We start from the raw sequence: 56793 nt of genomic DNA on the forward strand, positions 1-56793 counted from the left end.
GGCGACTTCGATCAGGCCGTTCTTGTCCAGGAAGCGCGCGTCGATGCGCTGCGGGGCCTGGGTGGGCGGATTGAGCCGCTCGTCGATGTTGAGCAGCAGAATCTGGCTGAGCTGGGTGACCGCCTTGGCGGCCCAGTAGTAGCGGCGCATCAGCGTCTCGCTGGCGTGCATGGGCAGGCGCGCGCCCTCGGGCGTGTGGGAGCGGTAGCCGAAGGACTCGGCCACGGCAGTCTGCAGGTCGAACACCAGTCGGTCTTCGCGCCGCCCGGCCAGCAGGTGCAGGCGGGCGCGGATGAGAAACAGCAGCGCCTCGTTGCGCCGGATCTGGCGCACCTCGAACGGCGTGGCCAGGCCGCTGGCGGCCAGCTCCTCCCAGCATCGACCCAGGCCGGCAGCGCGTGCCAGCCACAGGATGATGTGCAGGTCGCGCAGGCCCCCGGGCGACTCCTTGCAATTGGGCTCCAGGGCGTAGGGCGTGTTCTCGTGCTTGGTGTGGCGCTGCTGCATCTCCAGCGTCTTGGCGACGAGGAAGGCGCGCGGGTCGATCTGCGCGGCCAGCGCGTGCTCGAAGTGGGCGAACAGCGCGGCATCGCCGCAGATGCGGCGCGCCTCCAGCAGCGAGGTCAGCACCGTGACGTCGCGCGCCGCTTCGTCCAGGCATTCCTGCGGCGTGCGCACGCTCGAGCCTATCTCCAGCCCCGCGTCCCAGCAGTCGCGGATGAAGGCCTCGACCTGCTCGCGCACGGCGCCCGGCGCCTGCGCGCCGGCGGGCAGAAGCACGAGCACGTCGATGTCGGAGTGCGGGAACAACTGCTCGCGCCCGAAGCCGCCCACCGCCGCCAGCGCCAGGCCCTCGGGCAGGCCGGCGCGCTGCCACAGGCGGGTGAGCAGGCCGTCGGCCAGGCGCGCGCACTTGCGCAGCAGCGCGTGGATGCCGCGCGTGGACGAGCCCGGCTGCAGCAGGGTGGCCAGCAGCGCGGCCTGCTGCTGGCGGTAGGCGTCGCGCAGGGCGTGGAGCTCGCTCAGGGGCATGGCGCCATCTGCCTGCCGCGCGGGCTCAGGTGGCCGTGGCCTGCACGAAGGAGGGCAGGGGGGGCGAGCCGCTGGACAGCGTCAATACCTCGTAGCCCGTGGGGGTGACCGCGATGGTGTGCTCCCACTGCGCCGAGAGGCTGCGGTCCTTGGTGACGATGGTCCAGCCGTCGTTGCCGAATTCCTTGATCTCGCGCCGGCCGGCGTTGATCATGGGCTCGATGGTGAACACCATGCCGGGCTTGAGCTCTTCGAGCGTGCCGGGGCGGCCGTAGTGCAGCACCTGGGGCTCCTCGTGGAACACCTTGCCGATGCCGTGGCCGCAGAACTCGCGCACCACCGAGTAGCCGTGCCCTTCGGCGAACTTCTGGATGGCGTGGCCGATGTCGCCCAGGCGTGCGCCGGGCTTGACCTGCAGGATGCCGTGCCACATGGCCTCGAAGGTGACGGCGCACAGGCGTTTGGCGGCGATGGAGCATTCGCCGATCAGGTACATGCGGCTGTTGTCGCCGTACCAGCCGTCCTGCGTGATGACGGTGACGTCCACGTTGACGATGTCGCCTTTCTTGAGCGGCTTGTCGTTCGGGATGCCGTGGCACACCACGTGGTTGACCGAGGTGCACAGCGAGGCCGGGTAGGCCGGGTAGCCCGGCGGCTGGTAGCCGATGGTGGCCGAGCGCGTGCCTTGCCGGGCCATGCACTCGGCGCCCAGGCGGTCGATTTCCAGGGTGGTGATGCCGGGGCGGATGTGCGGTGCAATGTAGTCCAGCACTTCCGAAGCGAGACGGCAGGCCTCGCGCATGCCAGCGATGTCTTCGGCGGACTTGATGGTGATGCTCATGGCGGAATTATCCCATCGGCCCTTTGGGCTTGCAGGGCGCAGGGCTGTGGGCGCGGGCCCGCCCGGTAAAATGGCGGGCTTGCCGGGGCCTTGCCGCCCCGTGCGTCCCTTGCCTCTCCCAGCTTCTCAGGCCGCCACCGTGACCTTGCACAAGATTTCCTTTGCGGGGGGCAATGCCCTCAGCGCCTTCCGTGCCCAGCAACTGCAAAGCGCCCTTGCCACCATCCATCCGCGGATCAGCGGCGTGGCCGCGCGTTTCGTGCACCTCGTGGCGCTGGATGCCGCCCCCACGCCCGCGCAGCACGAGCGCCTGGCAGCCCTGCTGAACTATGGCGACCCCTACCCAGGCCCCGAGGACGGGCTGCTGCTGGTCGTCACGCCGCGCCTGGGCACGGTCTCGCCCTGGGCGTCCAAGGCCACGGACATCGCGCGCAACTGCGGCCTGGACGTGCACCGCGTGGAGCGCATCACCGAATACCGCCTCACGCTCAAGAGCGGCCTGCTCGGCGGCCCGCCGGAGGTCTCGCCCGGGCAGATTGCGCAGATCGCCGCGCTCCTGCACGACCGCATGACCGAATCCGTGATGGCCAGCCGCGCCGAAGCCGAGCAACTGTTCACCGAGCTCGATGCCCAGCCCATGGAGTTCGTCGATGTGCTGCAGGGCGGCCGCGCGGCGCTGGAAGCCGCCAACCGGCAATGGGGCCTGGCGCTGGCCGACGACGAGATCGACTACCTCGTCAACGCCTTCCAGGGCCTGGCGCGCAACCCCACCGACGTGGAGCTGATGATGTTCGCCCAGGCCAACAGCGAGCATTGCCGGCACAAGATCTTCAACGCCCAGTTCACCATCGACGGCGTGCCGCAGGAGAAAAGCCTGTTCGGCATGATCCGCCACACCGAGCAGGTTTCGCCCCAGCACACCATCGTCGCCTACGCCGACAACGCCTCCATCATGGAAGGCAACCAGGTCGAGCGATTTGTGGCAAAAATGGGCTCTAACGCCCATGGAATAAGCGTAAACAGCTATCAAAAAGAGAGCGCAACGCACCATGTGCTGATGAAGGTGGAAACGCACAACCACCCCACGGCCATTTCGCCCTTCCCTGGTGCCTCGACCGGCGCGGGCGGCGAGATCCGCGACGAGGGCGCCACGGGCCGCGGCTCCAAGCCCAAGGCGGGGCTGACGGGCTTTACCGTCTCCAGGCTGTGGGGCGGCCTGAGCGACCAGCCCGGCGGCAAGCCCGAGCACATCGCCAGCCCGCTGCAGATCATGACCGAGGGGCCGCTGGGCGGCGCCGCGTTCAACAACGAATTCGGGCGGCCCAACCTGGCGGGCTACTTCCGCGAGTACGAGCAGGAGGTGGGCGGCGTGCAGCGCGGCTACCACAAGCCCATCATGATCGCGGGCGGTGTGGGCAGCATCGACGCCACGCTCACGCACAAGATCGCATTCCCCGCCGGCACGTTGCTGGTGCAACTGGGCGGCCCGGGCATGCGCATCGGCATGGGCGGCGGCGCCGCCAGTTCCATGGCCACGGGCCAGAACGCGGCCGAGCTCGATTTCGACTCCGTGCAGCGTGGCAACCCCGAGATCGAGCGCCGTGCGCAGGAAGTCATCAACCACTGCTGGGCGCTGGGCGCGGACAACCCCATCCTGGCCATCCACGACGTGGGCGCGGGCGGCCTGTCCAACGCCTTCCCCGAGCTGACGAACGACGCCGGCCGGGGCGCACGCTTTGACCTGCGCGCCGTGCCGCTGGAGGAATCGGGCCTGGCGCCCAAGGAAATCTGGAGCAATGAGAGCCAGGAGCGCTACGTGCTGGCCATCGCGCCCGAGTCGCTGGAGCTGTTCCGCGCCTTTTGCGAGCGCGAGCGCTGCCCCTTTGCCGTGATCGGCACCGCCACCGAAGAGCGCCAACTGGTGCTCGAAGACACCGCCGCCCAGGCCGCCGACCAGAAGCTGCCCGTGGACATGCCCATGGCCGTGCTGCTGGGCAAGCCGCCCAAGATGCACCGCGACGTGCAAACCGTGCAGCGCCCGCTTCAGCCCATCGACCTGACCGGCGTGCCGCTGCAAAAGGCCGTGATCGACGTGCTGAGCTACCCCACGGTGGCGTCCAAGCGCTTCCTCGTCACCATTGGCGACCGCACCGTGGGCGGCCTCACGCACCGCGACCAGATGGTCGGCCCCTGGCAGGTGCCCGTGGCCGACTGCGCCGTCACGCTGGCCGACTACCGGGGCTTTGCCGGCGAGGCCATGGCCATGGGCGAGCGCACGCCGCTGGCCGCCCTCAACGCCCCGGCCTCGGGCCGCATGGCGGTGGCGGAAGCCATCACCAACCTGCTGGCGGCGCCCATAGCGCTGCCGCGCGTGAAGCTGTCGGCCAACTGGATGGCCGCCTGCGGCGAGCCGGGCGAAGACGCCGACCTGTACGCCACCGTCAAGGCCGTGGGCATGGAGCTGTGCCCGCAACTGGGCATCAGCATCCCCGTGGGCAAGGACTCGCTGTCCATGCGCACGCAGTGGAAGGACGGCGACGCGCAGAAGAAGGTGGTCTCGCCCGTGAGCCTGATCGTGAGCAGCTTTGCCACGCTGCAGGACGTGCGCGGCACGCTCACGCCGCAGCTCGACGCCAGCGAGGAAGACACCACGCTGGTGCTCATCGACCTGGGCAAGGGCCAGTGCCGCATGGGCGGCAGCATCCTGGGCCAGGTGCTCGACCAGGCCGGCGACACCGTGCCCGACCTCGACGACGCCCAGGACCTGGTGAATCTGGTGAACGCCGTGAACGCGCTGCGCGCCAAGGGCCAGATCCTCGCCTACCACGACCGCAGCGACGGTGGCCTGCTCGCCACCGTGGCCGAGATGGCCTTTGCCGGCCATGTGGGCGTGGCGCTGAACGTGGACATGCTGGTCACCGAGGGCGACGGCATCAGCGACAGCCGCATGGACGCGGGCGACGCCAAGAACTGGGCCGGCCAGATCAGCGCGCGGCGCGACGAGCTCACGCTCAAGGCGCTGTTCAACGAAGAACTGGGCGTGGTGCTGCAGGTGCGCACGGCCGAGCGCAACGAGGTCATGCAGGTGCTGCGCGCGCATGGCCTCTCCCGCTGGAGCCACTTCGTGGGCAAGACGCGCCCCGTATCCAGCACCATGGACGTGGGCAAGGGCGAGCTGCAGGTCTGGCGCGACGCCAAGGCCATCTTCAGCGCCCCGCTCGAAGACCTGCACCAGGTCTGGGACGCCGTGAGCTGGAAGATCTGCCAGCAGCGCGACAACCCCGCCTGCGCCGACGCCGAGCATGCGGCCGCGGGCCAGGCGGCCGACCCCGGCCTGCATGTGCACCTGACGTTCGATCCGGCGCAGGACGTGGCCGCGCCGTACCTGAACCTCGCGCGCCCCAAGGTCGCAGTGCTGCGCGAGCAGGGCGTGAACTCGCACGTGGAAATGGCCTACGCCTTCACCGAGGCCGGTTTCGAGGCGCACGACGTGCACATGACCGACCTGCAGAGCGGCCGCGCGCGCCTGGAAGACTTCCAGGGCATCGTGGCCTGCGGCGGTTTCAGCTACGGCGACACGCTGGGCGCGGGCATAGGCTGGGCGCGCTCCATCACCTTCAACCCGGTGCTGGCCGCGCAGTTCCAGGGCTTCTTCGCGCGCCCCGACACCTTCGGCCTGGGCGTGTGCAACGGCTGCCAGATGTTCGCCGAGCTGGCCGACATCATCCCCGGCGCGCAGGACTGGCCGCGCTTCACCACCAACCAGAGCGAGCGCTTCGAGGCCCGCCTGTCGCTGGTGGAAGTGCTGGAGTCGCCCAGCCTGTTCTTCGCCGGCATGGCCGGCAGCCGCCTGCCCATCGCCGTGGCGCACGGCGAGGGCTATGCCAACTTCAAGTACCGGGGCAACGCCGACAAGGCCATCGCCGCCATGCGCTTCGTGGACCACACGGGCGCCGCCACCGAGCAGTACCCGTTCAACCCCAATGGCAGCCCTGGCGGCCTGACGGCGGTGACCACGCTGGATGGCCGCTTCACGGCCATGATGCCGCACCCCGAGCGCGTGTTCCGCAACATCCAGATGAGTTGGACGGACGGCGACAAGTCGCAGTTCAGCCCCTGGATGCGCCTGTGGCGCAATGCGCGCAAGTGGGTCGGTTGAACTTTTCTAGGTTTACTCCACTACAAAAACAATAGCTTCCAGCGCTTGATCCACAAGCGTTGGAAGCTATTTTTGTTCATAATCTGCGCTTCCACCGATTTCTGGAGCCCCCATGGCCGGAGCCAGCCTGCTGACGCTGCTTGACGACATCGCCACTATCCTCGACGACGTGGCCGTGATGACCAAGGTCGCCGCCAAGAAGAGCGCCACCGTGGCCGACGATGTGGCGGCCATGACCAAGGTGGCCACGCAGAAGACGGCCGGGGTGCTGGGCGACGACCTGGCGCTCAACGCCCAGCAGGTGGCGGGCGTGCGGGCCGACCGCGAGCTGCCCGTGGTCTGGGCCGTGGCCAAGGGCTCCCTGGTGAACAAGGCCATTCTGGTGCCCGCGGCGTTGGCCATCAGCGCATTCGTGCCGGTGCTCATCACGCCGCTGCTGATGCTGGGCGGCGCCTTCCTGTGCTTTGAGGGCGTGGAAAAGCTGGCGCACAAGTTCCTGCACAGCGAAGCCGAGGACGAGGCCGAGCACGAGAGCCACGCGCAGGCCAATGCCAACCCGGCGGTGGACCTGGCGGCGTTCGAGAAGGACAAGATCCAGGGCGCCGTGCGCACCGACTTCATCCTGTCGGCGGAAATCATCGTCATCGCCCTGGGCACAGTGGCGTCCGCGCCGTTCCTGCAGCAGGTCGCCGTGCTGGTCGGCATCGCCCTCCTCATGACGGTGGGTGTCTATGGCCTGGTGGGCGGCATCGTCAAGCTCGACGACCTGGGCCTGTGGCTCAGCCAGAAGAGCAGCAGCGCCGCGCAGGCCCTGGGCCGGGGGCTGCTGGCAGCGGCGCCGTGGCTCATGAAGTTCCTCTCGGTGGCGGGGACCGCCGCCATGTTCCTCGTGGGCGGCGGCATTCTGGTGCATGGCATCGCGCCGCTGCACCACGCCATCGAAGGCGCGGGCGCTGCCGTGGCGCAGGGCGCGCTGGGCGGCCTGTGGCAGGCGCTGGCCACCAACGGGCTCAACGCTGTGGCCGGCATCGTGGCCGGTGCGCTGGTGCTGGGCGCCGTCACGCTGGTGCAGAAACTGCGCAAGCGCTGAGCAAGCGCCGCGCAGTCTGCCCGCGGGTCAGGGCAGGGCCGGGTAGTCGGTATAGCCGTGGGGGCCGGTGCCGCCGTACACGGGGGCGTCGGCGAAGGGCTCGTTCAGCGGCAGGTTGTCGCGCAAGCGGCGCGGCAGGTCGGGCGTGGTGATCATGGCGCGGCCAAACGACACCATATCGGCGCGGCCGCTGCGCAGGGCCTCGACGGCCATGTCTTTGGTGTAGCCGTTGTTGACCATCCAGACGCCCGAATACAGGCGGTGCAGGGCCTCGTAGTTGAACGGGGCGTTGTCGCGCGGGCCGCCGGTGTGGCCTTCGACCACGTGGATGTACACCGGGTGGAGCTTCTCCAGTTCGCGCACCACATGCTCGAACAGCGGCTGCGGGTTGCTTTCCGAGGAGTCGTTGACGGGCGAGACCGGCGAGAGGCGGATGCCCACGCGGTCGGCGCCGATCTCCTGCGTCACGGCGGCCATCACTTCGAGCAGGAAGCGCGCGCGGTTCTCGATGCTGCCGCCGTACTGGTCGGTGCGGTGGTTGGAGCCGTCGCGCAGGAAGGCGTCGATCAGGTAGCCGTGGGCGCCGTGGATTTCCACGCCGTCAAAACCGGCCTCAATGGCGTTGGCGGCAGCGGTACGGAAGTCGTTCACCACGCCCGCGATCTCGGCGGTTTCCAGCGCGCGCGGCACAGCGCAGTTCACATAGCCTTGGCCCACGATGTAGGTCTTGGCCTTGGCGGCGATGGCCGAGGGTGCGACCGGAGCCTGCTGGTCCGGCTGGAAGGCGTTGTGCGACATGCGGCCCGTGTGCCAGAGCTGCAGGAAGATCTTGCCGCCCTGGGCGTGTACGGCCTCGGTCACCTTCTTCCAGGCGGCAATCTGCTCGGGCGTGTAGATGCCGGGGGTGTGGGTGTAGCCCTGGGCCGTGGCCGAGATCTGCGTGGCCTCGGCAATGATCAGGCCCACGCTGGCACGCTGGCGGTAGTACTCGACCACCATGTCGGTGGGCTCCAGCGCGTCGTTGGCGCGGCTCCTGGTGAGCGGGGCCATGGCCATGCGGTTGGCAACGTGGATGCGTCCCAGCTTGAGGGGCTGGAACAGGGCGTCGGTGGCGAAGGTTTCTGCGGGGATACCCATGGGGGCTTACTCCTTGGTGGTGGCGGGAATGCCCGCCGCGGGCGCGGCGGGCTGGAACAGGTGGTCGAGGACCAGGGACATGCTGTCGCGCAGCGGTGCCGTGGATTTTTCGAGCTTCATGCGCAGCAGGGCGCCTTCCCAGGTGTCCCAGGCGAGGGCCGAGAGCATGGGGGCGGGCAGGTCGGCGCGGACCTCGCCCGCGGCCTGGGCACGTTCGATCATGCTGGCCAGGCGCTCGCGCCAGGCCAGTTGCGCCTGCCGCAGGCCCTGGCGGCAGGCGTCGCTGGCCAGGGCCATCTCGGCGGCAAAGTTGCCCACCAGGCAGCCGGCCTGCAGCTCCTTGCGCTCGTGGTAGGCCATCATTTCGGCGAACACGTAGCGGATGGCGGCCATGGGCTGCGCGGGCGCGGCGGCCATCATGGCCTCCCAGGAGCGCTGCAGGTGCTCGGCGTACTGCTCGATGATGGCCACGGCAAACACTTCCTTGCTCTCGAAGTGGTTGTAGAACGAACCCTTGGGCACGCCCGCATGGTCGGTGATGGCCTGGATGCCGGTGGCGTTGTAGCCCTGGCGCGAGAACAGGTCGCGGCCGGCCTGGGTGAGGCGCTGGGGGATGTCGGTCTTGTCTGCGGTGCGGGCCACGAAGAGATAATATGACCAGTCGTCTTAATATTCAAGGGCGCGAAACGAAGCGGCTGTAACCGAGATGACAGGCAGGCCGGGAAAGCACCCGGCCTGCCGGGCGCGCGGCTGCCAAATCCCCTAAAGAAAATGTGGTTGATATGAATCAACCACGAAGGCTAGGGTTAATACCAATGATTGATGCAGGGCAAGAAAGACCACAGTCAAAGTAGGCCTAATGGCTCTACGGGGGGCGTCCCCGTGAAACCTGATTGAAACCACCATGAAAAAGAACCTGCTGGCTGTGGCCGTTCTCTGTGCTCTGACTTCTGGTGCTGCGCTGGCGCAGCAGTCCGAAGGCCCCTGGATGGTGCGTGCCCGCGCCGTGCACCTGGACAGCGCCAACAAGGACAGCACTCCCCTGGGTCTGTCGATCAACAACAAGACCATCCCCGAAGTGGATGTGTCGTACTTCTTCACGCCCAACGTGGCGGCCGAGCTCATCCTCACCGTGCCGCAAAAGCAGCGACTGAGTGCGGGCGGCGCGGACATCGGCTCGTTCAAGCACCTGCCGCCCACGCTGCTGCTGCAGTACCACTTCAACGCGGCCGGCATCAAGCCCTATGTGGGCGCCGGCCTGAACTACACGCGCTTTTCCAGCGTGAAGGCGCCCCCGGGCGTGGACATCGAGCGCAACAGCTTCGGCGCGGCGCTGCAGGTGGGTGTGGACATTCCGCTGCAGAAGAACCTGTACCTGAACTTCGACGTCAAGAAGGTCTTCATCAAGACCGACGTGAGCGCCGGCGGCGTCACGCTGGGCACGTTCAAGGCCGACCCGGTGCTCGTGGGCGTGGGCCTGGGCTGGCGCTTCTGAGCGCGCGCTGCGGTCTGCAGCGTGCCCCATCTCTCCAAGGTAATTGATGGCCGGCGCCGTGTGCGCCGGTCTTTTTTTGTGGTGCGCGGTCCGCGCTCAGTGCACCACGGTCAGGGTGAACGGCCACACATAGGCCTGCAAGGTCACGTACAGGCCCACCAGGCAGGCCAGGGCGATGGAGTGGAAGAACACGTAGCGCAGGATGTCGCCCTCGTGGTCGAACCAGCGCGTGGCGGTCGAGGCGACGACGATGGACTGCGCGTCGATCATCTTGCCCATCACGCCGCCCGAGCTGTTGGCTGCGCCCATGAGGTTGGGCGAGAGGTGCAGTTGCTCGGCCGCCACCTTCTGCATGCCACCGAAGAGCACGTTCGACGCCGTGTCCGAACCCGTGAGCGCCACGCCCAGCCAGCCCATCAGCGTGCCGAAGAAGGGGTAGAGCACGCCCGTGTTGGCGAACGCCAGGCCCAGCGTGGTGTCGGTGCCCGAGTAGCGCGTGAGCGTGCCCAGCGCCAGCATCAGCACGATGGTGAGCAGCGAGTACTTCACCAGCCACAGCGTCTTGAAGAAGGTGCGCACGATGGCCACCGGCTTGTACTTCATGACCAGCGCGCTCACGATGGCCGACAGCAGAATGCCCGTGCCGGTGGCCGACAGCAGGTTGAGCGTATAGACCGCGCCCTCCTTGGTGGGCTTGGCCACCACGGGCGGCACCTTCTCGATCAGGTTGTGCAGGCCCTCGATGGGGAAGGCGGGCGCGAAGAGGCCGTTGAGCCAGGTCTTGACCGAAGGCAGGCCCCAGAGGAACACGAACACCGAGAGGATGAGCCAGGGCGTCCAGGCCGCCACCAGCGCCTGCGTGCTGTGGCGTTTGACGGGCTGGGGCGGCTTGGCCTCGGCGGCGCTGGGGTCGTGGCCGCGCAGCGAGGGCGAGGTCCACACCGTCTTGGGCTTCCATACGCGCAGGAAGGCGACCAGGCAGACCATGGAGACGATGGCGGCGATGATGTCCACCAGCTCCGGCCCGATGTAGTTGGACACCAGGAACTGCGGAATGGCGAAGGACACCCCCGTCACCAGGATGGCGGGCCAGATCTCCCACATGCCCTTGCGCCCGGCAAAGGCCCAGATCAGCCAGAACGGCACCATCAGCGAGAAGAACGGCAACTGGCGGCCTATCATGGCCGTGACTTCCATGAGGTCATAGCCGTGCACCTTGGCCAGCGTGATCACCGGCGTGCCCAGGGCGCCAAAGGCCACGGGCGCCGTGTTGGCGATCAGCGAGAGGCCCGAGGCCGCCAGCGGCGAAAAGCCCAGGCCGATGAGGATGGCCGCCGTCACCGCCACGGGTGTGCCAAAGCCCGCTGCGCCCTCGAAAAAGGCGCCGAAGCAGAAGGCGATGAGCAGCAACTGGATGCGTCGGTCTTCGGTGATGCCCGAGAGCGAGTCCTGCAGCACGGCGAAGCTCCCGTTCTGCTCGGTGAGCTGGTGCAGGAAGATGATGTTGAGCACGATCCAGCCGATGGGCAGCAGCCCCGTGAAGCCCCCCAGCATGGCCGCGCGCCCGGCCATGCCCACCGGCATGCCGTAGACGAAGACGGCCACGAGCAGGGCCGCCGCCAGGCCCATGCCCGCTGCAATATGCGCCTTGATGTGGAAAAAGCCCAGTGCCGCGAGCATGACCACCACGGGCACGGCCGCCAGCAGGGTGGACAGGAACATGCTGCCGAGCGGGTCGTAGATTTGCTGCCAGGTCATCGAATGTCTCCAAAGTCTTGTAGTGGGGTGCGCCGCAGGCCATGCCACTGCTGCGTGCATGCGCCAAGGCACCTGCTGCACTGTAAAAAAACAGCGGCCATCGTGGTGTGAAATGCCTTGCGCCGATGCGTGAACGTTTTTCACGCATGCACAAAATGCATGAATGTCTGGCTATCCCCGGCGGTGCGCCAGAAGGTGCGGGTGCCCGGCAAGGCCTGCCCGGGCCGCAGGGGCATCAGGCCAGAACGATGCGGTTGCGGCCTTCGGTCTTGGCGCGGTAGAGGGCCTCGTCGGCGCGCCGCAGCAGCGTCTCGGGGCTGTCGTTGCTGCCCGGCAACAGGCTGGCGACGCCTATGCTCACGGTGACCTCGCCCAGGGGCGATTCAGGGTGCGTGATGCCCAGAGCATGCAGTTCCGACTGGATTTTGTGGCCGATTTCCACCACGCCGGCCCCATCGGTTCCGGGCGCGAGGAAGGCGAACTCCTCCCCGCCGTAGCGGGCCACCAGGTCGGTCGTGCGGTGCACGCTGCGCGCCAGGATGCGGGCAATGCCGCGCAGGCATTCGTCCCCCGCCAGGTGGCCCAGGCGATCGTTGAAGGGCTTGAACCAGTCCACGTCGAGCAGGGCCAGCGTCAGCGGCTGGCCCGAGCGGCGCGCACGTTGCCACTCGCTTAGCAGCACCTCGTCGAGGTGGCGGCGGTTGGCGATGCCGGTCAGGCCATCGGTCATGCTCAGGGCAGCGAGCTGGCGGTTGGCCACCTGCAGGGCGATGGTGCGTTCCTGCACGCGCTGTTCCAGTTGCTGCTCGGACTGGCGCAGGCTTTCGATGAGCTCGTTCTGCGTGGCGAGCAGCTTCTTCTGCATGGCCGAGCGCTCGCGCCGCATCTGGTTGAAGCGATCGGCCAGGGCAAAGGCCAGCAGCACCATCTCCAGGGCCGATCCGACCTGCATGGCATTGGCCGTCAGCCCATTGGTGGGCAGCAGGCCCATGGCACGCGCTGCATTTGTGATGGCGCCCAGCGCGAGCAGCAAAAAGGCCGTCATGAAGAAATAGGCGGCGCGCTGGCGCCGCCACACGCCCTGCAGGCCCACGGCCACGCCCACCACCACGGCGCCCAGGTACAGCACGGCGGCGGTCTGGATGAAGGTCTGGCCGGTGAACAGGAACACCAGCGGGCTGGCCACGAAAAACACCACCAGAGCGCCCAGCGCGCGGTCCCAGCGCGCCAGGGTGTGTGCGGTGTCGAGCATGTGGCGCATGAACTGCAGCCCGGCGGCGATGGCCAGCGAGTAGCCGAAGGTGGACGCCAGATCCGACGCCAGGGGCGCATCCAGGCGCAAGAATTCCTTCACCAGGCCGTTCTGCGCCGCCACCGCAAAAGCGGTGGCAAAAGCAAAGCACACGTAGAAGAGGTAGATGCGATCGCGCATCCAGGTGAAGATCAGCAGGTTGAACAGCACCATGGCCGTCGCCATGCCCAGGTACCAGGCCTGCACGATGTAGTCGCTGCGTTCGTGGGTATGGAAGGCGCCGGGCTCCCACAGGTGCAGGGGCACGATGAAGGCCGTGAGGGACTGCACGCGCAGGTAGTACGTGCGCTCGGAGTGCGCCTGCAACTGCAGCGGGAAAACGAAATAGCGGTGCGCGTAGGGGCGCGAGGCAAAGGGCGTGGCACCGCCGGTGGCCACGCTGTGCACGCTGCCGTCCGCATCCACGGTGTACAGCGCGACGTGCGAGAGGCGCGCATAGGCCACCTCCAGCAGGCGGTCTATGGGCGCATCGCCCGGGTTGGCCAGGGTGAGGCGAAACCACCAGGCCGAGGGCGTGATGCCGAAATTGAAACCATCGCTGCCCGCCAGGCCGGCGGAAAAGCGTGCGGCCTGGGCGGGCTCGCGTACCTCAGCGAGCGTGAGCTGCCCGCCCCGGTCTTCCAGCGCCTCGACCCAGGGTGCCAGCACCAGGGGCGCCTGGGATGCCACCGTGCGGGCATCCACGGGCGCTGCGCGCGCGGGCAGCGCGCAGGCCAGGGCCAGGAGCCAGGCCAGCCAGCACCACAGCGCTGGCAGGGAGGACGGCCGCTGATGCATGCGTGAACCCGCGGGGCAGGGAGGTGGCGCGGCTCAGACCTTTTCCAGCGCCTGGGCCAGGTCGGCCTGCAGGTCCTTCAGGTGCTCGATGCCCACCGACAGGCGCACCATGTTCTCGCTCACGCCGGCCTTGGCGAGTTCCTCGGGGTTGAGCTGGCGGTGCGTGGTCGAGGCCGGGTGCGTGGCCAGGGACTTGGCGTCGCCGATGTTGACCAGGCGCGTGAACAGTTGTAGCGCGTCCAGGAAGCGGGCGCCGGCGGCACGCGGGTCGGCGTCGCTGCTCTTGAGGCCGAAGCTCAGGATGCCCGAAGCGCGGCCGCCCAGCAGGCGCTGCGCCACGGCGTGGTCGGGGTGGTCGCTCAAGCCGGCGTAGCGCACCCATTCCACCTTGGGGTGGGTTTGCAGGAACCGGGCCAGCGCCAGCGAGTTGTCGCAGATGCGGTCCATGCGCAGCGGCAGGGTCTCTATGCCCTGCAGCGTGAGCCAGGCGTTGAAGGGCGAGAGCGCCGCGCCCATGTTGCGCAGCGGCACCACGCGCGCGCGGGCGATGTAGGCGGCCGGGCCCAGGGCCTCGGTGTAGACCACGCCGTGGTAGCTCACGTCGGGTTCGTTCAGGCGCTTGAAGCGCTCCTTGTGCTGGGCCCAGGGGAACTTGCCGCTGTCCACGATGATGCCGCCGATGCTGTTGCCGTGGCCGTTCATGTACTTGGTGAGCGCGTGCACCACGATGTCGGCGCCGTGCTCGATGGGGCGGCACAGGTAGGGGCTGGGCACGGTGTTGTCCACGATCAGCGGCACGCCGTGGTCGTGCGCCACCTGGGCCAGCGCGGCGATGTCGGTCACGTTGCCCAGCGGGTTGCCGATGGATTCGCAGAACACGGCCTTGGTGCGCGCGTCGATCAGCTTGGCGAAGCTGGCCGGGTCGCGCGGGTCGGCAAAGCGCACTTCGATGCCTTGCTGCGGAAAGGTGTGGGCGAACAGGTTGTAGGTACCGCCATACAGGGTGCTGGCCGAGACGATGTTGTCACCGGCCTCGGCGATGGTCTGGATGGCCGCCGTGATGGCCGCCATGCCCGAGGCCACGGCCAGCGCGCCGATGCCGCCTTCCAGCGCCGCGACGCGCTTTTCCAGCACGTCGGTGGTCGGGTTCATGATGCGGGTGTAGATGTTGCCCGGCACCTTCAGGTCGAACAGGTCGGCGCCGTGCTGGGCGCTGTCGAAGGAATAGGCCACCGTCTGGTAGAGCGGCACGGCAACGGCGTGCGTGGTGGGCTCGGGCGTGTAGCCGCCATGGACGGCCAGGGTTTCGAATTGCATGGATGGATGTCCCTCTCTCGATTGGAAGTGCGCCAGGGGTCCGCACCGGTGCGGACCACCGCGCATTGTGCCCGGTGCAGCCCGTTGCGGGTTCTAATCGTTTGTCATGTGTTTATGCGCCAGGCCGCGCGGGCGGTGGTGGCTCGTCCATGGCGGCGGTCGTGGGCAGGCGTTTGCGGCGCCAGGCCTTCTCCAGCTCGACCGCCACGTACACGACCAGCGCGGCGCCCAGGCAGACGGCCAGGTCGGCCAGGCCCAGCGGTTCGGTCTTGAAGATGGGGTTGAGCGCAGGCACGTAGATGGTGGCCATCTGCAGCAGGAAGGTCAGCAGCACGGCGCCCAGCAGCGGCCGGTTGCTGCCCAGGCCCAGGCGCCAGAGCGGTTCGCTCTCGGAGCGGATGGCCATCACATGGGCCATCTGGGCCAGGGTGAGCACGGTGAACACCATGGTTTGCCAGTGCGCGTTGCCGGTGGACAGGGCCCAGGCCTGCACCGCCAGGCACAGCCCGCCGATCAGCAGGCCGATGCCCAGGATGTGCTGCCACATGCCGCCCGCGAACATGCTTTCGGTGGGGGCGCGCGGCTGGCGCCGCATGATGCCGCGCTCGGCCGGTTCGGCCGCCAGCGCCAGGCCGGGCAGGCCGTCGGTGACGAGATTGACCCACAGGATGTGGATGGGCAGCAGCGGAATGGGCAGCAGCAGCAGGGGCGCGAGGAAGATGGTCCAGATCTCGCCCGAGTTGCTGGTCATGGTGTAGCGCACGAACTTGCGGATGTTGTCGTAGATGCGGCGCCCCTCCTTCACCGCCGCGACGATGGTGGCGAAGTTGTCGTCCAGCAGCACCAGGCTGCTGGCCTCGCGCGCCACGTCGGTGCCGCCCCGGCCCATGGCCACGCCGATGTCGGCGCGTTTCAGCGCCGGGGCGTCGTTCACGCCGTCGCCCGTCATGGCCACGAAGTGGCCGCGCGCCTGCAGGGCCTCGACGATGCGGATCTTCTGCGCCGGATCGACGCGCGCGTAGATGCGCACCTGTTCCACCCGCTGCTGCAGCGTGGCCGCGTCGAGCCGGGCGAGGTCGGCGCCGGTGAGCACGGGGGCGTCCGGCGTGTCCACGATGCCCAGGCGGTGCGCGATGGCGCGCGCCGTGGCCGGGTGGTCGCCGGTGATCATCACCGGGGTGATCCCTGCGCTGATGCAGTCGCGCACGGCGGCCTGGGCCTCGGGGCGGGGCGGGTCGATGAGGGCGATCAGGCCCAGCAGTTCGAGTTCGCTCTCCACCGCGTCGAGGGCATTGGTGTCGGGCAGGCGGGCATGGCCGCGCCGCGCCAGGGCCAGCACGCGCAGGCCCTGCGCGGCGAGCTGGCCGGCCTGGGCCAGCAGGGCGGCGTTGTCGAGCGGGGCGCGGCCCTCAGGGGTCCACTGCGCGGTGCAGCGCGGCAGCACCGATTCGGGGGCGCCCTTGGTGTAGGCCACGAAGCCGCCCGCGACGCGGTGAAAGGTGGTCATGCGCTTGCGGTCGGAGTCGAACGGCTGCTCTTGCACGCGCGGGTTCTCGGCGTCGAGCGCCGCCTTGTCCAGGCCGCCGGCGCGGGCCGCCAGCGCCAGGGCGGTTTCGGTGGGGTCGCCCTGCCAGTCGGCGAGGGTGGTGGGGGTGGCGGTTGCCTCCATGTCGTCGCCATCGGCATGGGAGTGGCGCGTGGCGTCGTTGCACAGCGCGGCGGCGCGCAGCGCCTCGCGGTGCACGGCGCCGGGCAAGGCGTCGCCGGGCGTCCAGCGCACGCCGCGCGCCAGCAGCAGCTCGGCGTGCATGCGGTTCTGCGTGAGCGTGCCGGTCTTGTCGGAGCAGATGGTGGTGACCGAGCCCAGCGTTTCCACCGAGGGCAGGCGGCGCACCAGCGCGTTGATGGCCACCATGCGGCGTGCGCCCAGGGCCAGCAGCACCGTGACCACGGCGGGCATGGCCTCGGGGATGGCGGCCACGGCCAGGCTGATGGCGGTCAGCGCCATGAGCAGCGGGCTCTCGCCGCGCAGCACGCCCACCACGAAGACGACGGCGCAGATGCCCAGCACCGCCAGCGCCAGCCGCTTGCCGAAGGCCGCCAGGCGCCGCTGCAGCGGCGTGCTGCGGTCCTCGCCGCCCAGCAGGCGGGCCACCTTGCCCAGTTCGGTGTGCATGCCGATGGCCACCACCAGGCCGCGCGCGCGGCCGTGGGTGGCCGTGGTGCCCTTGAAGGCCATGTTCACGCGGTCGCCCAGGGCGCTGGCGTCCTGCGCGGCCAGGGTGCCGGTCTGCTTGGCCACGGTGACCGATTCGCCCGTGAGCGCCGACTCATCCACCTGGAGCTGGGCGATCTCGATCAGGCGCAGGTCGGCCGGAATCTGGTTGCCGGCCTCCAGCAGCACGATGTCGCCGGGCACCAGCGTGCCGGCGGGCACCACCTGCACCTCGCCGCCGCGCAGCACGGTGGCGTGCGCCGCCGCGAGCTGGCGCAGCGCGGCCAGGGCCTGGTCGGCGCGCCAGGCCTGGGTGAAGCCGATGAGAGCGTTGAGCACCACGATGACGAGGATCACCAGCGTGTCCGTCAGGTCGCCGACCAGGCCGGAGACCACGGCCGCGCCCAGCAGCACCAGCACCATGAAGTCCTTGAACTGTTCGGCCAACAGCGCCAGCGGGCTCCTGCGGGCAGGGTCCTGCAGCTCGTTGGCACCGTGCCGGGCGGCGCGGCGCGTGGCTTCGTCGGCGTGCAGGCCGGTGCCGGGATCGACGCCGTGGGCCTGCGCCAGCTCCTGCGCGTCGCGCAGGTGGGCATCGTGGACGGCGGTGGTCGGAGGTGTTTCGGTCGCCATGCGGAGCAGTCTGCCAACAGTTGTTGCGGAGTGTGACTGCCCCAGTGTACGGCCCGGCGCCATGCCGTCGGGCCAGGATGAAGGTGCTTTTCCGCTATCTATTCAATAGCTGTTCGCGCAATGTGGGCGAGCTTTCGAGGCGTTTTTTGCTTGAAAACGAAAATCAGTGCGCTGCCGGTGGCCGGGCGCGGTAGAAGGTCAGGGGCTGCTCCTGCGCCTGGTTCAGCACCTGGCGCTTGATCTTGCCCACCACGTGCATCTCGCAGGGCTTGCAGTCGAAGCGCAGGGTGAGTTTTTCCTTGCCGTTGATGAGCTGCAGCGGCTCGGCCCGGATCGTGCCCTGCACGCCCGTGACGCCCTTGGCCTGTTTGGGGCACAGGCTCAGGGAGTAGCGCACGCAGTGCTTGGTGATCATGAGGCTGACCTCGCCTTCCTCCTCGTGGCTCTCGTAGGCAGCGGCGATCACCTGCACGCCGTGGCGCGCGTAGAAATCGCGCGCCTTGTGGTTGAACACGTTGGCGAGGTAGGAGAGCGTGTCCTCGGGGTAGGGCACGGGCGGCTCGACGGGCGTGGCGCGCGGCAGGCGCTCGAATCCGGCGGCGCGCGCGGCCTCCAGCGCGGCCAGGGCGTCGCGGCGCAGGGCGTTGAGGCTGGAGGCGGGCACGAACCAGGGCCGCGAGAGTTGCAGCGCGATGTCGTGCACGGCAAAGATGCTGGCGCCAAAGCGCCCGAGCTGCTCGCGCAGGCTGGCCTCTGCCTTGGCGGCATCCTGCGCCGCCTCATGGGGCAGGGCGGCCTGGGCGCTGCCGGTGAAACCGTCCTCGTCGGTCAGCGTGAGGGCAAAGCCGTCCGCCGTCTCGGCGAACTGCGCCCACAGGCCGAGGCGTCGGTCGCTGGACTTCTTCTCCAGCGTGCGCACCCAGTCCATGTCGCGGTTGCGGTTGACCTCGGTGCCCTTGCGCAGGTCCTTGAAGCCCTCCATCGGGTCTTTCGGGAACACGCGCCACTGCCTTCCGCCGCGCGGCGACACGGGTTCGGCGCGGTTGATCTGCAGGCCCACCAGTTCCTTGTGCAGGTCGTAGTAGCACAGGCCGTCGCCGTTGTGCAGCACGGTGGCCGGGTCGCTCACTTCCAGCTCGACGAAGTTGGGCCCGAGCTTGGTCACCCAGCCGATGGCCTGGCCCGGGTTCTTGGGCGTGTCGAAGGCGCCGATGTCCTCCTTGCGGCCGTTGACGAAGTAGTCGGTGAACTCGCGGTTGAAGTTCTGCAGCGGGTCGGGCGTGAAGGTGAACGTGGTGCGGCCGCTCGACGCGCGCGCCAGCGGGTCGCCCGAGGTTTCGCGCTCGTCGAGGATTTCGTCGAGCAGCTTGCGGTAGTGGGCGGTGATGTTCTTCACGTAGCCCATGTCCTTGTAGCGGCCCTCGATCTTGAAGCTGCGCACGCCGGCGTCGATCAGGGCGCGCAGGTTGTCGCTCTGGTTGTTGTCCTTCATCGAGAGCACATGCTTGTCGTGCGCAACGATGCGGCCCTGCGCGTCGGTCACCTGGTAGGGCAGGCGGCAGGCCTGGCTGCAATCGCCCCGGTTGGCGCTGCGGCCGGTCTGGGCATGGCTGATGTAGCACTGGCCGCTGTAGGCCACGCACAGTGCGCCGTGGATGAAAAACTCGATGGCGCAGCGCTGCGGATCGGTCGCGGCGCGCACGGCGGCGATCTGCTGCACGGTGAGTTCGCGCGCCAGCACGATCTGCGACAGGCCGCAGTCCTGCAGGAAGCGCGCCTTCTCGGGCGTGCGGATGTCGGTCTGGGTGCTGGCGTGCAGTTGGATGGGCGGCAGGTCCAGTTCCAGCAGGCCCATGTCCTGGATGATGAGCGCGTCGGCCCCGGCGTTGTACACCTGCCAGGCCATCTGGCGCGCGCCCTCCAGCTCGTCGTCGCGCAGGATGGTGTTGAGCGTGATGAACACCCGGCTGTGGAAGCGGTGGGCGTGGGCGATCAGGCGCTCCAGCGCGCGGACGTCGTTGCCCGCGCCGGCGCGCGCGCCAAAGGCCGGGCCGCCGATGTAGACGGCGTCGGCGCCATGGTTGACGGCCTCGATGCCGATGTCGGCATCGCGCGCGGGGGACAGCAGCTCGATCTGGTGGGGCAGCAGGGACATGGGGCGGGATTATCCCGCGCCCCTGCTGCGCCCGCTGGCGGGCGGCTTTAGCCGAGCGAGGCCATGGCCTCGCCCATGCGGATGGCGCGGCCAGGGGCCCAATCCGCTGCAAAGGCCAGCTCGCCTGGCGGAAGCAGCAGCACCACCGTGGAGCCCAGGAGGAAGCGCCCCATCTCCTCGCCCTGGCGCAGGGTGATGTGCTGCCCCGCATAGTCCCAGTGGCGCAACTGCCCGAGGCGCGGCGGATTCACCACCCCGTGCCACACCGTGGCCATGCTGCCCACAATGGTGGCGCCCACTAGCACCATCACGAACGGACCCTGGTCGCCCTCGAACACGCAGACCACGCGTTCATTGCGCGCGAACAGGCCGGGCACGCCGCGCGCCGTCGTCGGATTCACGGAAAAGAGCGCGCCGGGCACGTACACCATGCGCAGCAGCCGCCCCGCGCAGGGCATGTGGATGCGGTGGTAGTCGCGCGGGCTCAGGTACAGCGTGGCAAAGTGCCCCTGCTGGAAGGCCGCCGCCAGCTGCGCATCGCCGCCCACCAGGGCCGTGGCCGAGTAGTGGTGCCCCTTGGCCTGGAAGATCTGCCCGTTCTCTATGGGCCCGCACTGGCTGACCGCCCCGTCCACGGGGCACACCAGGTCGGCCTGGGCGAGCGGGCGTGCGCCGTCACGCAAAGGGCGGGTGAAGAATTCGTTGAAGCTGGCGTAGCTCGCCGGGTCGGGGTTGGCGGCCTCGGACATGTCCACACCGTAGCGCTGCACGAAGCGGCGGATCAGCGCCGTGGTGAGCGCTCCGGCGCGCGCCGAGGCAATGCGTCCGGCGGCGGCGGTCAGGGCCTGCTTGGGCAGCAGGTATTGCGGCAATACGGCGAGGCGGTCGGACAAGGGCGGACTCGAAAGGAGTAGAGAGCGCGCCATTCTATCGGCGCGTGCAGCGCGCCGGCATCGCAGTACAATAAGCGCGCTCCAACAGCGCGTTGCCTGTTGTTCTGGAGCCGTCTCTCCCGGCATTCGTTCTGAATTGCGCCCCGGGTGCAGCGAACCCCACAGCCCGCAATGCTTCTGCCACCCGGCCTGGCAGGTCCGGCGTGGTTTGCCGTGGGAACCTTACGCAAGACACAGGCGCTGTTGACGGATCGCATCCATATTCAGAGATTGACAACATGGCAAAGGAAGAACTCATTGAAATGCAGGGCAGCGTGACGGAAGTGCTGCCCGACTCGCGCTTTCGCGTGACGCTGGACAACGGTCACCAGCTCATCGCCTACACGGGCGGCAAGATGCGCAAGCACCACATCCGCATCCTGGCGGGCGACAAGGTGTCGCTCGAACTCTCGCCCTACGATCTGACCAAGGGTCGCATCATCTTCCGCCACCTGGCAGGCCGCGGCCCGGGCCCGGGTGGCGCAGGCTCCACGTCCGGCCGCTGATGCCACACGCCAGCCCGGGGCGCAGCGGCAAAATATCCTGCCGCCTGCTCGGGGAGGGTGCGCTGGCCGGGTTAGAATGCCAGCTGTCGGAGCGTAGCGCAGCCTGGTAGCGCATCTGCTTTGGGAGCAGAGGGTCGCGAGTTCGAATCCCGCCGCTCCGACCACCATGAACAAGGCCTGCAGAGATGTCTCTGCAGGCCTTTTGTTTTTTGCCCGGCGCCATTGGCCATGCGGCTTGGCCCGCTGCCCGGACGGTGTTGCAGAATCGGTTCTTCGAGGAGAAGCAATGGTGGAGTGCTGGAAGTGTGTGACGCCGCAGGAGCACGGTCCTGCCATGGACATCTGATGCCCGCTGCACGTCTGGGCGCCGGTGCGCGCGCGGATGGCGTGGATGCCCTGCGCGGGCTGGCCATGGTGTGGATGACGGTGTTCCACTTCTGCTTCGATCTGAGCCATTTCCGCTACTGGCCGCAGGATTTTCTGCACGATCCGTTCTGGACGCTGCAGCGCACGGCCATCGTGAGCCTGTTCCTGCTCTGCGCCGGCCTGGGGCAGGCGCTGGCGCTGGAGCAGGCGCAGGCGCAGGGCTGGCGGCGCTTTGGCCGGCGCTGGCTGCAGATTGCGGCCTGCGCGCTGCTGGTGTCGCTGGGGTCGTGGCTCATGTTCCCGCGCAGCTACATCCATTTCGGGGTGCTGCATGGCATGGCGGTGATGCTGGTGCTGGCGCGGCTTTCGGCACCCTGGGGGCGCTGGCTGTGGCCTGCAGGTGCGGTGGCCCTGGTGCTGCCCGTGCTTGCGCAGTGGGCCTTGGCGGGGCCGCTGGCGGATGCGGCGCCGCTTTTTCAGGGCAAGGCGCTGAACTGGCTGGGACTGGTGGCGCGCAAACCCTACACCGAAGACTACGTGCCCGTGCTGCCCTGGCTGGGCGTGATGTGGTGGGGCCTGGCTGCTGGCCAGTGGCTGCTGCGCCGCCACAGCGCCTGGCTGCAGCGCCCGGTGCCCCGGGCCGCGCGTCCCCTGGCCGTGCTGGGGCGCTGGAGCCTGAGCTACTACATGCTGCACCAGCCGGTGATGATCGGCCTGCTGCTGGCCGTGGGCTGGCTGCTGGGCGCGCACTGACGCCGCAACGAAAAAACGCGGCACAGGCCGCGTTTTTTCGGGGGGCACACGGGGTGCTTACTCGACCTTGGCCTTGGCGCGCAGGTCTTCCTGGAACTTGGCGAGCTTTTGCTGCTGCAGCTGCTGCGACACCTGGGGCTTGACGTCTTCGAGCTTGGGCAACTGGGCTTCGCGCACGTCGTCCAGGCGGATGATGTGCCAGCCGAACTGGCTCTTGACGGGCGCCGAGGTCTTGCCTTTCTCGAGCTTGACCATGGCTTCGGTGAACTCGGGCACGTAGCTGCCAGGAGCTGCCCAGTCCAGGTTGCCGCCCTGGGCGCCCGATCCGGGGTCCTTGGACTTCTTCTTGGCGATGTCCTCGAACTTGCCACCCTTCTTGATCTCGGCGAGGATGGCCTTGGCCTCGTCTTCCTTCTCGACCAGGATGTGGCTGGCCTTGTATTCCTTGCCGCTGTTGGCGGCGACGAACTTGTCGTACTCGGCCTTGATCTCCTCGTCGGAGACGGGGTTCTTCTTCTGTTCGTCGGCGAACAGCTCGCGGATCAGGATGGTCTGGCGGGCCAGTTCCATCTGGGCCTTGTAGTCGGGCGAGGCCTCCAGGCCGCGGCGCTGGGCTTCCTGCAGGAAGATTTCGCGTGCGATGACTTCTTCCTTGATCTGGCCTTCCATTTCGGGCGTGACCTTGCGGCCCGAGCGTTCGACCTGCTGCTTGAGCGTCTCGGCACGCTCCTTGGGAACGGGTTTGCCGTTGACGATGGCGAGGTTCTGGGCGTGCACGGGCAGGGCCATGGCGCCGGTCAAGGCTGCGGCCACGAGGCCGGACAGGAGCTGTTTTTTCATTCGGTATCCGTGGACAAGAAAGAGGGGGTCAGAGAATCTCAATGGCAATGGCGTGCGCACCACGGTCAATGAAATCTTGCAGCGCATCATACACAAGCCGATGCTGGCGCACGCGCGGCAAACCGGTAAACAAAGGTGACGCGATGCGCACGCGGAAATGCGTGCCAAAACCCGTTCCATTGGCGCCGGGATGGCCTTCGTGCTGCCAGCTTTCGTCGAGTACCTGCACGGCAGACGGTTGGAGCTTTTCCTGCAGTGCGCGTTCCATGGCGGGGGCGGTGACGGCGGGGTCGGTCATGCCAGGGGGTCCTTTGCGTTGTCGGGGGTGTCCTTGATGTAGCGGCTCAGGTACAAGGCCTGGGCCACGACGAAGACCAGCATCAGCCCCAGGCCGCCGAACAGCTTGAAGTTGACCCAGGTATCGGTGTCGAACTCATAGGCCACCCAGAGGTTGAGCGCGCCCATGATGGAGAAGAACACGATCCAGCTCCAGTTCATGGCGCGCCAGGCGGGCTCGGGCAGCTCCATCTGGCCGCCCATGAGGCGCTGGATCAGGTTCTTGCGGAACACGAGCTGGCCCACGAGCAGGGCGCCGCCCATCAGCCAGTAGAGCACGGTGGGTTTCCATTTGATGAAGGCCTCGCTGTGCGCCAGCAGCGTGGCGCCGCCGAAGACCACGATCACCCCGAGGCTGAGCCACTGCATGGGTTCGATGCGGCCATGGTGCATGCGCAGCCAGACCATCTGCACCACCGTGGCGGCGATGGCCACGCCCGTGGCCACGTAAATGCCCCAGAACTTGAAGGCGATGAAGAACAGCAGGATGGGGAAGAAGTCGATCAGCAGTTTCATGGGGTTTCCGGGGTGAAGTCCAGTGCAGCGGAGTTCATGCAGTAGCGCAGGCCCGTGGGGGCCGGGCCGTCGGGGAAGACATGCCCCAGGTGCGCGCCGCATTGTGCACATACGGTCTCGGTGCGCAGCATGCCATGGCTGCGGTCGGTGCGTTCGGCGATGGCGCCGGGCACGGCCTGCGAGAAGCTGGGCCAGCCGCAGCCGGCATCGAACTTGGTGGCGGAGTCGAACAGCTTGCTGCCGCAGCAGATGCAGTGGTAGCTGCCGTGGGCCCAATGGGCCTCGTAGCGGCCGGTGAAGGGACGCTCGGTGGCGGCGCGGCGCGTGACCTCGAAGGCGCCGGGCTCGGCGTTCTTGCTGCGCAGAAGGGCTTGCCACTCGGCGTCGGATGCGGGAATGCCAGGGGTCATGATGAGCAACTGATGGACAGGTGGGCCGCCCAGTCGGGCGGAAAACCGGTGCGCGCCTCGTGGCCGGGGTGGTCCTCGCAGGGGCGCTGCAACAGGTGTTGGAGCGTGTGCAGTTCGGAAAAATCCCCTTGCTGCGCAGCGCGAATGGCCTGTTCCGCCAGGTGGTTGCGCAGCACGATGGCGGGGTTGTTCTTGAGCATCAAATCGGCATCTGGCGCCCTGCCAGAAAGCGCGGCGTGCTCCTCGAAAGATAGCAGCCAGCGGTCCAGGCGTGCGCGGTCGGCGAACAGGTCGCGCACGGGCTCGAAGTCTGCGTCCGCGACGGCGAGCGACAGGCGGCGCCAGAAGATGGGGTAGTCCACGGCCTGGTCGGCCAGCAGGTGCAGGATGCCGTCGATCACCGCGCTGTCGCCCGCGTGCGCGGCGCCCAGGCCCAGCTTGGCGCGCATGCGCTGCATGAAGTGCTGCGGGTACAGCGTGCGGTAGGACTCCAGCGCACCCATGGCGATGGCCGGGTCGCCGATCAGCGGCTGCAGGGCCTGGCCCAGGCGGTACAGGTTCCACAGCACCACGCCGGGTTGCTGCTCGTAGGCATAGCGCCCCTGGCGGTCGCTGTGGTTGCAGATGTGGCCCGGGTCGAAATGGTCGAGGAACTGGAAGGGCCCGTAGTCGATGGTCAGGCCCAGGATGCTCATATTGTCGGTGTTGAGCACGCCGTGGCAAAAGCCCACGGCCTGCCACTGCGCCACCAGGGCAGCGCTGCGTTCGCTCACCGCCTGCAGCAGCGCCGCGTAGCGGTTGCCCGCGTGGCCGCCGCAGTCGGCCCCGTCCGCGCACTCGGGGTAGAAGCGCGCGATTACGTAGTCGGCCAGTTGCTGCAACGCGTCGAACTGGCTGCGCGCCGCGAAATGCTCGAAATGGCCGAAGCGGATGAAGCTGGGCGCCACGCGCGTGACCACGGCGGCGGTCTCCACGGCCTCGCGCTGCACCGGCTCGGGCGAACCGCAGAGGTACAGCGCCCGCGTGGTGGGGACGCCCAGTGCATGCATGGCCTCGCTGCAGAGGAACTCGCGGATGCTCGAGCGCAGCACTGCCCGCCCGTCGCCCATGCGCGAGTAGGGCGTGAGCCCGCTGCCCTTGAGCTGGATTTCCTGCGGTCCGTGCGCCGTCTGCGCCTCTCCCAGCAGCAGCGCCCGGCCGTCGCCGAGCTGGCCGGCCCAGACGCCGAACTGGTGCCCGCTGTAGACGCTGGCCAGCGGCTCGCCGCCCTGGGGCAGGGCGTTGCCGCTGAAAAGCCGCAGCGCATCCTCCGACTGCAGCCAGGCGGCAGGCAGCCCCAGCTGTTGCGCGACGTCGGGGCTGCTGGCCACGTGGCAGGGCGCGGGCAGGGGCCGGGGGGCCAGGCGCGTGTAGAACCCTGGCCCCAGGGCGGCAAAGCTGTTGCTCCAGGACAGGCCGGTGTCCACGGTGGGCAGCCGGGCGGCGGCGGGGGCATTCATCGCGGCATTGTCCCGCAGGGCCGCTATGCGCACGCACTGCAGGGCTATCCGGGGGGCGGGAGGGTGGCTGCGGCCGGCGCGGTCTCGGCCGGGGCGGCGAGCAGGCGCTGGCGGTACTGCCCCGGCGGCATGCCGAACCAGCGCTTGCAGGCGCGAAACAGGTTGCTCGTGTCGGAAAAGCCGAGGCGGTCGGCCACGTCGGCGATGCTGTGGCGCTCGTTGGCGAGGTACTGCAGGGCCAGCTCGCGGCGCGTGTCGTCCAGCAATTGCTGGTAGCACACGGATTCGGCCTGCAGGCGCCGCTGCAGGGTGCGGTCCGTCAGGTGCAGGCGGGCCGCCACGTCTTCGCGGCGCGGCTCGCCCAGGTGCAGGATGCGGGCGATCTCGGAGCGCACGCGGGTGCTGGCCAGCGTCTGGCCCAGCAGATCCAGCTCGGTCTCCACCAGGCGTTCGTGCAGCGCCCAGAGACTGGGGTTGTGGGTGGGTATGGGGGCGCGCAGGTCGGCATCGGAGAGCAGGAAGCGGTTGGCCGGCTGGCCAAAGCGCGGTAGCAGGCCGAAGGCCTCGCGGTAGCGCGTCTCGTGCGCCACGGGGGGCGGGGTGACCAGCTCCACCGCCAGGGGCATGAACTCGCGGCGTGTGAGCCAGTTGCACAGCGTGAGCAGGGTGAGCACCGCGTATTCCACGCGCTGGCGCGGGATGGGCCGCGTGGCGCCGATGTGGCTCAGCACCAGCCAGTGGCCGCGCGGGTCGCTTTGCAGGGCAAACGTGGTGGCGTCCGAGATCACGGCCATCTGGCGCTCGAGCTGCCGAAAGCCCGTCAGCAGATCCGGGCTGGACGCGAGCGCGTAGCCCACGAGATCGACGTTGCCAAAGCGCGCCGTGAGGTTCCGGTCTAGCCCCAGCGCGCCATGGCCGCAGCGGGCCACGGCCAGCTCCCACAGCAGGCTCACGCGGTCCACGTCCACGCGGGTGTGGGCCTGCTGCAGGGCCTGCAGGTCGATGCCGGCCTCGGCGCACAGCTCTGCCGCGGGCAGGCCTTCAGCGGCAAACATGTCGGCGACGCCGCGCACCCAGGCGGCGGAACTCGTGCGCGGTGTCACGCAGGGCCTCCGGCATCAGGGAGAACACTAGGTTGGCGCTCTGAAGTCACTGTTTTGGCACTGTTGCGATAGCGGCAAATGGTAGAGGGGTTCGCACAATCGGCGGCGCGGCCGGACGCACAGCGCGTGCGGCCCCTCGGCAGGGGGCCGAGCATTCCACAAAAACCCCCAAGGAGACAAACATGGCTGATTATCTTTGGTGTGGGCGCCGCATGCTGGCCATGCTGGCCGCCGTTCTGGCCGCCGGGTGCGCGAGCACCGGCACGCCGCAGGCACAGCCCGAAGTGCGTGCCACCCGCTACGGTCTGGTGCGCGGCGTGGACGACAGCGCCGCCAGCGGCACCTATGCCTGGAAGGGCATCCCCTTTGCCCGGCCGCCTGTGGGCGATCTGCGCTGGCAGCCGCCCGTAGAGCCTGCGGCATGGCAGGGGGAGCGCGATGCCACGCGCTTTGGCAGCGCCTGCCTGCAGATGGGGCGCATCTACGGCCCAGGCGCGAACAACCGCTTCGACGACAGCATCGCCCAGACGCTTAACACCCCCGTGGGCAGCGAGGACTGCCTGACGCTCAACATCTGGCGCCCGGCGAACGCGCAGGGCCGGCTGCCCGTGCTGCTGTTCCTGCACGGGGGCAGCGCCATCTCGGGCTACACCGCCGACCCCGTGTACGACGGCGCGGCGCTGGCGCGCACCGCCCAGGCAGTGGTGGTCACGGCCAACTACCGGCTCGATGTGCTGGGCTTTCTGCACCTGCCCGAGCTGCACGCGCACAACCAGCCGGCCACCGGCAACTATGCCCTGCTGGACCATCTCCAGGCGCTGCGCTTCATCCAGGGCAATATCGAGCGCTTTGGCGGCGACCCGGGCAATGTGACGCTGATGGGGCAGTCCGCCGGCGCGATCAATGCCCTGGCGCTGCTGACCGCGCCCCAGGCCGCCGGGCTGTTCCACAAGCTCGTGGCCGTGAGCGGCGGCCTGTCGCTGCCGGGCAATCTGCCGCCGGGCAGCATTCCCACGCTGAGCCCCGCTGCCAAATATGCGGCCCAGGCCGCGGGGCTGCTGGCCCACCTGGCGCTGGCCGACGCGCTGGCGAGCGACCTGGAGAAGGCCCAGGCCCTGGTCGCGGGCTGGACGCCCGCGCAAAAGGCCCGCTACCTGCGCAGCAAAGACGGGCGCGTGATCCTGCAGACGCTGGCGGCGCACAAGCTCACCGGCTCCGGGCCCATTCCCGACGGCGTGCTCGTGCCGGCCGACCCCATGGGCGCCATCGCCGCCGGCCGTTACCACAAGGTGCCGGTGCTCACGGGCTATACGAAGGAGGAGGGCAAGCTGTTCGCTCCTTTCCTGGCCCTGCTGGGCGGCAAACCGGGCATGAAGATCGGCGACGCCGAGCGCTTTGCCATGATGCAGCGCTTCGACCCTGATGCGCCCACCACGCTCACGGCGGGCGACATCCTCGACGGCTCCTACCTGCCGGTATCGGCGCCAGGCACGGGCTACGACGCACGCACGCGGCTGCTGGCCAGCCGTTTCTTCGACGTCAGCCGCGACAACCTGCTCAACACGCTGCGCAGCCAGCAGAAGGAGGTGTGGAACTACCGCTTCGACTGGGCCCAGCAGCCCGCGCCCTGGAACGAGGTGTATGGCGCTGCGCATGCCTTTGATCTGCCCTTCCTGTTCGGCAACTTCGGCCCCTCGGTGTTTGCGCGCGCGAGCAACAGCCGGGCCAACGAGCCGGGCCGGCTGGCGCTGTCGCAGGCCATGATGCAAAGCCTGCGCGCCTTCGCGTACACCGGCCAGCCGGGCCACGCCGGCCTGGGCCAGGCCTGGGAGCCCTGGCCGCGGCTATGGGTGTTCGATGCGGGTCTGTCCGATCTGCGCCTGCGCGCGCAGTGAGCCCGTGCAGCACGGCAAGGGTCAGGCAGTGGTCGTCGCCGCCAGGTGGGCGTTGAGCGCGGCGTCGTCCACGATGGCCACGCCGCCGAAGTCCAGCGTCACGATGCCCTGTGCCTCCAGGGCGCGCAGGGTGCGGTTGACCGTCTGGCGCGACAGCCCCGCCAGTTGCCCGAGCTCCTCCTGGGTCAGCTTGAGCCGGCGCGTGCTGCGCCAGAACAGGCGGCTCAAGGTCAGCGCGACGCGGTGCTCGGGCGTGCGGATGCGCCCGGCCTCGATGATGGCCATGGCCTGGCCCAGGCGCAGGTTCAGGTGCTGGGCCAGGTACTGGTTGAAGGCCAGGCTCTGGGCCTGCAGCGTGTTGAACAGCGGCAGCGGCAGGCACAGCAGCTGGGTGGGGCGCAGCGCCACCACCTCGTACCGCAACGCTTCGGCCTTCATGGCCGTGCCTTCGCCAAACCACTCGCCGGCAGGGATGCCGATGAAGGCCGAGGCGCGCGCCTTGCGCGCCGCGGTGCGCAGCATGACCAGGCCGCTGAGCACGGCATGCCAGCCTTGCGCGGGCGAGCCCAGGGGGAGTATGACCTCGCCCTTGGCCCCTTCGGTGACCTGCACCCCTGTGCGCACCGCGTGCTGCAGGGACTCGGGCAGGCTGGCAAACCAGGCTTGGGTGCTGATGAAGCGCTCGGCAGGATCGGATACGCAGAACATGGGCCGATTTTGCAATGCCGCCGCGCGCATTTCCGGGATAACCCGCGCTAAATGTCCGGTGGACGACAGGAGTTGGCAGGCCGCTGGCGTGCCGGGACACTTCGGGCTCCCCCCTGCACAGGAGCCGACAGGAAAGCAATGATGATGTGGAACAAAAGGACATTCTTGGGTGGCTTGGGCGCGGTGGCGCTGGCGCCGTGGTCCCCGGCCCGAGCGGCGCAAGGCGTGAGCGACAGTGAGATCGTGCTCGGCCAGTCGCTGGACCTGAGCGGGCCGCTGGCCGCCATGGCGCCCGACATCGTGAACGCCACCCAGGTGTTTTTCGACGCGGTGAATGCCCAGGGCGGCATCCAGGGCCGGCGCGTGCGCCTGGTGACGCTCGACGACGGCTACAAGCCCGACAACACGGTGAAGAACGTGGAGCGCATGATCGCCGAGACCGACGTGTTTGCGCTGTGCAATCTCACGGGAACGGCCAACGTGGCGGCCATACTGCCCCGGCTGGCCCAGGAAAGCCCGCCCGTGCCGCTGATCGCACCGTTCACGGGCGCCGGTCTGCTGCGCGAGCCCGCCCTGGACCATGTCTTCCATCTGCGCGCCAGCTATGGCGACGAGGTGGACAAGCTGGTGGAGCACCTCACGACCATCGGCGTGCCGCGCATCTCCGTGCTCTGGACGGCCAACGCCTTCGGCAAGGACGGGCTGGAGGGCGCGCGCCAGGCCATGGGCAAGCGCGGGCAGAAGCTGCATTCCGACGCCTCGCTGCAGGCGGACTCCTCGGATGTGCAGCAGGCCGTGGCCAAGCTGGCCGCTACCGAACCCGACTCCATCATCATGATCACCGCCGGCGCGCCCACGGTGTCGTTCATCAAGGCCTACCGCCAGATCAACCGGGGGACGCGCTTCTACACGCTCTCGGTCATGGGCACCCAGGCCACGCTGCGCGCCCTGGGCGAGGACGGCGTGGGGGTGGTGGTGACCTCGGTGGTGCCCTTTCCCTGGAGCCAGGGCCTGCCGTTGGCGCGCGAATACCGCCGTGCGCTGGAGAAGGCGGGCATGCAGCGCCATGTCTCGTTCCTGGGCCTGGAGGCCTACATGAACGCCAAGGTGATTGCCGAGGGCCTGCGCCGCGCGGGCCGGGACCTCACGCGCACGCGCTTCGTGCAGGCGCTGGAGTCGCTGCGCCATTTCGACATCGGCGGCTTCACCGTTGACTACGGCAAGGGCGTGCGCCAGGGATCGCGGTTTGTGGATTTGACCATCATCGGCAAGGGCGAGAAGTTCACCCGTTAGGATGGTGCGTGGTCGCACTTTTTGTTTCTAAAGGAGTACACATGTTGGGTTTGATGCAGAGTCAGCCATTGCTGATTTCCTCTTTGATCGACTTCGCCGAACGCCACCATGGCGATGGCGAGATCGTCTCGCGCCGCGTGGAAGGCGATGTCCACCGTTACACCTACAAGGACCTGGCGGCGCGTTCGCGCCAACTGGCCAATGCCCTGGACGCCATGGGCCTGCAATTCTCCGACCGCGTGGCCACGCTGGCGTGGAACGGTTACCGCCACATGGAGATGTACTTCGGCGTCAGCGGTTCGGGCCGCGTGCTGCACACCATCAACCCGCGCCTGCACCCCGAGCAGATCGCCTGGATCATCAACCACGCCGAAGACCAGGTGCTGTGTTTCGACGCCACCTTCCTGCCCCTGGTGCAGGCCGTGCATGCCAAATGCCCGACGGTGAAGAAGTGGGTGATGCTCTGCGACGCCGACAAGCTGCCTGCCGACAGCGGCGTGCCCGGCCTGGCGAGCTATGAGGCCTGGATCGCCGCCTATCCCACCACCTATGCCTGGCCCGAGTTCGACGAGAACACGGCATCGAGCATGTGCTACACCAGCGGCACCACGGGCAACCCCAAGGCGGCGCTGTACAGCCACCGCTCCACGGTGCTGCACGCCTACGCCGCGGCCCTGCCGGATGTGATGTGCCTGTCGGCGCGCGACGCCGTGCTGCCCGTGGTGCCCATGTTCCACGTCAACGCCTGGGGCATTCCCTATTCGGGCGCGCTCACCGGCTGCAAGCTGGTGTTCCCCGGTCCGGCGCTCGACGGCAAGTCGGTGTACGAGCTCATGGAGGCCGAGCAGGTGACCTACGCCGCCGGCGTGCCCACGGTGTGGCAGATGCTGCTGGGCCACATGAAGCCTGCGGGCCTCAAGTTCTCCTCGCTCAAGCGCACGGTCATTGGCGGCTCGGCCTGCCCGCCCGCCATGATCACGGCCTTCCAGGAAGAGTACGGCGTGGAAGTGCTGCACGCCTGGGGCATGACGGAGATGAGCCCGCTGGGCACGCTGTGCACGCTCAAGAACAAGCAGCTGCGCCTGTCGGCCGACGAGCAGATGAAGATCCGCCAGAAGCAGGGCCGGGCGATCTTCGGCGTGGACATGAAGATCGTCGACGGCGAGGGCCAGGAGCTGCCCTGGGACGGCAAGACCTACGGCGACCTGCTGGTGCGCGGCCCCTGGATCCTGGACACCTACTACAAGGGTGAGAGCCCGCTGATCAAGGATGCCCGCGGCCATGGCTGGTTCCCCACGGGCGACGTGGCGACCATCGACGCCGCCGGCTTCATGCAGATCACGGACCGCAGCAAGGACGTGATCAAGTCCGGCGGCGAGTGGATCAGCTCCATCGACGTGGAGAACATCGCCATGGCGCACCCGGCCATCGCCATGGCCGCCTGTGTGGGCATGCCGCACCCCAAGTGGGACGAGCGCCCCATCGTGGTCGTGGTCAAGAAGCCCGGCGCCGAGGTCACGCGCGAGGAACTGCTGAAGTTCTACGAGGGCAAGACCGCCAAGTGGCAGATCCCCGACGACGTGGTGTTCGTCGAGGCCATCCCGCTCGGGGCCACCGGCAAGATGCTCAAGACACGGCTGCGCGAGCAGCTCAAGGACTACAGGTTGCCGGGCCTGTGAGCTGACGGCTGCCGCGGCATCAGCATGCCGCGGCAGTCGCGTGGGTGATAGGGGCTAGGGACAATCCCTGAGCTTTGATGCACCGCAAAACGGTACGCTGCAATTGTTGAACCACACTGGAGACTGAATATGAAATTTGCTATCAAAGCAGTAGCTGCTTCCGTAATCTTGGTAAGCGCTGGCGGCGCATTTGCCCAAAAAGGTGAAACCGTCAAGATTGCCTGGATGGATCCGCTGTCGGGCCTCATGGCCGCGGTGGGCACGAACCAGCTCAAGAGCTGGCAGTTTCTGGCGGAAGAGTTCAACAAGAAGAACGTTGCGGGCGTGAAGTTCGAGATCATCGGCATCGACAACAAGCTCAGCCCGCAGGAGACCAGCAGCGCCCTGCGCTCGGCCATCGACCAGGGCGTGCGCTACGTGGTGCAGGGCAACGGCTCCGGCCCGGCCCTGGCCATCATGGACGCGCTGGAGAAGCACAACGCCCGCAACCCCGGCAAGGAGGTGCTGTACCTCAACTACGCAGCCGTGGACCCCGACCTGACCAACAGCAAGTGCAGCTACTGGCACTTCCGCCTCGATGCCGACACCTCCATGAAGATGGAGGCCTTGACCACCTACATGAAGGACATTCCCGAGGTCAAGAAGGTCTACCTGATCAATCAGAACTACTCGCACGGTCACCAGGTTTCCAAGTACGCCAAGGAAATGCTCAAGCGCAAGCGCCCGGACGTGCAGATCGTGGGCGACGACCTGGCGCCTCTGGCCCAGGTGCGTGACTTCTCGCCCTACATCGCCAAGATCAAGGCCTCGGGCGCCGATACCGTGATCACCGGCAACTGGGGCTCCGACCTGGCCCTGCTGATCAAGGCGGCCAACGATGCGGGCCTGAACAACGTCAACTTCTACACCTACTACGGCTCCGTCTCGGGCACGCCCACGGCCATGGGCGCCAACGCCGCAGGGCGTGTGTACATGGTGGCCTATTCGCACATGAACCTGCCTGGCCCGCTGAACCAGATCGTCGTGGACTACAAGAAGAAGTTCAACGACGACATGTACACCGGCGCCGTGTACCACGGCTTTGCCATGCTGTCCGAAGCCTTTGCCAAGGCCAAGTCCACCGAGCCGGCCAAGGTGGCTCCCGTGCTCGAGGGCATGAAGTTCAAGAGCTTCAACGGCGAGGTCGAGATGCGCAAGACCGACCACCAGCTCCAGCAGGGCCTGTTCATCTCCAAGTGGGAGAAGGCCGGCGGCAAGTACCCGCTCGACTCCGAGAACACCGGCTACACCTTCGTACCGGTGAAGTACTACGAGCCCTATGTGGCGAGCACGCCGACTTCGTGCCAGATGAAGCGTCCCTCCTGATCGGGGTCTCCAGCTTGGCCAGGGGCCCGAGGAGTTCGGGCCTCTTTTTTTGACCTTGTAGCGTGCTTTTTTCCGATGAATCTTGAATTTTTTGTCATCTCCATGCTCAACGGCGTGAGCTATGGGCTGCTGCTGTTCATGCTCAGCTCGGGGCTTACGCTGATCTTCAGCATGATGGGTGTGCTCAATTTCGCGCACACGAGTTTTTACATGCTGGGCGCGTACTTCGCCTACACGCTCTCGGGGCTCGTCGGTTTCTGGCCCGCACTGGTCATTGCGCCCCTGCTCGTCGGAGCCATGGGGGCGCTGTTCGAGCGCTACAGCCTGCGCCGCGTGCACAAGTTCGGCCATGTGCCCGAGCTGCTCGTGACCTTCGGCCTGTCCTACCTGGTGCTGGAGGTCGTGCAGCTCGTGTGGGGGCGCTCCACGGTGCCCTACGGCCTGCCCGAGCAACTGCAGGGGCCGCTGTTCACGCTGTTCAACACGCAGTTCCCCAAGTCGCGCTCCTTCATCATGCTGGTGGCGCTGCTCATGCTGCTGGCCGTCTGGCTGCTGCTGACGCGCACGCGCATCGGCCTGGTGATCCAGGCGGCGCTCAAGCACCCGCAGATGACCGAGGCCCTGGGCCACAACGTGCCGCGCGTGTTCATGCTGGTGTTCGGTGGCGGCTGTGCGCTCGCCGGGCTGGCGGGGGTCATCGGCGGCAACACCTACGTCACCGAGCCGGCCATGGCGGCCTCGGTGGGCTCCATCATCTTCGTGGTCGTCGTCGTCGGCGGCATGGGGTCGCTGGCCGGGGCCTTTCTGGCGTCGCTGCTTATCGGCGTCGTGCAGACCTTTGCCGTGGCCATCGACGAGTCGCTCGCCAGCGGCCTGCAGGCCCTGGGCGTGATGGTTTCCGAGGAAACCTTCGGCTGGCCCGTGCTCAAGCTCACCGTGTCCCAGGTGGCTCCCATCTTGCCGTACCTGTTCCTGGTACTGATCCTGATCTTCCGCCCCAAGGGCCTGCTGGGCACGCGGGAGGACTGACCCCATGACTACCACTACTGCATCCACTCCCGGTTCCTACTACCGCTTCAAGCCCTGGAACGTCGGCCGTCTCCTCGTCTGGGGCCTGTTCGCGCTGCTGCTCATCGTCGCACCGCTGCTGTTCACCAGCAGCCTGGCGCTGACCATGCTGTCGCAGATCGGCTACCTCATCATCATCTGCCTGAGCTACAACATGCTGCTGGGGCAGGGCGGCATGCTGTCCTTCGGCCACGCCGTGTACACCGGCCTGGGCTCGTTCATCGCCATCCATGCCATGAACCTGGCCGGCAAGGGCGCGCTGCCGATCCCGCTGGTGTTCATCCCCCTGGTGGGCGGGCTGGCGGGCATGCTGTTTGCCGTGCTGCTGGGCTACGTCACGACCAAGAAGGCGGGCACCACCTTCGCCATGATCACGCTGGGCATCGGCGAGCTCGTGGCGTCCATGGCGCTGATGTTCCCCGAGTTCTTCGGCGGCGAGGGCGGCATCACCACCGACCGCGTCTATGGCGGCTCCTTCCTGGGCATCACGTTCGGCCCGGCCATCCAGGTGTACTACCTGATCGCCGTCTACTGCTTCGTCTGCACGGCCGCCATGTTCGCCTTCACGGGCACGCCGCTGGGGCGCATCCTCAATGCGGTGCGCGACAACCCCGAGCGCGTGGAGTTCATCGGCTACAACACGCAGCGCGTGCGCTACTTCGCCTTCATCATCGCGGGCTTCTTCGCGGGCATCGGCGGCGGGCTGGCGGCCATCAACTTCGAGATCATCACCGCCGTGGACAGCGTGAGCATCCTGCGCTCGGGCGGCTACCTGCTGTTCACCTTCCTGGGCGGCGCGACGTTCTTCTTCGGCCCCATCATCGGCGCGGTGCTGCTGGTGTTTGCCTCGGTGCTGCTGTCCGAGCTGACCAAGGCCTGGCTGCTCTACCTGGGCCTGGTGTTCCTGTTCATGGTGATGTACGCGCCCGGCGGCGTGGCCAGCCTGATCATGATGAACCTGCGCGTGGCCAAGTACGGCAAGCTGCGCGCGCTGTTGCCGTCCTACCTGGGCCTGGCGGGCACGGGGCTGGTGGCCATGCTGGGCGCCGCCTGCATGGTCGAGATGACCTACCACCTGCAGCTCAACGCCGCCCTCGGCCCGGAGATGACCTTCCTGGGCGCCACGCTCAACGCCAAGGCGCTGGCGAGCTGGTTTGGTTCGGGTTTTGTGCTGCTCACGGGCCTGGGCCTGTTCGAGCTGTGCCGGCGCGAGTACGTGCGCCAGTGGGGCCGCATCCAGGAAGAGATCGAACACGAAATCAAGCGCGGGGAGGCGCTGTAATCCATGGCGCAAGACGCAACGACCTATTCGCTGGAGCTGCGCGACCTGCGCAAGAGCTTCGGCAAGACCGAGATCATCCGCGGCGCCAACCTGGCCGTGAAGGCCGGCGAGCGCGTGGCCATCATCGGCCCCAATGGCGCGGGCAAGTCCACGCTGTTCAACCTGATCAGCGGGCGCTTCGCCCCCACCAGCGGCGAAGTGCTGCTGCACGGCCAGCGCATCGACGGCAAGAAGCCCTTCGAGATCAACCGCATGGGCCTCTCGCGCAGCTTCCAGATCACGAACATCTTTCCCAACCTCAGCGTGTTCGAGAACCTGCGCTGCGGGGTGCTCTGGAGCATGGGCTACAAGTACACCTTCCTGCGCTTTCTCTCGGGGCTGCACGACGCCAACGAGCGTGCCCGCCAGCTCATGGAGATGATCAAGCTGGAGAAAAAGCGCGACACGCTGGCGGTGAACCTCACCTACGCCGAGCAGCGCGCGCTGGAGATCGGCATCACCATCGCCGGCGGTGCCAGCTGCATCCTGCTCGACGAGCCCACCGCCGGCATGAGCCGCAGCGAGACGGCACGCTTCATCCACCTCATCAAGGAGGTGACCGAAGGCCGCACCCTGCTGACCGTGGAGCACGACATGGGCGTGGTCTTCGGCCTGGCCGACAAGATCGCCGTGGTGGTGTACGGCGAGGTGATTGCCTTCGACACACCGGAGAACGTGCGCGCCAACCAGCGCGTGCAAGAGGCCTACCTGGGCTCGGCCATTGCGGATGCGCAAGCGGAAGGGCATTGACTGACATGCTGAAAATCGACAATCTGCACGCCTACTACGGCAAAAGCCATGTGCTGCATGGCGTGAACCTTGAAGTGCAGCCGGGCGAGATCGTCGCCCTGCTGGGGCGCAACGGCTCGGGGCGCTCGACCACGGCCAAGGCCATCATGGGCCTGGTGGACTGGGAGGGCGCGCTGCACTGGAAGGGCCAGAGCCTGGCGGGCAAGAAGGCCTACGAAGTGGCCCACCTGGGCATCGGCTACGTGCCCGAGAGCCGCGACGTGTTCCCCAACCTCACGGTGCACCAGAACCTGATGCTGGGCCAGAAGGGCAGTGGCAAGGGCAGCCGCTGGTCGTTTGACGACATGTACGCCATGTTCCCGCGCCTGCACGAGCGGCGCAACATCGAGGCGGGCGTGATGTCCGGCGGCGAGCAGCAGATGCTCACGCTGTGCCGCACGCTCATGGGCGACCCGGACCTGATCATCATCGACGAACCCACCGAGGGCCTGGCGCCCAAGATCGTCGAACTGGTGGGCCAGTACCTGCGCAAGATCAAGGAGCGCGGCGTATCGGTGCTGCTCATCGAGCAAAAGCTCACCATCGCCATGACGATTTCCGACCGCGCGCTGGTCATGGGCCACGGCAGCATCGTGTTCACGGGCACGCCCGACGAGCTGCGCGCCAACAGCTACGTGCGCAAGGAGTGGCTGGAGGTCTGACGGGCAGCGTTCGGACCTCTCGGGCGCCTCGCGCAAACGTGCCGGGCGCCTTTTTTTGCCTTTGTCCCAGGCGAGACAAAGCCCCGCTGGCAAAGCGGGCAGAACTCTCTACAATCAAAATCGCACGATCGTTCTTTTTTACTTTCCAAGGAACAACAGCATGACCGCTGAATACAAAGTCCACGGCAACGTCGCCGTGATCACGCTGGCCAACCCGCCTGTGAACGGCCTGGGCCTCTCCACCCGCCAGGGCATCGTGGACGGCCTGGAAAAGGCGCAGCAGGATGCCGCCGTCAAGTCCATCGTCATCACCGGCGCCGGGGGCGCGTTCTCGGGCGGCGCGGACATCAAGGAGTTCGGCACCGACAAGGCCATGCAGGAGCCCAACCTGAACTCCGTGATCGCGGCCATCGAGAACTCGGACAAGCCCGTCGTGGCAGCGATCCACAGCGTGGCCATGGGCGGCGGCCTGGAGCTAGCCCTGGGTTGCCACTACCGCGTCGCGGCCCCCGGCTGCAGCGTGGCCCTGCCTGAAGTGAAGCTGGGCATCCTACCCGGTGCCGGCGGCACGCAGCGCCTGCCGCGCGTGCTCGGCGTGGAGCCCGCCCTGAACATGATCGTGAGCGGCGAAGCCATCAAGAGCGAAATGCTCGCCATGCTGCCCGGCCAGAAGCTGTTCGACAAGCTGGTGGCCTCGCCCGAGGCGCTGGCCGCCGAGGCCCTGGCCTTTGCCCAGAGCGTGGCCGACGTGCGCCCGCTGCCCCTGGTGCGCAACCTGCCGTGCAAGCATCCCCAGGGCGACGCGTACTTCCAGTTCGCGCGCAACATGGTCAAGGGCATGAGCAAGAACTTCCCGGCCCCCGCCAAGTGCGTGGATGCCGTCGAGGCCGCCACCAAGGGCAAGTTCGCCGATGGCCTGGCCGCCGAGCGCGAGATTTTCATCCACCTGATGTGGACCCCCGAGTCACGCTCGCTGCGCCACCTGTTCCTGGCCGAGCGCGCCGCGAGCAAGATCCCCGACGTGCCCGCCGACACCCCCAAGCGCGAGATCAAGTCCGTGGCCGTGATCGGTGCCGGCACCATGGGCGGCGGCATCTCCATGAACTTCCTGAACGCCGGCATCCCCGTCAAGATCCTGGAAATGAAGCAGGAGGCGCTGGACCGCGGCATCGCCACCATCCGCAAGAACTATGAAGCCCAGGTCAAGAAGGGCAAGCTGAAGGCAGACAAGTACGAGCAGCGCATGGCCCTGCTGTCCACCACGCTGTCGTATGACGACCTGAAGGACGCCGACCTCGTGATCGAGGCCGTGTTCGAGGAAATCGGCGTCAAGGAGGCCGTGTTCAAGCAGCTCGACGCCGTGATGAAGCCCGGCGCCATCCTGGCCTCCAACACCTCCACGCTGGACGTGAACAAGATCGCCCACTTCACCCAGCGTCCGCAGGACGTGGTGGGCCTGCACTTCTTCAGCCCCGCCAACGTGATGAAGCTGCTCGAAGTGGTGCGCGGCGACGCCACCGCCAAGGACGTGCTGGCCACCGTGATGCAGCTTGCCAAGAAGATCAAGAAGACCGCCGTGGTCTCCGGCGTGTGCGACGGCTTCATCGGCAACCGCATGATCGAGCAGTACAGCCGCCAGGCCGGCTTCCTGCTGGACGAAGGCTGCACCCCTGCGCAGGTGGACAAGGCCATCGAGAAGTTCGGCTTCGCCATGGGCCCGTTCCGCATGGGCGACCTGGCCGGCAACGACATCGGCTGGGCCATCCGCAAGCGCCGCGCCGTCGAGCACCCCGACATGAAGTACAGCAAGACCGCCGACCTGCTGTGCGAGAAGGGGCGCTTTGGCCAGAAGACCGGCGCGGGCTGGTACGACTACGTGCCCGGCAAGCGCGACGCCATCCCGAATGCCGAAGTGGTGCAGATGATCGAAGAGCACCGCAAGTCCCTGGGCATCACGCCGCGCAAGATCTCCGACGAGGAAATCGTGCAGCGCCTGGTGTTCAGCCTGGTCAACGAGGCCGCCCACATCCTCGAAGAAGGCATTGCCAACAAGGCCAGCGACATCGATGTGGTCTACATCTTCGGCTACGGCTTCCCCGTGCACCGCGGCGGTCCGCTGAACTACGCCAACGAGGTCGGCCTGTTCAACGTGGTCCAGGCCATGAAGCGCTTCGCCAAGAACCCGCTGGACGACGCCCAGTTCTGGCAGCCCGCGCCCCTGCTGGCGCGCCTGGCGGCCGAAGGCAAGACCTTCCAGTGAGCGAGCCCTTCTTCACCGAACAAAGGATTTGACATGACCTCCGCAGTGATCGTTTCCACCGCCCGCACCCCACTCGCCAAGAGCTGGAAGGGTTCCTTCAACATGACCCACGGCGCCACCCTGGGCGGCCATGCCGTGCGGCATGCCGTGCAGCGCGCCGGCATCGACCCGGCCACGGTTGACGACGTCATCATGGGCTGCGCCAACCCCGAAGGCGCTACCGGCATGAACATTGCACGCCAGATTGCGCTGCAGGCCGGCCTGCCCATCACCACCTCGGGCATGACCATCAACCGCTTCTGCTCCTCGGGCCTGCAGACCATCGCCACCGCCAGCCAACGCATCATCGCGGGCGAGGGCGAGGTGTACGTCGCCGGCGGCGTGGAGAGCATCTCCTGCGTGCAGCAGGAGATGAACCAGCACATGCTGATGGACCACTCGATCACCAAGCCCGAGCTTTACTGGTCCATGCTGCAAACCGCCGAGATGGTGGCCAAGCGCTACGGCATCGGCCGCGACGCCATGGACGAATACGGCGCCGCCAGCCAGCAAAAGGCCTGCGCGGCCCAGGCCGCCGGCCTGTTCGACGCCGAGATCGCCCCCATCACCGTGACCGCGGGCGTGGCCGACAAGCTCATGGGCCTGACGACCAAGCAGGTCACCGTGAGCAAGGACGAAGGCACGCGCGAAGGCACGACCAAGGAAGGCATCAGCGGCATCCGCCCCGCGCTGCCCGGTGGCGTGGTGGCCGCGGGCAACGCCAGCCAGTTCTCCGACGGTGCGGGCGCCTGCGTGGTGGTGAGCGAGGAATTTGCCACGCGCAACAACCTCCAGCCCCTGGGCCGCTTCCTGGGCTTTGCCGTCGCCGGCTGCGAGCCGGACGAAATGGGCATCGGCCCCGTCTTCGCCGTGCCCAAGGTGCTCAAGAAGCTGGGCCTGACGGTGCAGGACATCGACCTGTGGGAGCTGAACGAGGCCTTCGCCGTGCAGGTGCTCTACTGCCGCGACAAGCTGGGCATTCCCAATGATCGCCTGAACGTCAATGGCGGCGCCATCGCCCTGGGCCACCCCTACGGCGTGAGCGGCCAGCGCCTGACGGGCCACGCCCTCATCGAGGGCAAGCGCCGCGGTGCCAAGCGCGTGTGCGTGACCATGTGCATCGGCGGCGGCATGGGCGCTGCCGGCGTGTTTGAAGTGCTGTAAGCGCGGATCTGCCCACCAACGAACGCCCCGCGCAGGCCGCAAGGCCTGCGCGGGGCGTTGGCTTTGTGTTCTGGCGAGCGCGATCTGCGCCAGCCGCGCAGCGTGCGAGCCTACAGGTGGAAATCGCCCGCGGCTTCCGGCTGGTACAGCACTTTCCGGATGCGGATATGGCAGGTGCGGTGCGGAATCCGCCAGTTGAAGGCATCGCCCTCCTTGTAGCCCAGGATCGCGGTGCCGATGCCCGAGCAAACCGACAGCTTTCCGGCATGGTCGTCCGCATCCTCCGGGTACACCAGCGCCACTTCCACCTCCTCGTTGTCCACCTGCAGCAAGGCCTTGGAGTTCATGGTGACCACGTCCTCCGCCACTTGCCGCGGATCGACGACGATGGCGCGCGCGATCTCGTGCTCCAGCTCGAAAATGTCCGCGCCCTGTTCGAGCGCGACCAGACTCCCGAGCCGGGCCTTGTCGATTTCGGTGATGTGGATGTCGGCGGTGTGGGCCGCAGGGCTTTCGCGCAGGAGCCGCAGATAGCGCTCCGCGTGCATGGCAAAGGACTTCATCCCGGGCGTCTCGCTTTCCAGCAGGAAGCCGCTGCGCAGGAAGGCCTGCAGCGATCGTGCGTTGTCCGGGTGGATCTTGGCGACGAGCTTCTCGGCCCGCATGTCGAAGAAGGCGAGCTTCATGCCTTCGCGGATCGCGCTGGCTCCGAGCCTGCGGCCCCAGTTGTCGCGGTTGCCGATGACCAGGACCATTTCGCAGTCCGGGCCCTTCTTGACGAGGCGCACGAAGCCGACGGGCACGTCATGCCGGTCGTAGGCCATGAAGAACCGCCCGCCCTGGTTGAACAAATGGGTCAGGATCGGCAACTGGACACGGCCGATGACCTGCTCGATAAAGCGGGAGACATGGCGCGAATCGCTCAGATAGCGCGTCACGCTCTCATCTTCCAACCAGTCCATCAGCGTATGCGCGTTGGCCCGAGTGATTTCGGGACACAGGGAAATGAAAGGCTTGTTCATCTTCACCCCGTTGGGTTTCAAGAATGAAAGCCTTTCAGGGCCTCGGCCATGACGGTTCTTTCGGCAGGGCGCCTATTTTAAGGCAATGCCGTATCCGCTCCGGCGCGAGCGTGGCGCCCTCGCGCGCACTCGCGGTCCGCTTTCGCGCGTCACGCACAAGACATGCCCGTGCGGCCCGGCGCTCCGATAATTTGCCGCATGACGACCTCCCTCCGCTCCACCCTCGATTTCCTGCTCTACGACTGGCTCCAGGCCGAGTCGCTCACCGCGCGCGCGCGCTTTGCCGACCATTCGCGCGAGACCTTCGATGCCGTGATGGACACCTGCGAGCGCATCGCGCGCGAGAAGTACGCGCCCTTCAACCGCACGGTGGACGTGCAGGAGCCGCATTTCGACGGCGAGCAGGTCATCCTGCCGCAATGCACCTACGAGGCGCGCCAGGCCTTCGCCGACAGCGGCATGCTCAGCGCCGCGCAGGATTACGAACTGGGCGGCATGCAGTTGCCCTATGTGGTGGAGTCGGCGGCGGGCAGCTTCTTTGGCTGCGCGTCGATCAGCATCGGCTCCAACCTGCTGACCACGGGCAACGCCAACGCCATCCTGGTGCACGGCACGCCCCTGCAGCAGCAGGTGTTCGCCGCCAACGAGTTCAACGGCCGCTGGGCGGGCACCATGTGCCTGTCGGAGCCGCAGGCGGGCTCGTCCTTGAGCGACATCACCACCCGCGCCGTACCTGACGAGGCCCCTTCGGAAGCCGCCGATGGCTCGGTGCCTTGGGAGCAAGACCCGCTGGGCCCGCGCTACCGCCTGCGCGGCAACAAGATGTGGATCAGCTCGGGCGACCATGAGCTGACCGAGAACATCGTGCACCTGGTGCTGGCCAAGATCCCGGGGCCGGACGGCAAGCTGGTGCCGGGCGTGAAGGGTATCTCGCTGTTCATCGTGCCCAAGAAGCTGGTGGACACCGAGGGCAACCTCACCGGCGAGCGCAACGACGTGGCGCTGGCCGGGCTGAACCACAAGCTGGGCTGGCGCGGCACCACCAACACGCTGCTGAACTTCGGCGAGGGCAAGTACCCGGTGCGCGGCGGCGCGGGCGCCATCGGCTACCTGGTGGGCCAGCCGGGCGAGGGCCTCAAGTGCATGTTCCACATGATGAACGAGGCACGCATCGCCATCGGCATGGCCGCCACCATGCTGGGCCTGGCGGGCTACTACGCCAGCCTGGACTACGCCAAGACGCGCCTGCAGGGCCGCCCCGTCGGCGAGGGCGGCAAGGACGCGAGCAGCCCCCAGGTGCGCCTGATCGAGCATGCCGACGTCAAGCGCATGCTGCTGGCACAAAAGAGCTACAGCGAAGGCGCGCTGGCGCTCAACCTGTACTGCGCCAGGCTGGTGGACGAGGGCCGCACGGGTAGCCCCGAGGCCGCCGCCCAGGCCAGGCTGCTGCTGGAGGTGCTCACCCCCATCGCCAAGAGCTGGCCCAGCGAGTTCTGCCTGGAGGCCAACTCGCTGGCCATCCAGATCCATGGCGGCTACGGCTACACGCGCGACTTCCCGGTGGAGCAGTACTGGCGCGACAACCGCCTGAACATGATCCACGAGGGCACGCACGGCATCCAGGCCGCCGACCTGCTGGGGCGCAAGGTCATCATGCAGGGCGGGGCGGGGCTGCAACTGCTGGCGCGCACCGTCGAAGCCACCATCGCCCAGGCCCGCGCGGTGCCCGCGCTGTCGGGCTATGCCGACCAGCTTGCCCAGGCCCTGCAGGACGTGACTGCCGCCACCCAGGCCGCCTGGTCCACGGGCAAGCCCCACGAGGCCCTGGCCAACGCCGTGCCCTACATGCAGGCCTTTGGCCACATGGTGCTGGCCTGGATGTGGCTGGACGTGGCGTGCAAGGTGCTGGCCCAGGATGCTTCGCTTTCCATAGCTGCCAACGCAGGCCGGATGGGCGCTGCACGCTATTTCTTCCACTACGAGCTGCCCAGGATCGGCGCCTGGCTGGGCGTGGTTTGCACGCGCGACGCCACCTGCGCCAGCCTGGCCGAAGACGCCTTCTGAGGCCCCGCGCGGGCCGGGCGGTTCACCCCATGCGCCGGCGCAGCGCTGCGCTGGCCGCGTCCACGGCCATCGACAGCGCCAGCATCGCCAGGATGACCGTGCCCGCCTGGGCGTGGTGGAACAGCGACAGCTCCACATACAAGAGCTGCCCCAGCCCGCCCGCGCCCACAAAGCCGAGGATGGCCGCCATGCGGATGTTCATTTCCCAGCGGTACAGCGTGTAGGCCAGCAGTTGCGGCGCGGCGCCGGGCAGCGTGCCGTACAGGAAGGCCATGGCGCCGCCGCTGCCCGCCTGGCGCAGCGCGCGCGCGGCCGTGGGCGGGGTGTTCTGCAGCGCCTCGGCGTACAGCCGCCCCAGCACGCCCGTGGTGTGCAGGGCCAGGGCCAGGGCGCCGGCAAACGGCCCCAGGCCCACGGCCAGGGCGGTGAGCGTGGCCCATACCAGCTCGGGCACGGAGCGCAGCAGGTTCAGCAGCAGGTTCCAGGGCGCGCGCCCGCGCGGCAGGGCCAGCAGCAGCGCCAGCAGCGCGGCCAGCAGCGTGCCCACGATGGAGATGGCCAGTGTCTCCCACACGCCGCGCGCCACCTGCCGCAGCCATGGCTGCGCCAGCTCGGGCGGGAAGAAGCCGCCGGCAAACTCGGCCATGCTGCGCGCCGCCTCGGCGGTGAAGAGCGCGGGCAGGTCCATGTCCAGCAGCCACAGGCTAGCCGCCAGGGCGGCCAGCACGGCCAGGGTCAGGGTGCCGCTGCGCCAGCCCAGCGGTGCGGCGCGTGCGGCCGGGGGCGCGTCCAGCGCGCGGCGCAGCCCGCCCGACAGGGCATCGGCCGCCAGCACCAGCAGCATGAAGGTCCCGAGGATGGTGCTGGCCTCGCCGCCGTTGAGCATCTTCATGGCCTGGTCCATGAGCTGGCCCAGCCCGCCCGCGCCCACGAAGCCCATCACCACCGAGGCGCGCACCGCGCATTCCCAGCGGTACACGGTGTAGGAGCTGAGCTCGCGCGCCGCCTGCGGCAGCAGGCCGTAGAGCAGGGCGACGGGCCGGCGCGCGCCGCTGCGCACCAGCGCCTGGGCGGGCGCGGCGGGCACGGATTCGAGGATCTCGGCATACACCTTGCCCAGCATGCCGCCGTAGGCCAGCCCGAGCGCCAGCACGCCCGCCGCTGGCCCCAGGCCGAACACGCGCACGAACACCAGCGCCCACACCAGCTCCGGGATGCCGCGCAACACCGTGAGCAGGCCGCGCGCCACCGGGTTCCACCGGGGGCGCTCACGCGCGGCGTTGCTGGCCCCATAGGCCAGCGGCGCGGCCAGCACGAAGGCCAGGGCCAGCCCCGCGGTGGCAATGGCCAGCGTCTCCAGCGTGGCGCGCGCCAGCAGGGCCAGGAAGTCGGCGCCCGTTTCGGGCGGCAGGAACTGGCGCAGAAAACCGCCCAGCACGCGCAGGTTCTCGGGCGCCAGCAGCGCGGCCAGGTCAAAGCCCGCCGCCTGCAGCAGGGGCCACAGCAGCACGGCGGCCAGCAGTGCGCCGCCCAGCCGCCCGCGTGCGGCCGGGTCGCGCAGGTGCGGGGCGGGCGCGCTCAGCGGCATGCGGCGTAGCCGTCCGGCGGCAGGGGCTGCGGGGGCGCTCCAGCGGGAGCGGGCGCGGCGCCGTCGGGTGGGGCGTACAGCGCCTGCAGCAGCTCGGGCGTGACCGCGCCGGCCGGCAGGTCGAAGACAATGCGCCCCGCGCGCAGGCCCACCACGCGCGCAAAGCAGGCCAGCGCCAGGTCCACCGCGTGCAGGCTGGCGACCAGCGTGGCGCCGCGCGCGGCGGCGTCCTGCACCAGCAGTTGCACGGTGGCCAGGGCCAGCGTGGGGTCGAGGGCGGAGACGGGTTCGTCGGCCAGCAGCAGCTCCGGCTGCTGGTAGAGCACGCGGGCAATGCCCACGCGCTGCAGTTGCCCGCCCGAGAGCTGGTCGCAGCGCGCGAACAGCTTGTCCTGCAATTGCACGCGCTGCAGTGCGGCGTGCGCGCCGGGCAGGTCGGCCGGGTACAGCAGCGAGGCCAGCGCCTTCCATGCGGGCCATTGGCCCAGGCGCCCGGCCAGCACGGCGGTCACCACGCGCTGGCGCGGCGGCAGGGGCGGGGCCTGGTGCACGGTGCCGATGCGCGCGCGCAGCGCCCGCGGCGGGGGCCAGGGGGCGCCCGGTGCCGGGCCCAGGGGGCTGCCCAGCACGCGCACACGGCCGCTGCTGGCGCCCAGGGCCGTGCCCAGGATGTTCAGCAGCGTGGTCTTGCCGGCGCCCGAGGGGCCGATCAGCGCCACATGCTCGCCCTGGCGTGCGGCCAGGGTGATGCCGTGCAGCGCCGCAGGGCCGCCGGGGTGGCACAGGCCCACGCCGTCCAGCTCGAAGCTCATGGGTGCTCTTGTTTCAATAGCTGCTGGCGCTTGCCCTGTAAGCGCCAGAGGCCGATTTGGCTACAAATGGGGCTTACTTGAGCAGGCCGGCGGCCTTGGCCGCGTCCTCGATACCGTCGTAGTTGCGCGGCTCGGTGGCGATGAAGCGCGTGGCGCGCTGCAGCTCCAGGATGGCCTGGTGCCCGGGCTTGGCCGGGTCCAGCGCCAGGAAGGCGGCCTTGATCTTCTGCACCACGGCGGGGTCGAGGTCGCCGCGCACCGTCCAGTTGTAGTCGTAGTAGGGCGGGGTGGTGGCGAACACGCGCACCTTCGCCGGGTCCACCTTCTTCGCCTCGACCAGCTTGTCCCAGACGGAGGCGTTGAGCACGCCGGCCTGCGCCTTGCCCGCAGCCACGAAGGCCACGGTGGCGTCGTGCGCGCCGGAGTAGGCCACGGTCTTGAAGTCGCGCTCGGGCTGGAGGCCCGCCTGCTGCAGGTAGTAGCGCGGCATCAGGCTGCCCGAGGTGGACGAGGGCGCGCCGAAGGCGAAGGTCTTGCCCTTGAGGTCGGCCAGGCCCTGGATGGCGGGGTCGGCGGTGATGAAGCGCGAGGTAAAGCGCGCGTCCTCCTCGCGCTGTACCAGCGGGATGGCCGTGCCGCCCGTGCGGATGCGCGCCTGCACATAGGTGAAGCCGCCCAGCCAGGCCAGGTCCAGCTTGCGCGTGGCCAGCGACTCGACCACGGCGGCGTAGTCCGATACGGGGGTGAACACCACCTTCAGGCCCGTGGCCTGCGACAGGTATTCGCCCAGGGGCTTGAACTTGCGCTGCAGCTCGGTGGGCGCCTCGTCCGGGATGGCGGAGACGCGCAGCACCTGCGGCTCGGCCGCCAGGGCCATGGAGGAAAGAAGGGGGGTGAAGGCAGCGGCAGCGGCAAGGCCCAAACCGCGCAGCGCCGCGCGGCGTGCAGTCCTGGAAGCAATCATGGTGGTGGGCAAGGGGTAGGTGGAATGGGCGCCGGGCCCGGAGCGGGCGGCGCGCACGGGTTTTCATTGTGGCGCAAGGCGGCCCCAGCCGCCTGCGCCCGCGGTGGCGCCAGGCGCCCGGCGGGCGTCAGGGTGCGTCGCCCGGCCAGGGGGCGTCGCCGTAGAGCTACTCGGCGGTGATGCCCACCGCCAGCCGCTCGAGCGGCAGCGGGGGCGGCTCCAGCGGCAGGCGCAGGCGCTGGTAGGCGCCTTCGCTGGACAGGCCGTAGGGTGCGGCGTCACGGTTGTCGAAGGCGTAGACCACGCGGTCGGCGCCGGCCATGACCAGCGCTGCCAGGCACATGGGGCAGGGGTGGCCGCTGGCGTAGACGGTGCAGCCCGCCAGGCTGGGGTGGGCCTGCTGGCGCGTGCCGGCGCGCAGCGCCTGCATCTCGGCATGGGTGCTGGGGTCGTGGCTGTGCACGATGTCGTTCACGCCGGTGGCGATCACCTCGCCACCGCGTGCCAGCACGGCGCCGAAGGGGCGGCCGCCGCGGCGGCGGTTGTCGTGGGCCAGTTGCACGGCCTGGCGCAGCAGGGCGGTATCGGTGGGCATGGAGGACTCCTGAAACATGAGCTTGGTGCGCGGGTCTGGTGCGCTGGGGCGCCCGATTTTCTGTGCAATGCAATGACCTTGCTGGCGAATCGCGCATGTGACACACAGGCGGGCGCCGCCTCGCCACAATAGCTGGTCACCATCCTGCCGCTTTCTGCCGCCAGCACGCCTGCGGTGCAAGGGCAGGCCCCGCCACAGAATATTGGGAGAGCACCTCATGACACGCACCGTCCAGCAACTTTTCGACCTTTCGGGCAAGACCGCCCTCGTCACCGGCGGCTCGCGCGGCCTGGGCCTGCAGATGGCCCATGCGCTGGGCGAGGCCGGCGCGCGCATCATGCTCAGCTCGCGCAAGGCCGGCGACCTGGAGGAGGCCGCCGCCGAACTGCAGGCCGCCGGCATCGACGCGCGCTGGATCGCCGCCGACTGCGCCCAGGAGGCCGACATCGAGCGCCTGGCGCGCGAGACCATGGAGCGCATGGGCGACATCGACATCCTGGTGAACAACGCCGGCGCCACCTGGGGCGCGCCGGCCGAGGACCACCCCCTGGCCGCCTGGGACAAGGTCATGAACCTCAACGTGCGCGGCTACTTCCTGCTGAGCCAGTACGTGGCCAAGCACAGCATGATCGGGCGCAAGAGCGGGCGCATCATCAATATCGCGTCCATCGCGGGCCTGGGCGGCAACCCGGTGGGCATGAAGACCATTGCCTACAACACCTCCAAGGGCGCAGTCCTCAACTTCACGCGCGCGCTGGCCGGGGAGTGGGGCGAGCACGGCATCACCGTCAACGCCATCTGCCCCGGGTTTTTCAAGACCAAGATGGCCACCGTGCTCATTGAATCGCTGGGGGAGGACGCCATGAAGGCCCATGCCCCGCTGCGCCGCCTGGGCGACGACGAAGACCTCAAGGGCATCACCCTGCTGTACGCCAGCGATGCGGGCAAGCACATCACCGGCCAGTGGATGGCGGTCGACGGCGGCGTCAGCGCCCTGGTCGGGGGCTGAGGCCATGGCCCAGGGCAATGGCTTTGGCGTGCACATCCCGTTCGTGGAGCACCTGGGCTTTGCCCTGCACCGCATGGAGGGGGGGGAATCGGAGCTGCGCTATGCGGCGCGTCCTGAGCACCACAACTCGTTCGACGTGACCCACGGCGGCGCCCTGATGACGCTGCTGGACGTGGCCATGGCCACCGCCGCGCGCAGCCAGACGCCCGAGATGGGCGTGGTCACCATCGAGATGAAGACCAGCTTCATGCAGCCCGCGCGCGGGCCGCTGGTGGCCCATGGCAAGCTTCTGCAGCGCACCGCCACCCTGGCCTTCACCGAGGCGCGGGTGCTCGATGCCCAGGGCAAGCTCTGCTGCCACGCCACGGGCACCTTCAAGTACGTGCGCCGCCTGCCGGTGGACGGGCGCCAGGTGCACGCGCTGCAGTCCGTGCCCACGGACTGAGAGAATTTTTCCATCAAATCCGGCTCTAACGTCCTGTTAGCAAGCGCTAGCAGCTATCAATTTAGTAGCAAAAGGAGCTTTCCATGCCACGCAACCAGCAAATCCTGCTCGACAACCGCCCGCAGGGCGAAGCCACGGCGGAGAACTTCCGCCTCGTCGCCACCGACACCCCCGCCCTGCAGGACGGCCAGGTGCTGGTGCGCCACCACTACCTGAGCCTGGACCCGTACATGCGCGGGCGCATGAACGACAGCAAGAGCTACGCCGCCTCCCAGCCCCTGGGCGAGGTGATGATCGGCGGCACCGCGGGCGAGGTGGTGGAGAGCCGCCACCCCAAGTACGCCGTGGGCGACAAGGTGGTGGGCATGGGCGGCTGGCAGGAGTACAGCGTGGTCGACGGCAACGCGCCCGGCATGCTGCGCAAGGTCGATACCACGCACGTGCCGCTGTCGCACTACCTGGGCGCCGTGGGCATGCCCGGCGTGACGGCCTGGTACGGCCTGGTGAAGATCATTGCCCCCAAGGCGGGCGAGACCCTGGTGGTGAGCGCCGCCACGGGCGCCGTGGGCAGCGCCTTCGCGGCCCTGGCCAAGGCGCGCGGCTGCCGCGTGGTGGGCATTGCCGGCGGCCCGGACAAATGCCGCTACGCCACCGAGGAGCTGGGCTTTGACGCCTGCATAGACCACCGCGCGCATGGCGACGTCAAGAGCATGTCACGCGCGCTCAAGGAGGCCTGCCCGAACGGCATCGACGGCTTCTTCGAGAACGTGGGCGGCTACATCCTGGACGCCGTGCTGCTGCGCGCCAACGCCTTCGCGCGCGTGGCCGTGTGCGGCATGATCGCGGGCTACGACGGCCAGCCCCTGCCGCTGCAGAATCCGGCGCTCATCCTCATCAACCGCATGAAGGTCGAGGGCTTCATCGTCAGCGAGCACATGGAAGTGTGGCCCGAGGCGCTCAAGGAGCTGGGCACGCTGGTGGCCACCGGCAAGCTGCGCCCGCGCGAGAGCGTCGCCCAGGGCCTGGCCGCGGCGCCCGAGGCCTTCCTGGGCATGCTCAAGGGCAAGAACTTCGGCAAGCAGCTCGTCAAGCTGGTATGAAGCACCCCTGACCCACACCAGCGGCATCCCCACCATCGAAATGCTGTGGGAAGCACCTTGAGGAACATGGCATGACCCATCTGATCCTGCACCACTATCCGATGTCACCGTTCGCCGAGAAGATCCGCTGCGTGCTGGGCTTCAAGAACCTGGCCTGGAAGTCGGTCATCATCCCCAGCGTGGCGCCCAAGCCCGACGTGGTGGCCCTCACCGGCGGCTACCGCAAGACGCCCATCCTGCAGATCGGCGCCGACATCTATTGCGACACGGCGCTGATCTGCCAGGTGCTGGAGCACGAGCAGCCCGAGCCCGCGCTGTTCCCGCCGCACCTCCAGGGCGTCTCGCGCGTGTTCGCGCAGTGGGCCGACAGCACGCTGTTCTGGGCCGCCATGGCCTACAGCCTGCAGCCGCGCGGCGCGGCCGAGCTGTTCGCCAGCGTGCCGCCCGAGGCGGGCAAGGCCTTCGCCGAGGACCGCCGCGAGATGAGCACGGGCATGCTGCGCCTGCGCCCGGCGGATGCCACGGCGGCCTACCGCTCCTACCTGCGGCGCATCGCCCACATGGTGGAGGAGCACGACTTCCTGTTCGGCGCCGAGCCCTGCGTGGCCGACTTCGCCGCCTACCACCCGCTGTGGTTCACGCGCACGCGCGTGCCCTCCCTGGCCGGCATCTTCGAGCCCGTGCCCGCCGTGCTGGAGTGGATGGACCGCATCGCCGCCCTGGGCCAAGGCCGCATGGAGAAGTTCAGCTCCGGCGACGCCATCGCCGTGGCCGCCAGCGCCGAGCCCGCGCCGCTGCAGGGCGAGGTGTTCCAGGACGAGCACGGCATTCCGCTGGGCAGCCCCGTTACCGTGGCGGCCGAGAGCTTTGGCCAGGAGCCCACGGCGGGTGAACTGGTGGCCGCCACGCGCACGCGCTACACGCTGCGCCGCACCGACCCGCGCGCGGGCACGGTGCATGTTCACTTCCCCCGGATTGGCTACGTATTGAGAAAGGCAGAGCAATGATCGACGACTTCAAGGGCAAGACCGCGGTGCTGACGGGCGCGGGCTCGGGTTTCGGGCTGGAGTGCGCGCGCATCGGCGCGCGCCTGGGCATGAACCTGGTGCTGGTGGACGTGCAGCAGGACGCGCTGGACGCCGCCGCCGCCGAGGCGCAGGCCGCGGGCAGCGCGGTGCTGGCGCGGCGCGTCGATGTCTCCAGCGCGGCGCAGATGGAGCAACTGGCCCAGGACGTGGCCCAGCGCTTTGGCGCGCCGCACCTGGTGTTCAACAACGCGGGCGTGGGCTCGGGCGGCCTGGTCTGGGAAAACAGCGTGCGCGACTGGGAGTGGGTGCTGGGCGTGAACCTGTGGGGCGTGATCCACGGCGTGCGCCTGTTCACCCCCCTGATGCTGGCCGCCGCCCAGGCCGATCCGTCCTGGCGCGGCCACATCGTCAACACCGCCAGCATGGCGGGCCTGCTCACGCCGCCCAACATGGGCGTGTACAACGTGACCAAGCACGCCGTGGTCAGCCTGTCGGAGACGCTGTACCAGGACCTGCGCCTGGTGAGCGACCAGATCGGCGCCAGCGTGCTGTGCCCGTACTTCGTGCCCACGGGCATCAGCCACAGCGAGCGCAACCGCCCGTCCAGCATGGCCGACGAGAAGCCCACCAAGAGCCAGCTCATCGGCCAGGCCATGACGGACAAGGCCGTCACCAGCGGCAAGGTGACGGCGGCCGAGGTGGCGCAGAAGGTGTTCGACGCCGTCGCGGCAGACCAGTTCTACATCTTCAGCCACCCCAAGGCGCTGGGCAATGTGCAAAGCCGCATGGAGAGCATCCTGCGCGCCGAGAACCCGGCCGACCCCTTCCTCGAGCGCCCCGAGGTGGGCGCGCAACTGCGCGCGGCACTGCGCAGCTAATCCCTGCCCGCAGCGCGCCAGCGCGCGGGCAGCAGGTCGTACAGCGGCGTGGGGTCGCGCACATAGAGCTGCGGGCTCACCGCGGGCAGCGTGGGCAGCGGCGCGACCAGGGCCTTGCTGCCGTCCTCGCGTTCCACGTCCAGGGCGGCCAGTTGCTGCATCCAGGCGATGTCCACGCCCCCTGCCGGGCCGGGGTGGGCGTAGATCAGGCCCAGCATGTGCTGCGCGGGCCGGCTGCCCGCGGCCGCGGCGACCTGGTAGAGCCGGATGGCCTCGGCGTAGTTGGCGGGCACGCCGTCGCCCCGGTGGTAGCGGCGCGCAAGCAGGAACCAGTCCTGCGCCGTGCGCGCCGCGGGCGGGCGGCGCTCGCTGTCCATGCTTTGCAGGCGCTCGGCAAGCCGCTGGGCATTGACCGCGGCGGCGGGCGAGCGCGCCTGCGCACGGCGAAACAGCTCCAGCGCCTCGGGCAGGCGCCCCTGCGACACGCTTTCCAGCCCGAGTTCGACCAGGGCCTGCGCATCCCCAGCCTGGGCGGCGCGCGCGAGCAAGGCATGGGCTGGCAGGCCCGGGGCGGCGGGGGAAGCACCCGGGGGCTGCGGCTGGGCGATCTGCAGAGGTGTCTGGCGCGCCTGCACCAGCCATTCCAGGTAGAGCGCGCGCCCGGCATCGGCGCTGCGCAACTGCGCGATGAAGGGGCGTGCTGCCGCCGGGTTGGGCGGCGGGGTGCAGCCGTCGATGCGGCACCAGGCAAGCCCGGCGGGGGCCAGGGGCTCGCCCAGCGCACGGGCGCGCTCAAACCATTGTTCGGCCTGGGGCGCATCCACCGGGCCGCCCCTGCCGTGCAGGGCCAGCAGGCCCAGCGTCCAGGCGGCGCGGGCTGCCTGGCGCTCGCTGGCGCTGCCGCGCTTGCCCGGGCGGCTGGCGCTGGCGCGCAACTGGGCGATGTCCCTGGCCAGGGTCGGATCCTGCTCCGGCAGCACCGACAGGGGTTCGGGCTGCAATGCGCCGGCGGGTTCGAGCGCGGGTGCCGGACCGGCGCCGGGGGCTTGCAGCGGCTCGGGCCGGGGCAGCTCCAGGGGTGGCAGGGCAGGCGGGCGCGGCGGGGGCATTTCCAGCCGCGGCATTTCCTGCGCGGCGGCACGGGCGGGCGTGGCGCCGGGCGCCCAGGCCAGCAGCAGCCCACAGCAGGCCGCTAGCCAGGCTGCGGTGGCGCCGCGTGCGCAGGCCGGCGCGGGGACGGCAAAAGGGCAGGGCATGGGCTTTTCCTTCGGTGCGGTGGCGCGGTGCAAGGGGGCGCCCTGCCGCCCCGCGCCGCATGCCGAGCGGGGGCGTGGCAGGGCATGCGGTTGGGAGCGGCAGGGACGCCGTCATCGCGTCTTGGCCGGAGTGGCGGGAGCGGCTGCGGGAGCAGGAGCGGCGGGCGGCGGTGCGCGCTTGGCCACGACCTGCCAGTGGACGCTGCCGCGCGCAAAGCCCTGGGGCCCCAGGCCCTGGCTGAATCCCTGGGCCACGTCGTCGAGCGAGCGGTAGCCCTGGAGCTGGGTGAGGGCGGCGCCCTGCAGCGGTGCGGGCAGGCGGGTGTACGGGTCGGTCTCGCTGGCGAAGCAGCCGACCTGCTCCGTGCCGGGCTTGCCGGTGTCGAGGATGAATGCCGGGTTGGGCGTCATCCAGTCAGGAATGCGCACGGCGAGGTGGGCCGACACCAGGGCCTTGGGGTTGACGGAGTTGGGCAGCAGGCGCATCACATTGCCCTGTGCGTCCTGGAAGTAGCAGTACAGGTAGGACGTGCGCGAGACGGTGGCGGAGAGGAACACCTGGTCGCCCTCCTCGAAGGCCGGGCGCTCGCCCGCGGGCAGGGGGTTCTCGATCTGCAGCTCGACGCGCGTGGTGCTGTCCGCTGCCGCCACGGCCGGCAGGGGCGCGGCGCCCGGGGGCGTGGTTCCCGGGGCGTCGAGCTGCTGGCTGTTCCAGCCCACGCGCGAGAGCGTGCCCGAGGGCGAGAGCGTGACGAAGTTGCGCAGCGCGCGCTCGTAGGTGGTGAAGTCCAGCACGCCCGAGACGACGATGCCGCGGTCGGCCTGGAAGCGCGCCAGCGCAGTGCGCAGCTCCGGGCTTTCGGTGCTCAGGGCCTCGGTGTCGGGCGGCAGGTAGCCCTGGCGGGCCAGCGCGCTTTGCACCAGGCGCATCTGCCCCTCGGGGCCGCTTTCGTCGTACCACTCGCGCATCTGGCGCTGGAAGTCGGGGTGCGTCTGGTCCAGGGTCAGGCACTGCCAGTAGGGCACGCGCGCCCACTTGCCCACGAGCTCGATGGTGCCCAGGTCGATCAGCGTGCGCATGGCGCCGCCTGCGCCCTGGGTGTAGTCCCGCCCGACGTTGAACTTGACGCCGTAGCTGCCGATGCGCCCGGCCACGTCCAGCCCCTGGCCCGCGCCGCCGATGATGACCTCGTTGGCCGAGTCCAGCCCCGGGATCAGCGTGCGCGTGCGAAAGTCTCCCAGGTGCAGCTCCAGCCCGATGACGGTGGCATTGCGGCTGGCGCTGTAGCCCGTGTCGAGGCGGCTCGCGGAGGTGCCCACGTCGAAGCGGCTGCCGATGACGTTCTGGTCCACATACGCAACGGCGCCCGAGAAGTACAGCGCCGGGCGCTGCAACTGCATCTGGTTGTTGTTGAGCAGGATGGTGGTGAGGTTTTGCACCGTGTCCTGGCGCGCGATGTCCACCTCGTAATCCACGAAGCGGAAGGCGTTGGACAGGCGCGACATCTGCGACAGCGCGGTGACGATCATGTCCTTGGAGGCGACCGGCACGCGGCTGGAGTAGTCGGGGATCTGCTTGCTCGTGATCAGCGTGGGCGGCAGTTGCGCCTCGCGCAGCATGTGGTCCATGCACATCAGCGAGTCGGAAAAGCTGGAGATGGAGCGTGTGGGACGCACCACGGGGCGGTCCGACTGCGTGGCATAGGACTGGAATTTCGCGTCCTTGCGCACGTCCATGGGCGTGCTGCAGCCCTGCAGGGCGAGCAGGCCCGCCAGGCCCAGCCCGGCGCACAGCCTGCGCGCCGGGTGGGCGAGCAGGCGCTGGAATACGGCAGTGTGTGTCATGGTGTGCCCCCTTGGTCCCTTCGTGTCGTGGCTCTGTGTCTCAGGGCCCTGTGCTGGCGCGTGCCGGGCGCCGGCCCGTGTGCAGTGGTGCTAGTTGCAGACGTTCACGAGATCGCCGCGCAGCACGACGATCTGCTCCTTGGGCGAGCCGGCGGGCGTGGTGGCGGCCGTGGTGCTGCCTATGGTTTGCGTGCAGGTGGTCTTGAATCCGTCCGAGGTGGCGGTCGAGACGACGTCCTTGTTCGTCAGGATGTCACCGGGATCGCCCGAGAATGCCTTGGCCTCGTAGCGGGCGACGCGGGCCTTTTGCCACGCGGGCATGTCTGCCGGCGGGCTGATGTAGCCCGAGCGCGGTGCGGCGCCGTTGGGCAGCATCTGAATGGAGATCTTGCGGTCGAGGACCACCGGGTCCTCGCCAGGCGCGTTCTGCGCAAGGGCCCCCTGCAGGCAGGCCAATGCGCCCAGCGCGGTGCAGATCCAGGTTCGTGTGCGTGTGAGCATGGCGAGACCTCCTTGATCCATGGGGAGCCGAAGCCCGGCCGCCAGGCGGCTGCAGGCTCCGGCACGGCGAGCCCATCACCAGTGCGGGCGCTGGCAGCGTCCGTCGGCGCAGGGGTCGCGCGGTTCGTTGCAGGCATCGTTGGAGGCGATGTTCTGCGCGGCATGGCTGTTGGCGCCCAGAGCCTGGTTGGTCACCGTGGCATTGGTCAGGTAGGTGGCCTGCGAGGAATAGCCCGAGATCGTCACGTCGCCAAAATTCGA

47 protein-coding genes and 1 tRNA gene (2 of these 48 cut by a window edge) are annotated in these 56793 nt (G+C 68.5%); 22 read left to right on the forward strand and 26 right to left on the reverse strand.

What is annotated here, in order from left to right:
* Both CGR01S_RS04425 and map read right to left on the reverse strand, forming a co-directional pair.
* Nucleotides 1–1032, reverse strand: partial view of a [protein-PII] uridylyltransferase gene (locus CGR01S_RS04425; RefSeq protein ID WP_042422848.1) — the beginning only. The gene continues 1560 nt to the left of window position 1, outside the view; the window shows 1032 of its 2592 coding nt (coding positions 1–1032); it begins with the start codon at nucleotides 1030–1032; its stop codon lies beyond the left edge, outside the window.
* A 25-nt stretch (nucleotides 1033–1057) separates the two neighbouring features.
* The gene (gene map, locus CGR01S_RS04430) at nucleotides 1058–1873 is read right to left on the reverse strand and encodes a type I methionyl aminopeptidase (RefSeq protein ID WP_042422851.1); all 816 of its coding nucleotides are present in this window, start codon (nucleotides 1871–1873) and stop codon (nucleotides 1058–1060) included.
* A gap of 139 nt (nucleotides 1874–2012) precedes the next feature.
* Between map and purL the strand changes: the two genes are divergently transcribed.
* Both purL and CGR01S_RS04440 read left to right on the forward strand, forming a co-directional pair.
* Complete coding sequence (gene purL / locus CGR01S_RS04435) at nucleotides 2013–6032, forward strand: phosphoribosylformylglycinamidine synthase (RefSeq protein WP_042422854.1); 4020 nt, start codon at nucleotides 2013–2015, stop codon at nucleotides 6030–6032.
* A gap of 112 nt (nucleotides 6033–6144) precedes the next feature.
* A complete protein-coding gene (locus tag CGR01S_RS04440) occupies nucleotides 6145–7122 on the forward strand; it encodes a DUF808 domain-containing protein (RefSeq protein ID WP_042422857.1) in 978 nt (325 codons plus the stop codon).
* 27 nt (nucleotides 7123–7149) lie between these two features.
* On the opposite strand, the gene CGR01S_RS04445 is transcribed toward CGR01S_RS04440, so the two are convergent.
* Entirely contained in the window at nucleotides 7150–8259 is a 1110-nt protein-coding gene (locus CGR01S_RS04445) for an alkene reductase (protein WP_042422861.1), read from the reverse strand.
* Nucleotides 8260–8265: 6 nt separating this feature from the next.
* The gene (locus tag CGR01S_RS04450; RefSeq protein ID WP_042422864.1) at nucleotides 8266–8901 is read right to left on the reverse strand and encodes a TetR/AcrR family transcriptional regulator; all 636 of its coding nucleotides are present in this window, start codon (nucleotides 8899–8901) and stop codon (nucleotides 8266–8268) included.
* Nucleotides 8902–9163: 262 nt separating this feature from the next.
* On the opposite strand from CGR01S_RS04450, the gene CGR01S_RS04455 reads away from it, so the two are divergent.
* A complete protein-coding gene (locus CGR01S_RS04455; protein WP_042422867.1) occupies nucleotides 9164–9754 on the forward strand; it encodes an OmpW/AlkL family protein in 591 nt (196 codons plus the stop codon).
* Nucleotides 9755–9850: 96 nt separating this feature from the next.
* Here the strand turns inward: CGR01S_RS04455 and CGR01S_RS04460 are convergent, their stop codons facing one another.
* From CGR01S_RS04460 to asd, 6 genes are all read right to left on the reverse strand, one after another.
* Complete coding sequence (locus CGR01S_RS04460; protein ID WP_042422870.1) at nucleotides 9851–11512, reverse strand: L-lactate permease; 1662 nt, start codon at nucleotides 11510–11512, stop codon at nucleotides 9851–9853.
* A 235-nt stretch (nucleotides 11513–11747) separates the two neighbouring features.
* Entirely contained in the window at nucleotides 11748–13601 is a 1854-nt protein-coding gene (locus tag CGR01S_RS04465) for a diguanylate cyclase (RefSeq protein WP_042422872.1), read from the reverse strand.
* 33 nt (nucleotides 13602–13634) lie between these two features.
* Entirely contained in the window at nucleotides 13635–14918 is a 1284-nt protein-coding gene (locus tag CGR01S_RS04470) for an O-acetylhomoserine aminocarboxypropyltransferase/cysteine synthase family protein (RefSeq protein ID WP_042422875.1), read from the reverse strand.
* 112 nt (nucleotides 14919–15030) lie between these two features.
* Entirely contained in the window at nucleotides 15031–17766 is a 2736-nt protein-coding gene (locus CGR01S_RS04475; RefSeq protein WP_052382495.1) for a cation-translocating P-type ATPase, read from the reverse strand.
* A 163-nt stretch (nucleotides 17767–17929) separates the two neighbouring features.
* Nucleotides 17930–19921 carry a peptidase U32 family protein gene (locus CGR01S_RS04480; RefSeq protein WP_042422878.1) on the reverse strand — a complete coding sequence of 664 codons (1992 nt, stop codon included), beginning with the start codon at nucleotides 19919–19921 and terminating at the stop codon, nucleotides 17930–17932.
* 47 nt (nucleotides 19922–19968) lie between these two features.
* On the reverse strand, nucleotides 19969–20814 hold the full coding sequence (gene asd, locus CGR01S_RS04485) for an archaetidylserine decarboxylase (RefSeq protein ID WP_042422881.1): 846 nt from the start codon (nucleotides 20812–20814) through the stop codon (nucleotides 19969–19971).
* Nucleotides 20815–21092: 278 nt separating this feature from the next.
* Between asd and infA the strand changes: the two genes are divergently transcribed.
* The 3 genes from infA (at nucleotide 21093) to CGR01S_RS04500 (ending at nucleotide 22478) form a co-directional block, all read left to right on the forward strand.
* Nucleotides 21093–21359, forward strand: coding sequence for a translation initiation factor IF-1 (gene infA / locus CGR01S_RS04490; protein ID WP_042422885.1), 267 nt, complete (start codon nucleotides 21093–21095; stop codon nucleotides 21357–21359).
* Nucleotides 21360–21446: 87 nt separating this feature from the next.
* Nucleotides 21447–21523, forward strand: a tRNA-Pro gene (locus tag CGR01S_RS04495).
* 181 nt (nucleotides 21524–21704) lie between these two features.
* On the forward strand, nucleotides 21705–22478 hold the full coding sequence (locus CGR01S_RS04500; protein ID WP_042422888.1) for an acetyltransferase domain-containing protein: 774 nt from the start codon (nucleotides 21705–21707) through the stop codon (nucleotides 22476–22478).
* Nucleotides 22479–22535: 57 nt separating this feature from the next.
* On the opposite strand, the gene CGR01S_RS04505 is transcribed toward CGR01S_RS04500, so the two are convergent.
* From CGR01S_RS04505 to CGR01S_RS04530, 6 genes are read right to left on the reverse strand one after another with little or no spacing between them, the layout of a single operon-like run.
* Complete coding sequence (locus tag CGR01S_RS04505) at nucleotides 22536–23318, reverse strand: peptidylprolyl isomerase (protein WP_042422891.1); 783 nt, start codon at nucleotides 23316–23318, stop codon at nucleotides 22536–22538.
* Nucleotides 23319–23346: 28 nt separating this feature from the next.
* The gene (locus CGR01S_RS04510) at nucleotides 23347–23616 is read right to left on the reverse strand and encodes a BolA family protein (RefSeq protein WP_042422895.1); all 270 of its coding nucleotides are present in this window, start codon (nucleotides 23614–23616) and stop codon (nucleotides 23347–23349) included.
* Nucleotides 23613–24170, reverse strand: a complete 558-nt coding sequence (locus CGR01S_RS04515) for a septation protein A (RefSeq protein WP_042422898.1) — start codon at nucleotides 24168–24170, stop codon at nucleotides 23613–23615. The genes CGR01S_RS04510 and CGR01S_RS04515 overlap by 4 nt, the downstream gene beginning before the upstream one ends.
* Nucleotides 24167–24580, reverse strand: coding sequence for a peptide-methionine (R)-S-oxide reductase MsrB (gene msrB, locus CGR01S_RS04520; protein ID WP_042423451.1), 414 nt, complete (start codon nucleotides 24578–24580; stop codon nucleotides 24167–24169). The genes CGR01S_RS04515 and msrB overlap by 4 nt, the downstream gene beginning before the upstream one ends.
* A complete protein-coding gene (locus CGR01S_RS04525) occupies nucleotides 24577–26079 on the reverse strand; it encodes a protein adenylyltransferase SelO (RefSeq protein ID WP_042422901.1) in 1503 nt (500 codons plus the stop codon). Before CGR01S_RS04525 ends, msrB begins: the two co-directional genes overlap by 4 nt.
* A gap of 44 nt (nucleotides 26080–26123) precedes the next feature.
* A complete protein-coding gene (locus CGR01S_RS04530; protein WP_042423453.1) occupies nucleotides 26124–27134 on the reverse strand; it encodes an AraC family transcriptional regulator in 1011 nt (336 codons plus the stop codon).
* Nucleotides 27135–27364: 230 nt separating this feature from the next.
* Here CGR01S_RS04530 and CGR01S_RS04535 point away from each other — a divergent pair, with 230 nt between their 5' ends.
* Nucleotides 27365–29077 carry a carboxylesterase/lipase family protein gene (locus tag CGR01S_RS04535; protein ID WP_042422904.1) on the forward strand — a complete coding sequence of 571 codons (1713 nt, stop codon included), beginning with the start codon at nucleotides 27365–27367 and terminating at the stop codon, nucleotides 29075–29077.
* A gap of 21 nt (nucleotides 29078–29098) precedes the next feature.
* Here CGR01S_RS04535 and CGR01S_RS04540 read toward each other — a convergent pair whose 3' ends face one another.
* On the reverse strand, nucleotides 29099–29785 hold the full coding sequence (locus tag CGR01S_RS04540) for a Crp/Fnr family transcriptional regulator (protein WP_042422907.1): 687 nt from the start codon (nucleotides 29783–29785) through the stop codon (nucleotides 29099–29101).
* A 225-nt stretch (nucleotides 29786–30010) separates the two neighbouring features.
* Between CGR01S_RS04540 and CGR01S_RS04545 the strand changes: the two genes are divergently transcribed.
* From CGR01S_RS04545 to CGR01S_RS04585, 9 genes are all read left to right on the forward strand, one after another.
* Nucleotides 30011–31078, forward strand: coding sequence for an ABC transporter substrate-binding protein (locus CGR01S_RS04545; protein ID WP_169742449.1), 1068 nt, complete (start codon nucleotides 30011–30013; stop codon nucleotides 31076–31078).
* 41 nt (nucleotides 31079–31119) lie between these two features.
* The gene (locus CGR01S_RS04550) at nucleotides 31120–32757 is read left to right on the forward strand and encodes a 3-(methylthio)propionyl-CoA ligase (protein WP_042422910.1); all 1638 of its coding nucleotides are present in this window, start codon (nucleotides 31120–31122) and stop codon (nucleotides 32755–32757) included.
* 129 nt (nucleotides 32758–32886) lie between these two features.
* Nucleotides 32887–34122, forward strand: coding sequence for a branched-chain amino acid ABC transporter substrate-binding protein (locus CGR01S_RS04555; protein ID WP_042422913.1), 1236 nt, complete (start codon nucleotides 32887–32889; stop codon nucleotides 34120–34122).
* A gap of 75 nt (nucleotides 34123–34197) precedes the next feature.
* The gene (locus tag CGR01S_RS04560; protein WP_042422916.1) at nucleotides 34198–35151 is read left to right on the forward strand and encodes a branched-chain amino acid ABC transporter permease; all 954 of its coding nucleotides are present in this window, start codon (nucleotides 34198–34200) and stop codon (nucleotides 35149–35151) included.
* Between the two features lie 4 nt (nucleotides 35152–35155).
* The gene (locus tag CGR01S_RS04565; RefSeq protein ID WP_042422919.1) at nucleotides 35156–36472 is read left to right on the forward strand and encodes a branched-chain amino acid ABC transporter permease; all 1317 of its coding nucleotides are present in this window, start codon (nucleotides 35156–35158) and stop codon (nucleotides 36470–36472) included.
* Nucleotides 36473–36475: 3 nt separating this feature from the next.
* Complete coding sequence (locus CGR01S_RS04570; RefSeq protein WP_042422922.1) at nucleotides 36476–37261, forward strand: ABC transporter ATP-binding protein; 786 nt, start codon at nucleotides 36476–36478, stop codon at nucleotides 37259–37261.
* Nucleotides 37262–37266: 5 nt separating this feature from the next.
* Entirely contained in the window at nucleotides 37267–37962 is a 696-nt protein-coding gene (locus tag CGR01S_RS04575) for an ABC transporter ATP-binding protein (RefSeq protein WP_042422925.1), read from the forward strand.
* A 160-nt stretch (nucleotides 37963–38122) separates the two neighbouring features.
* On the forward strand, nucleotides 38123–40222 hold the full coding sequence (locus CGR01S_RS04580; RefSeq protein WP_042422927.1) for a 3-hydroxyacyl-CoA dehydrogenase NAD-binding domain-containing protein: 2100 nt from the start codon (nucleotides 38123–38125) through the stop codon (nucleotides 40220–40222).
* Nucleotides 40223–40255: 33 nt separating this feature from the next.
* Nucleotides 40256–41425, forward strand: coding sequence for an acetyl-CoA C-acyltransferase (locus tag CGR01S_RS04585; RefSeq protein ID WP_042422930.1), 1170 nt, complete (start codon nucleotides 40256–40258; stop codon nucleotides 41423–41425).
* Between the two features lie 110 nt (nucleotides 41426–41535).
* Here the strand turns inward: CGR01S_RS04585 and CGR01S_RS04590 are convergent, their stop codons facing one another.
* Nucleotides 41536–42447, reverse strand: coding sequence for a bifunctional GNAT family N-acetyltransferase/nucleoside diphosphate kinase regulator (locus CGR01S_RS04590; RefSeq protein ID WP_042422933.1), 912 nt, complete (start codon nucleotides 42445–42447; stop codon nucleotides 41536–41538).
* 198 nt (nucleotides 42448–42645) lie between these two features.
* Here CGR01S_RS04590 and CGR01S_RS04595 point away from each other — a divergent pair, with 198 nt between their 5' ends.
* Nucleotides 42646–44511 (forward strand): acyl-CoA dehydrogenase, encoded by a 1866-nt coding sequence (locus tag CGR01S_RS04595; protein WP_174435687.1) that lies wholly within the window; start codon nucleotides 42646–42648, stop codon nucleotides 44509–44511.
* Nucleotides 44512–44533: 22 nt separating this feature from the next.
* Here CGR01S_RS04595 and CGR01S_RS04600 read toward each other — a convergent pair whose 3' ends face one another.
* From CGR01S_RS04600 to CGR01S_RS04615, 4 genes are all read right to left on the reverse strand, one after another.
* A complete protein-coding gene (locus CGR01S_RS04600) occupies nucleotides 44534–46099 on the reverse strand; it encodes a PhnE/PtxC family ABC transporter permease (RefSeq protein ID WP_042422938.1) in 1566 nt (521 codons plus the stop codon).
* Nucleotides 46090–46911, reverse strand: coding sequence for a phosphonate ABC transporter ATP-binding protein (locus tag CGR01S_RS04605; RefSeq protein WP_042422941.1), 822 nt, complete (start codon nucleotides 46909–46911; stop codon nucleotides 46090–46092). Before CGR01S_RS04605 ends, CGR01S_RS04600 begins: the two co-directional genes overlap by 10 nt.
* A 73-nt stretch (nucleotides 46912–46984) precedes the next feature.
* A complete protein-coding gene (locus CGR01S_RS04610) occupies nucleotides 46985–47875 on the reverse strand; it encodes a putative selenate ABC transporter substrate-binding protein (RefSeq protein WP_042422946.1) in 891 nt (296 codons plus the stop codon).
* 166 nt (nucleotides 47876–48041) lie between these two features.
* Complete coding sequence (locus CGR01S_RS04615) at nucleotides 48042–48470, reverse strand: nucleoside deaminase (protein ID WP_042422949.1); 429 nt, start codon at nucleotides 48468–48470, stop codon at nucleotides 48042–48044.
* 217 nt (nucleotides 48471–48687) lie between these two features.
* Here CGR01S_RS04615 and CGR01S_RS04620 point away from each other — a divergent pair, with 217 nt between their 5' ends.
* From CGR01S_RS04620 to CGR01S_RS04640, 5 genes are all read left to right on the forward strand, one after another.
* Entirely contained in the window at nucleotides 48688–49479 is a 792-nt protein-coding gene (locus tag CGR01S_RS04620) for an SDR family oxidoreductase (RefSeq protein ID WP_042422953.1), read from the forward strand.
* 4 nt (nucleotides 49480–49483) lie between these two features.
* The gene (locus tag CGR01S_RS04625) at nucleotides 49484–49924 is read left to right on the forward strand and encodes a PaaI family thioesterase (RefSeq protein ID WP_042422957.1); all 441 of its coding nucleotides are present in this window, start codon (nucleotides 49484–49486) and stop codon (nucleotides 49922–49924) included.
* Between the two features lie 83 nt (nucleotides 49925–50007).
* A complete protein-coding gene (locus tag CGR01S_RS04630; protein WP_042422960.1) occupies nucleotides 50008–51024 on the forward strand; it encodes an NADP-dependent oxidoreductase in 1017 nt (338 codons plus the stop codon).
* Nucleotides 51025–51095: 71 nt separating this feature from the next.
* Nucleotides 51096–52031, forward strand: a complete 936-nt coding sequence (locus CGR01S_RS04635) for a glutathione S-transferase family protein (protein WP_042422963.1) — start codon at nucleotides 51096–51098, stop codon at nucleotides 52029–52031.
* Nucleotides 52028–52930, forward strand: a complete 903-nt coding sequence (locus tag CGR01S_RS04640) for an SDR family oxidoreductase (protein ID WP_042422966.1) — start codon at nucleotides 52028–52030, stop codon at nucleotides 52928–52930. Before CGR01S_RS04635 ends, CGR01S_RS04640 begins: the two co-directional genes overlap by 4 nt.
* Here the strand turns inward: CGR01S_RS04640 and CGR01S_RS04645 are convergent.
* The 4 genes from CGR01S_RS04645 to CGR01S_RS04660 all read right to left on the reverse strand — a co-directional run.
* A complete protein-coding gene (locus tag CGR01S_RS04645; RefSeq protein WP_042423459.1) occupies nucleotides 52927–54186 on the reverse strand; it encodes a tetratricopeptide repeat protein in 1260 nt (419 codons plus the stop codon). The genes CGR01S_RS04640 and CGR01S_RS04645 overlap by 4 nt on opposite strands.
* Nucleotides 54187–54297: 111 nt before the next feature.
* Nucleotides 54298–56031 carry a DUF4384 domain-containing protein gene (locus CGR01S_RS04650; RefSeq protein WP_084690557.1) on the reverse strand — a complete coding sequence of 578 codons (1734 nt, stop codon included), beginning with the start codon at nucleotides 56029–56031 and terminating at the stop codon, nucleotides 54298–54300.
* A 90-nt stretch (nucleotides 56032–56121) separates the two neighbouring features.
* Nucleotides 56122–56532: a hypothetical protein gene (locus CGR01S_RS04655; protein WP_042422969.1), complete on the reverse strand. Its 411-nt coding sequence runs from the start codon at nucleotides 56530–56532 to the stop codon at nucleotides 56122–56124.
* Nucleotides 56533–56607: 75 nt separating this feature from the next.
* Nucleotides 56608–56793 carry the final stretch of a hypothetical protein gene (locus tag CGR01S_RS04660; protein WP_042423464.1) on the reverse strand. 534 nt of this gene lie beyond the right edge of the window, so the window shows 186 of its 720 coding nt (coding positions 535–720); its start codon lies beyond the right edge, outside the window; the stop codon is at nucleotides 56608–56610.

Origin of the sequence: Comamonas granuli NBRC 101663, from assembly GCF_000739995.1 — a bacterium.
In the GTDB taxonomy this organism is placed as follows: domain Bacteria; phylum Pseudomonadota; class Gammaproteobacteria; order Burkholderiales; family Burkholderiaceae_C; genus Simplicispira; species Simplicispira granuli.

What these genes read in the sequence shown, in the direction of transcription:
- msrB (WP_042423451.1), bottom strand. Translation starts at nt 24,580, where the DNA reads ATGACCCCTGGCATTCCCGCATCCGACGCCGAGTGGCAAGCCCTTCTG.
- infA (WP_042422885.1), top strand. Translation starts at nt 21,093, where the DNA reads ATGGCAAAGGAAGAACTCATTGAAATGCAGGGCAGCGTGACGGAAGTG.
- CGR01S_RS04525 (WP_042422901.1), bottom strand. Translation starts at nt 26,079, where the DNA reads ATGAATGCCCCCGCCGCCGCCCGGCTGCCCACCGTGGACACCGGCCTG.
- CGR01S_RS04580 (WP_042422927.1), top strand. Translation starts at nt 38,123, where the DNA reads ATGACCGCTGAATACAAAGTCCACGGCAACGTCGCCGTGATCACGCTG.
- CGR01S_RS04480 (WP_042422878.1), bottom strand. Translation starts at nt 19,921, where the DNA reads ATGTCCCTGCTGCCCCACCAGATCGAGCTGCTGTCCCCCGCGCGCGAT.
- CGR01S_RS04460 (WP_042422870.1), bottom strand. Translation starts at nt 11,512, where the DNA reads ATGACCTGGCAGCAAATCTACGACCCGCTCGGCAGCATGTTCCTGTCC.
- CGR01S_RS04625 (WP_042422957.1), top strand. Translation starts at nt 49,484, where the DNA reads ATGGCCCAGGGCAATGGCTTTGGCGTGCACATCCCGTTCGTGGAGCAC.
- CGR01S_RS04630 (WP_042422960.1), top strand. Translation starts at nt 50,008, where the DNA reads ATGCCACGCAACCAGCAAATCCTGCTCGACAACCGCCCGCAGGGCGAA.
- CGR01S_RS04555 (WP_042422913.1), top strand. Translation starts at nt 32,887, where the DNA reads ATGAAATTTGCTATCAAAGCAGTAGCTGCTTCCGTAATCTTGGTAAGC.
- CGR01S_RS04600 (WP_042422938.1), bottom strand. Translation starts at nt 46,099, where the DNA reads ATGCCGCTGAGCGCGCCCGCCCCGCACCTGCGCGACCCGGCCGCACGC.
- CGR01S_RS04465 (WP_042422872.1), bottom strand. Translation starts at nt 13,601, where the DNA reads ATGCATCAGCGGCCGTCCTCCCTGCCAGCGCTGTGGTGCTGGCTGGCC.
- CGR01S_RS04645 (WP_042423459.1), bottom strand. Translation starts at nt 54,186, where the DNA reads ATGCCCTGCCCTTTTGCCGTCCCCGCGCCGGCCTGCGCACGCGGCGCC.
- CGR01S_RS04550 (WP_042422910.1), top strand. Translation starts at nt 31,120, where the DNA reads ATGTTGGGTTTGATGCAGAGTCAGCCATTGCTGATTTCCTCTTTGATC.
- CGR01S_RS04510 (WP_042422895.1), bottom strand. Translation starts at nt 23,616, where the DNA reads ATGACCGACCCCGCCGTCACCGCCCCCGCCATGGAACGCGCACTGCAG.
- CGR01S_RS04535 (WP_042422904.1), top strand. Translation starts at nt 27,365, where the DNA reads ATGGCTGATTATCTTTGGTGTGGGCGCCGCATGCTGGCCATGCTGGCC.
- CGR01S_RS04560 (WP_042422916.1), top strand. Translation starts at nt 34,198, where the DNA reads ATGAATCTTGAATTTTTTGTCATCTCCATGCTCAACGGCGTGAGCTAT.
- CGR01S_RS04635 (WP_042422963.1), top strand. Translation starts at nt 51,096, where the DNA reads ATGACCCATCTGATCCTGCACCACTATCCGATGTCACCGTTCGCCGAG.
- CGR01S_RS04650 (WP_084690557.1), bottom strand. Translation starts at nt 56,031, where the DNA reads ATGACACACACTGCCGTATTCCAGCGCCTGCTCGCCCACCCGGCGCGC.
- CGR01S_RS04500 (WP_042422888.1), top strand. Translation starts at nt 21,705, where the DNA reads ATGCCCGCTGCACGTCTGGGCGCCGGTGCGCGCGCGGATGGCGTGGAT.
- CGR01S_RS04655 (WP_042422969.1), bottom strand. Translation starts at nt 56,532, where the DNA reads ATGCTCACACGCACACGAACCTGGATCTGCACCGCGCTGGGCGCATTG.
- CGR01S_RS04505 (WP_042422891.1), bottom strand. Translation starts at nt 23,318, where the DNA reads ATGAAAAAACAGCTCCTGTCCGGCCTCGTGGCCGCAGCCTTGACCGGC.
- CGR01S_RS04455 (WP_042422867.1), top strand. Translation starts at nt 9,164, where the DNA reads ATGAAAAAGAACCTGCTGGCTGTGGCCGTTCTCTGTGCTCTGACTTCT.
- CGR01S_RS04610 (WP_042422946.1), bottom strand. Translation starts at nt 47,875, where the DNA reads ATGATTGCTTCCAGGACTGCACGCCGCGCGGCGCTGCGCGGTTTGGGC.
- CGR01S_RS04590 (WP_042422933.1), bottom strand. Translation starts at nt 42,447, where the DNA reads ATGAACAAGCCTTTCATTTCCCTGTGTCCCGAAATCACTCGGGCCAAC.
- CGR01S_RS04530 (WP_042423453.1), bottom strand. Translation starts at nt 27,134, where the DNA reads ATGTTTGCCGCTGAAGGCCTGCCCGCGGCAGAGCTGTGCGCCGAGGCC.
- CGR01S_RS04475 (WP_052382495.1), bottom strand. Translation starts at nt 17,766, where the DNA reads ATGGCGACCGAAACACCTCCGACCACCGCCGTCCACGATGCCCACCTG.
- CGR01S_RS04585 (WP_042422930.1), top strand. Translation starts at nt 40,256, where the DNA reads ATGACCTCCGCAGTGATCGTTTCCACCGCCCGCACCCCACTCGCCAAG.
- CGR01S_RS04605 (WP_042422941.1), bottom strand. Translation starts at nt 46,911, where the DNA reads ATGAGCTTCGAGCTGGACGGCGTGGGCCTGTGCCACCCCGGCGGCCCT.
- CGR01S_RS04445 (WP_042422861.1), bottom strand. Translation starts at nt 8,259, where the DNA reads ATGGGTATCCCCGCAGAAACCTTCGCCACCGACGCCCTGTTCCAGCCC.
- CGR01S_RS04620 (WP_042422953.1), top strand. Translation starts at nt 48,688, where the DNA reads ATGACACGCACCGTCCAGCAACTTTTCGACCTTTCGGGCAAGACCGCC.
- CGR01S_RS04440 (WP_042422857.1), top strand. Translation starts at nt 6,145, where the DNA reads ATGGCCGGAGCCAGCCTGCTGACGCTGCTTGACGACATCGCCACTATC.
- CGR01S_RS04595 (WP_174435687.1), top strand. Translation starts at nt 42,646, where the DNA reads ATGACGACCTCCCTCCGCTCCACCCTCGATTTCCTGCTCTACGACTGG.
- CGR01S_RS04565 (WP_042422919.1), top strand. Translation starts at nt 35,156, where the DNA reads ATGACTACCACTACTGCATCCACTCCCGGTTCCTACTACCGCTTCAAG.
- CGR01S_RS04540 (WP_042422907.1), bottom strand. Translation starts at nt 29,785, where the DNA reads ATGTTCTGCGTATCCGATCCTGCCGAGCGCTTCATCAGCACCCAAGCC.
- CGR01S_RS04615 (WP_042422949.1), bottom strand. Translation starts at nt 48,470, where the DNA reads ATGCCCACCGATACCGCCCTGCTGCGCCAGGCCGTGCAACTGGCCCAC.
- map (WP_042422851.1), bottom strand. Translation starts at nt 1,873, where the DNA reads ATGAGCATCACCATCAAGTCCGCCGAAGACATCGCTGGCATGCGCGAG.
- CGR01S_RS04640 (WP_042422966.1), top strand. Translation starts at nt 52,028, where the DNA reads ATGATCGACGACTTCAAGGGCAAGACCGCGGTGCTGACGGGCGCGGGC.
- CGR01S_RS04515 (WP_042422898.1), bottom strand. Translation starts at nt 24,170, where the DNA reads ATGAAACTGCTGATCGACTTCTTCCCCATCCTGCTGTTCTTCATCGCC.
- CGR01S_RS04470 (WP_042422875.1), bottom strand. Translation starts at nt 14,918, where the DNA reads ATGCAATTCGAAACCCTGGCCGTCCATGGCGGCTACACGCCCGAGCCC.
- CGR01S_RS04575 (WP_042422925.1), top strand. Translation starts at nt 37,267, where the DNA reads ATGCTGAAAATCGACAATCTGCACGCCTACTACGGCAAAAGCCATGTG.
- CGR01S_RS04570 (WP_042422922.1), top strand. Translation starts at nt 36,476, where the DNA reads ATGGCGCAAGACGCAACGACCTATTCGCTGGAGCTGCGCGACCTGCGC.